Origin of the sequence: Streptomyces sp. NBC_01142 (genome assembly GCF_026341125.1) — a bacterium.
Classification (GTDB): domain Bacteria; phylum Actinomycetota; class Actinomycetes; order Streptomycetales; family Streptomycetaceae; genus Streptomyces.
The window spans coordinates 972847-1029911 of record NZ_JAPEOR010000002.1 but is presented as its reverse complement, the minus strand read 5'-3'; the positions used below and the strand labels follow the sequence as shown (position 1 = coordinate 1029911).

The 57065-nt window shown below is 70.7% G+C and carries 54 protein-coding genes and 2 riboswitches (2 of these 56 only partly in view); of the genes, 32 read left to right on the top strand and 22 right to left on the bottom strand.

Going from position 1 to position 57065, the window contains the following annotated elements; all coding sequences use genetic code 11:
- The 3 genes from OG883_RS22105 to OG883_RS22095 form a co-directional block, all read left to right on the top strand.
- Nucleotides 1-956 carry the 3' portion of a cytochrome bc complex cytochrome b subunit gene (locus OG883_RS22105; protein ID WP_266543491.1) on the top strand. Its footprint begins 673 nt before the window's first position, so only the last 956 of its 1629 coding nucleotides appear in the window; the start codon falls outside the window, past its left edge; it ends in the stop codon at nt 954-956.
- A gap of 140 nt (nt 957-1096) precedes the next feature.
- Nucleotides 1097-2161 carry an anthranilate phosphoribosyltransferase gene (gene trpD / locus OG883_RS22100; RefSeq protein ID WP_266543487.1) on the top strand — a complete coding sequence of 355 codons (1065 nt, stop codon included), beginning with the start codon at nt 1097-1099 and terminating at the stop codon, nt 2159-2161.
- Between the two features lie 107 nt (nt 2162-2268).
- A riboswitch (SAM riboswitch) is annotated at nt 2269-2386 on the top strand.
- Between the two features lie 202 nt (nt 2387-2588).
- Nucleotides 2589-3995: an aminotransferase class V-fold PLP-dependent enzyme gene (locus OG883_RS22095; protein ID WP_266543484.1), complete on the top strand. Its 1407-nt coding sequence runs from the start codon at nt 2589-2591 to the stop codon at nt 3993-3995.
- 199 nt (nt 3996-4194) lie between these two features.
- Here the strand turns inward: OG883_RS22095 and OG883_RS22090 are convergent, their stop codons facing one another.
- Nucleotides 4195-4476 carry an Lrp/AsnC family transcriptional regulator gene (locus tag OG883_RS22090; protein WP_266543481.1) on the bottom strand — a complete coding sequence of 94 codons (282 nt, stop codon included), beginning with the start codon at nt 4474-4476 and terminating at the stop codon, nt 4195-4197.
- Nucleotides 4473-5195, bottom strand: a complete 723-nt coding sequence (locus tag OG883_RS22085) for a rhomboid family intramembrane serine protease (protein ID WP_266543478.1) — start codon at nt 5193-5195, stop codon at nt 4473-4475. Before OG883_RS22085 ends, OG883_RS22090 begins: the two co-directional genes overlap by 4 nt.
- 149 nt (nt 5196-5344) lie before the next feature.
- Here OG883_RS22085 and OG883_RS22080 point away from each other — a divergent pair, with 149 nt between their 5' ends.
- The 5 genes from OG883_RS22080 to OG883_RS22060 all read left to right on the top strand — a co-directional run bounded on the left by OG883_RS22080 (nt 5345) and on the right by OG883_RS22060 (nt 10878).
- Entirely contained in the window at nt 5345-5587 is a 243-nt protein-coding gene (locus OG883_RS22080; RefSeq protein ID WP_266543475.1) for a hypothetical protein, read from the top strand.
- A gap of 35 nt (nt 5588-5622) precedes the next feature.
- Nucleotides 5623-6987 (top strand): NYN domain-containing protein, encoded by a 1365-nt coding sequence (locus OG883_RS22075; protein ID WP_266543472.1) that lies wholly within the window; start codon nt 5623-5625, stop codon nt 6985-6987.
- Between the two features lie 321 nt (nt 6988-7308).
- Entirely contained in the window at nt 7309-8334 is a 1026-nt protein-coding gene (locus tag OG883_RS22070; protein WP_266543469.1) for a C40 family peptidase, read from the top strand.
- A 235-nt stretch (nt 8335-8569) separates the two neighbouring features.
- Nucleotides 8570-9601: an NlpC/P60 family protein gene (locus tag OG883_RS22065; RefSeq protein WP_266543466.1), complete on the top strand. Its 1032-nt coding sequence runs from the start codon at nt 8570-8572 to the stop codon at nt 9599-9601.
- A 110-nt stretch (nt 9602-9711) separates the two neighbouring features.
- Nucleotides 9712-10878: a hypothetical protein gene (locus OG883_RS22060; RefSeq protein WP_266549321.1), complete on the top strand. Its 1167-nt coding sequence runs from the start codon at nt 9712-9714 to the stop codon at nt 10876-10878.
- A 199-nt stretch (nt 10879-11077) separates the two neighbouring features.
- On the opposite strand, the gene OG883_RS22055 is transcribed toward OG883_RS22060, so the two are convergent.
- Nucleotides 11078-12322 (bottom strand): glycosyltransferase 87 family protein, encoded by a 1245-nt coding sequence (locus OG883_RS22055; protein WP_266543463.1) that lies wholly within the window; start codon nt 12320-12322, stop codon nt 11078-11080.
- A 100-nt stretch (nt 12323-12422) separates the two neighbouring features.
- Here OG883_RS22055 and OG883_RS22050 point away from each other — a divergent pair, with 100 nt between their 5' ends.
- Together OG883_RS22050 and OG883_RS22045 are read left to right on the top strand one after the other, a co-directional pair.
- A complete protein-coding gene (locus tag OG883_RS22050; protein WP_266543460.1) occupies nt 12423-13565 on the top strand; it encodes a glycosyltransferase family 4 protein in 1143 nt (380 codons plus the stop codon).
- Between the two features lie 302 nt (nt 13566-13867).
- On the top strand, nt 13868-15487 hold the full coding sequence (locus tag OG883_RS22045) for a GMC oxidoreductase (RefSeq protein WP_266543457.1): 1620 nt from the start codon (nt 13868-13870) through the stop codon (nt 15485-15487).
- A gap of 33 nt (nt 15488-15520) precedes the next feature.
- Here OG883_RS22045 and OG883_RS22040 read toward each other — a convergent pair whose 3' ends face one another.
- On the bottom strand, nt 15521-17317 hold the full coding sequence (locus OG883_RS22040; protein WP_266543454.1) for a long-chain fatty acid--CoA ligase: 1797 nt from the start codon (nt 17315-17317) through the stop codon (nt 15521-15523).
- Between the two features lie 302 nt (nt 17318-17619).
- On the opposite strand from OG883_RS22040, the gene OG883_RS22035 reads away from it, so the two are divergent.
- From OG883_RS22035 to OG883_RS22010, 6 genes are all read left to right on the top strand, one after another.
- Complete coding sequence (locus OG883_RS22035) at nt 17620-18375, top strand: metallophosphoesterase (protein WP_266549318.1); 756 nt, start codon at nt 17620-17622, stop codon at nt 18373-18375.
- Between the two features lie 114 nt (nt 18376-18489).
- Nucleotides 18490-18939 (top strand): SRPBCC family protein, encoded by a 450-nt coding sequence (locus tag OG883_RS22030; protein ID WP_266543451.1) that lies wholly within the window; start codon nt 18490-18492, stop codon nt 18937-18939.
- Complete coding sequence (locus tag OG883_RS22025; RefSeq protein WP_266543448.1) at nt 18939-20273, top strand: ArsA family ATPase; 1335 nt, start codon at nt 18939-18941, stop codon at nt 20271-20273. The genes OG883_RS22030 and OG883_RS22025 overlap by 1 nt, the downstream gene beginning before the upstream one ends.
- Before the next feature lie 65 nt (nt 20274-20338).
- Nucleotides 20339-20779: a DUF5304 domain-containing protein gene (locus OG883_RS22020; protein WP_266543445.1), complete on the top strand. Its 441-nt coding sequence runs from the start codon at nt 20339-20341 to the stop codon at nt 20777-20779.
- 66 nt (nt 20780-20845) lie between these two features.
- The gene (locus OG883_RS22015; protein ID WP_266543442.1) at nt 20846-21787 is read left to right on the top strand and encodes an ROK family glucokinase; all 942 of its coding nucleotides are present in this window, start codon (nt 20846-20848) and stop codon (nt 21785-21787) included.
- 70 nt (nt 21788-21857) lie between these two features.
- Nucleotides 21858-22610 (top strand): endonuclease/exonuclease/phosphatase family protein, encoded by a 753-nt coding sequence (locus OG883_RS22010; RefSeq protein WP_266543439.1) that lies wholly within the window; start codon nt 21858-21860, stop codon nt 22608-22610.
- Nucleotides 22611-22892: 282 nt separating this feature from the next.
- On the opposite strand, the gene OG883_RS22005 is transcribed toward OG883_RS22010, so the two are convergent.
- Nucleotides 22893-23534 (bottom strand): hypothetical protein, encoded by a 642-nt coding sequence (locus tag OG883_RS22005; protein ID WP_266543436.1) that lies wholly within the window; start codon nt 23532-23534, stop codon nt 22893-22895.
- Nucleotides 23527-24306, bottom strand: a complete 780-nt coding sequence (locus OG883_RS22000; protein ID WP_266543433.1) for a carboxylesterase — start codon at nt 24304-24306, stop codon at nt 23527-23529. The genes OG883_RS22005 and OG883_RS22000 overlap by 8 nt, the downstream gene beginning before the upstream one ends.
- Nucleotides 24307-24475: 169 nt before the next feature.
- Here OG883_RS22000 and OG883_RS21995 point away from each other — a divergent pair, with 169 nt between their 5' ends.
- The 4 genes from OG883_RS21995 to OG883_RS21980 all read left to right on the top strand — a co-directional run bounded on the left by OG883_RS21995 (nt 24476) and on the right by OG883_RS21980 (nt 28458).
- A complete protein-coding gene (locus OG883_RS21995) occupies nt 24476-25243 on the top strand; it encodes a 1-acyl-sn-glycerol-3-phosphate acyltransferase (RefSeq protein ID WP_266549315.1) in 768 nt (255 codons plus the stop codon).
- An 87-nt stretch (nt 25244-25330) separates the two neighbouring features.
- A complete protein-coding gene (locus tag OG883_RS21990; RefSeq protein ID WP_266543430.1) occupies nt 25331-26542 on the top strand; it encodes a MacS family sensor histidine kinase in 1212 nt (403 codons plus the stop codon).
- 95 nt (nt 26543-26637) lie between these two features.
- Nucleotides 26638-27285: a response regulator transcription factor gene (locus OG883_RS21985; protein WP_266549312.1), complete on the top strand. Its 648-nt coding sequence runs from the start codon at nt 26638-26640 to the stop codon at nt 27283-27285.
- Nucleotides 27286-27429: 144 nt separating this feature from the next.
- The gene (locus OG883_RS21980) at nt 27430-28458 is read left to right on the top strand and encodes a 6-phosphofructokinase (RefSeq protein WP_266543427.1); all 1029 of its coding nucleotides are present in this window, start codon (nt 27430-27432) and stop codon (nt 28456-28458) included.
- A gap of 154 nt (nt 28459-28612) precedes the next feature.
- On the opposite strand, the gene OG883_RS21975 is transcribed toward OG883_RS21980, so the two are convergent.
- Nucleotides 28613-30547: an anthranilate synthase family protein gene (locus OG883_RS21975; RefSeq protein ID WP_323181024.1), complete on the bottom strand. Its 1935-nt coding sequence runs from the start codon at nt 30545-30547 to the stop codon at nt 28613-28615.
- Between the two features lie 112 nt (nt 30548-30659).
- On the bottom strand, nt 30660-30716 hold the full coding sequence (locus tag OG883_RS47035) for a trp operon leader peptide (protein ID WP_353963144.1): 57 nt from the start codon (nt 30714-30716) through the stop codon (nt 30660-30662).
- Nucleotides 30717-30815: 99 nt separating this feature from the next.
- On the opposite strand from OG883_RS47035, the gene OG883_RS21970 reads away from it, so the two are divergent.
- Nucleotides 30816-32162, top strand: a complete 1347-nt coding sequence (locus OG883_RS21970) for a class II 3-deoxy-7-phosphoheptulonate synthase (RefSeq protein ID WP_266549307.1) — start codon at nt 30816-30818, stop codon at nt 32160-32162.
- Nucleotides 32163-32321: 159 nt separating this feature from the next.
- The gene (locus OG883_RS21965; RefSeq protein WP_323180947.1) at nt 32322-32579 is read left to right on the top strand and encodes a (2Fe-2S)-binding protein; all 258 of its coding nucleotides are present in this window, start codon (nt 32322-32324) and stop codon (nt 32577-32579) included.
- 129 nt (nt 32580-32708) lie between these two features.
- On the opposite strand, the gene bfr is transcribed toward OG883_RS21965, so the two are convergent.
- The gene (bfr, locus tag OG883_RS21960) at nt 32709-33188 is read right to left on the bottom strand and encodes a bacterioferritin (protein ID WP_266543423.1); all 480 of its coding nucleotides are present in this window, start codon (nt 33186-33188) and stop codon (nt 32709-32711) included.
- A gap of 156 nt (nt 33189-33344) precedes the next feature.
- On the opposite strand from bfr, the gene OG883_RS21955 reads away from it, so the two are divergent.
- Nucleotides 33345-33977, top strand: coding sequence for a sulfite oxidase-like oxidoreductase (locus tag OG883_RS21955; RefSeq protein ID WP_266543421.1), 633 nt, complete (start codon nt 33345-33347; stop codon nt 33975-33977).
- Nucleotides 33978-33990: 13 nt separating this feature from the next.
- Here OG883_RS21955 and OG883_RS21950 read toward each other — a convergent pair whose 3' ends face one another.
- The 6 genes from OG883_RS21950 to thiO form a co-directional block, all read right to left on the bottom strand.
- Nucleotides 33991-34530, bottom strand: a complete 540-nt coding sequence (locus OG883_RS21950; protein WP_266543419.1) for a DUF4396 domain-containing protein — start codon at nt 34528-34530, stop codon at nt 33991-33993.
- Nucleotides 34531-34613: 83 nt separating this feature from the next.
- The gene (locus OG883_RS21945; protein WP_266543417.1) at nt 34614-35462 is read right to left on the bottom strand and encodes a deoxyribonuclease IV; all 849 of its coding nucleotides are present in this window, start codon (nt 35460-35462) and stop codon (nt 34614-34616) included.
- A 5-nt stretch (nt 35463-35467) separates the two neighbouring features.
- Nucleotides 35468-37438: a Stk1 family PASTA domain-containing Ser/Thr kinase gene (gene pknB, locus OG883_RS21940; RefSeq protein ID WP_266543415.1), complete on the bottom strand. Its 1971-nt coding sequence runs from the start codon at nt 37436-37438 to the stop codon at nt 35468-35470.
- 273 nt (nt 37439-37711) lie between these two features.
- The gene (locus OG883_RS21935) at nt 37712-38506 is read right to left on the bottom strand and encodes a thiazole synthase (protein WP_266543413.1); all 795 of its coding nucleotides are present in this window, start codon (nt 38504-38506) and stop codon (nt 37712-37714) included.
- Between the two features lie 6 nt (nt 38507-38512).
- Complete coding sequence (gene thiS, locus OG883_RS21930; RefSeq protein ID WP_266543411.1) at nt 38513-38722, bottom strand: sulfur carrier protein ThiS; 210 nt, start codon at nt 38720-38722, stop codon at nt 38513-38515.
- On the bottom strand, nt 38719-39906 hold the full coding sequence (gene thiO / locus OG883_RS21925) for a glycine oxidase ThiO (protein WP_266543409.1): 1188 nt from the start codon (nt 39904-39906) through the stop codon (nt 38719-38721). The genes thiS and thiO overlap by 4 nt, the downstream gene beginning before the upstream one ends.
- A riboswitch (TPP riboswitch) is annotated at nt 39904-40016 on the bottom strand. It overlaps the preceding gene by 3 nt.
- Nucleotides 40017-40067: 51 nt before the next feature.
- On the opposite strand from thiO, the gene OG883_RS21920 reads away from it, so the two are divergent.
- The 6 genes from OG883_RS21920 to OG883_RS21895 all read left to right on the top strand — a co-directional run bounded on the left by OG883_RS21920 (nt 40068) and on the right by OG883_RS21895 (nt 44773).
- Entirely contained in the window at nt 40068-40409 is a 342-nt protein-coding gene (locus tag OG883_RS21920; protein ID WP_266543407.1) for a hypothetical protein, read from the top strand.
- A gap of 97 nt (nt 40410-40506) precedes the next feature.
- Entirely contained in the window at nt 40507-41685 is a 1179-nt protein-coding gene (locus tag OG883_RS21915) for an NAD(P)/FAD-dependent oxidoreductase (protein WP_266549305.1), read from the top strand.
- A 43-nt stretch (nt 41686-41728) separates the two neighbouring features.
- Nucleotides 41729-42094, top strand: coding sequence for an Rv2175c family DNA-binding protein (locus OG883_RS21910; protein WP_266543405.1), 366 nt, complete (start codon nt 41729-41731; stop codon nt 42092-42094).
- 88 nt (nt 42095-42182) lie between these two features.
- Complete coding sequence (gene thiE / locus OG883_RS21905) at nt 42183-42833, top strand: thiamine phosphate synthase (RefSeq protein ID WP_266543403.1); 651 nt, start codon at nt 42183-42185, stop codon at nt 42831-42833.
- Nucleotides 42834-42934: 101 nt separating this feature from the next.
- On the top strand, nt 42935-43852 hold the full coding sequence (gene metF, locus OG883_RS21900) for a methylenetetrahydrofolate reductase [NAD(P)H] (protein ID WP_266543401.1): 918 nt from the start codon (nt 42935-42937) through the stop codon (nt 43850-43852).
- A gap of 51 nt (nt 43853-43903) precedes the next feature.
- On the top strand, nt 43904-44773 hold the full coding sequence (locus OG883_RS21895; protein WP_266543400.1) for a hypothetical protein: 870 nt from the start codon (nt 43904-43906) through the stop codon (nt 44771-44773).
- Between the two features lie 100 nt (nt 44774-44873).
- On the opposite strand, the gene OG883_RS21890 is transcribed toward OG883_RS21895, so the two are convergent.
- From OG883_RS21890 to OG883_RS21870, 5 genes are all read right to left on the bottom strand, one after another.
- Entirely contained in the window at nt 44874-46385 is a 1512-nt protein-coding gene (locus OG883_RS21890) for an NAD(P)/FAD-dependent oxidoreductase (protein WP_266543398.1), read from the bottom strand.
- A 96-nt stretch (nt 46386-46481) separates the two neighbouring features.
- Entirely contained in the window at nt 46482-47099 is a 618-nt protein-coding gene (locus OG883_RS21885) for a DUF4126 domain-containing protein (protein WP_266543396.1), read from the bottom strand.
- 412 nt (nt 47100-47511) lie between these two features.
- Nucleotides 47512-48120: a TetR/AcrR family transcriptional regulator gene (locus tag OG883_RS21880; RefSeq protein WP_266549302.1), complete on the bottom strand. Its 609-nt coding sequence runs from the start codon at nt 48118-48120 to the stop codon at nt 47512-47514.
- A gap of 38 nt (nt 48121-48158) precedes the next feature.
- Complete coding sequence (locus OG883_RS21875; RefSeq protein ID WP_266543394.1) at nt 48159-50246, bottom strand: YhgE/Pip domain-containing protein; 2088 nt, start codon at nt 50244-50246, stop codon at nt 48159-48161.
- Nucleotides 50218-51153 (bottom strand): ATP-binding cassette domain-containing protein, encoded by a 936-nt coding sequence (locus OG883_RS21870; RefSeq protein WP_266543392.1) that lies wholly within the window; start codon nt 51151-51153, stop codon nt 50218-50220. The genes OG883_RS21875 and OG883_RS21870 overlap by 29 nt, the downstream gene beginning before the upstream one ends.
- A gap of 155 nt (nt 51154-51308) precedes the next feature.
- Between OG883_RS21870 and OG883_RS21865 the strand changes: the two genes are divergently transcribed.
- The 3 genes from OG883_RS21865 to OG883_RS21855 all read left to right on the top strand — a co-directional run bounded on the left by OG883_RS21865 (nt 51309) and on the right by OG883_RS21855 (nt 53426).
- On the top strand, nt 51309-51857 hold the full coding sequence (locus tag OG883_RS21865) for an SAV_6107 family HEPN domain-containing protein (protein ID WP_266543390.1): 549 nt from the start codon (nt 51309-51311) through the stop codon (nt 51855-51857).
- A 162-nt stretch (nt 51858-52019) separates the two neighbouring features.
- Nucleotides 52020-52778 (top strand): methyltransferase, encoded by a 759-nt coding sequence (locus tag OG883_RS21860; RefSeq protein ID WP_266543388.1) that lies wholly within the window; start codon nt 52020-52022, stop codon nt 52776-52778.
- A 252-nt stretch (nt 52779-53030) separates the two neighbouring features.
- Nucleotides 53031-53426: a DUF3040 domain-containing protein gene (locus tag OG883_RS21855; protein WP_266543386.1), complete on the top strand. Its 396-nt coding sequence runs from the start codon at nt 53031-53033 to the stop codon at nt 53424-53426.
- Between the two features lie 362 nt (nt 53427-53788).
- On the opposite strand, the gene OG883_RS21850 is transcribed toward OG883_RS21855, so the two are convergent.
- Both OG883_RS21850 and OG883_RS21845 read right to left on the bottom strand, forming a co-directional pair.
- On the bottom strand, nt 53789-56215 hold the full coding sequence (locus OG883_RS21850; protein ID WP_266543384.1) for a DUF3488 and transglutaminase-like domain-containing protein: 2427 nt from the start codon (nt 56213-56215) through the stop codon (nt 53789-53791).
- On the bottom strand, nt 56212-57065 hold the 3' portion of the coding sequence (locus OG883_RS21845; protein ID WP_266543382.1) for a DUF58 domain-containing protein. The gene runs 511 nt beyond the window's last position; 854 of the gene's 1365 nt are visible here — the last part of the coding sequence; its start codon lies beyond the right edge, outside the window; its stop codon occupies nt 56212-56214. Before OG883_RS21845 ends, OG883_RS21850 begins: the two co-directional genes overlap by 4 nt.

Here is a 57065-nt window from a genome sequence, read left to right as displayed (position 1 = left end):
TCGGCCTCGTGGTGGCGCACCTGATCCTGGTCTTCTACCACAAGCACACGCAGTTCGCGGGCCCCGGCCGTACGAACAAGAACGTCGTCGGCATGCCGCTGCTGCCGGTCTACATGGCCAAGGCCGGAGGCTTCTTCTTCCTGGTCTTCGGTGTCATCTCGATCATCGCGGCGACGTTCACGATCAACCCGGTGTGGGCACTCGGCCCGTACCGTCCGGACCAGGTGTCCACCGGCGCCCAGCCCGACTGGTACATGGGCTTCGCCGAGGGTCTGATCCGTGTGATGCCGGGCTGGGAGATCAACTTCTGGGGCCACACCCTTGTGCTGGGTGTCTTCATCCCGCTGGTGGTCTTCGGTCTGGTGCTGGGCGCGATCGCGGTCTATCCGTTCATCGAGTCCTGGGTCACCGGCGACAAGCGGGAGCACCACATCCTGGACCGGCCGCGCAATGCGCCGACCCGGACCGCGCTGGGCGTCGCCTGGATCACGGCCTACGTGATCATGCTGCTCGGTGGTGGAAACGACATCTTCGCGACGCACTTCCATCTGTCGATCAACGCGATCACCTGGTTCGTCCGGATCACGTACTTCGTCGGACCGGTCCTCGCCTTCATCGTCACCAAGCGGATCTGTCTGGGTCTGCAGCGTCGCGACAGGGACAAGGTGCTGCACGGACGCGAGACCGGCATCATCAAGCGCCTCCCGCACGGTGAGTTCGTCGAGATCCACGAGCCGCTCAGCCAGGGCGACCTGTACAAGCTCACGGCGCACGAGCAGTACGAGCCGGCCGAGATCGGCCGGACGGTCGACGAGAACGGCGTCGAGCGCAAGGTGAAGCGTTCCGAGAAGCTGAGGGCCAAGCTGAGCAAGGGCTACTACGGCGAGGGAAGCCAGATCCCCAAGCCGTCCGCCGAGGAGTACAAGGAGATCACCAGTGGCGACGGCCACCACTGATCGCCTGAACTGATCGGTACATGTCGGTACTGATCGCCACAGCGAAGAGCCCCGTCCATTCGATGGACGGGGCTCTTCGCCGTCTGCGGGGCTGGATAGGGTGGACCCATCCCTATTCGGCTGTGGACCTGGAGTGGACCATGAACGTTGTGACCCCGGTTGGCGGCGACAGCGTGGCGGACCTCTCCTGGCCCGTCGTACTGAACGCCCTCCTGGAGAACCGCGACCAGAGCGCGGACGCCACCGCCTGGGCCATGGACCGCATCCTGAGCGGCGAGGCGACGAACGCCCAGATCGCGGGCTTCGTCGTCGCGCTGCGCGCCAAGGGCGAGACGGTCGAGGAGATCTCCGGTCTCGTACGGACCATGTACGCGCACGCCAACCTGATCGAGGTGCCCGGCCCCAGCGTCGACATCGTCGGCACCGGCGGCGACGGCGCCAAGACCGTCAACATCTCCACGATGTCCGCGATCGTCGTCGCCGGCACGGGCGCCAGGGTCGTCAAGCACGGCAACCGCGCCGCGTCCTCGGCCAGCGGCGCCTCCGACGTACTGGAGAAGCTGGGTGTCAATCTGGAGCTCACCCCGCAGCGGGTCGCCCAGGTTGCCGAGGAGGCGGGGATCACCTTCTGCTTCGCCGTGAAGTTCCACCCGGCCCTGCGGCATGTGGCGGCCGCCCGCAAGGAGCTGGGCATCCGCACCACGTTCAACTTCCTCGGCCCCCTCACCAACCCCGCGAAGGTGAAGGCACAGGCCACCGGAGTCGCGGACGCCCGGATGGCACCGATCCTGGCCGGGGTGCTGGCCGACCGCGGCTCCTCGGCGCTGGTCTTCCGCGGCGACGACGGCCTGGACGAGCTGACGACGACGGCGACGTCCCGGGTGTGGGTGGTGCGCGACGGAGCGGTGCGCGAGGAGGCCTTCGATCCGCGGGACATCGGCATCGACCTGGTGCCCGTGGAGGCCCTGCGGGGCGCGGACGCCTCGTTCAACGCCGATGTCGCCCGTCGGTTGCTGGCCGGCGAGACCGGGCCCGTACGGGACGCCGTACTGCTCAATTCCGCGGCGGCACTGGTCGCGCTGGAGCCGACGGACGGCACGCTGAACGAGCAGCTCGCGGCGGGGATCGCCCGAGCGGCCAAGTCGATCGACTCGGGCGCTGCCAGGACGGTGCTGGAGCGGTGGGTCGCCGTCAGCAACGCCTGACGGCGAAGGGACGTCGAAGCATGACGCAGGGCGCGGTTCACTCCTCCGTCTCAGGAACTGGACTGCGCTCTTGCGTGATGCGGGACGTATGGCAGGATGCTTCCCAAGGTCATGAGTGACAGCGATTTAGGCCCCGGCTCGCTGTCCGGCAACCCTCCGTCCGTGGCGGGGTGCCCCGGGTGAAGACCAGGCCGTAGGCAGCGAGGTCTACGGCAAGCGCGGACCCCTGCAAGCCCTGGGGTCCTGGTCCTCAAGGGAGCAGTCTCGTGAGCAAGCGAATGCGATAGGGCATCTCTGCCCCTTCTTCCACACCCTCCGTGCGGCGATCGCCGCGCCTGTGAGGCAATCCCCGTGCCGGGAGCGGCTGTTGTGCCGCCCGTGCGGGTTCTCGAAGCCATTCCGCCTTGTCCTGCCGGGAGATACCGCCATGTCCGCGTGCCCGAACGCTGTCGCCACCGCCACCGCCACCGCCACCACTGTCGTCTCCGCCGAGTCGGACCCCGCCTGTGCCGCGCCGCTCGAGGTACTGGGCCGGGACGTCACCGTCCCCCTGGTCACCGGAGGTGAAGTCACCTATGCGGCCCTCGACTACGCGGCGAGCGCCCCGGCCCTGCAGCGGGTCTGGGACGACGTGGCGGCGTACGCCCCGTACTACGGCAGCGTGCACCGCGGCGCCGGCTACCTCTCGCAGCTGTCCACCGACCTCTTCGAGAACAGCCGGACGACGGTCGCGGACTTCCTCGGCTGCCGCCCCGACGACCAGGTCGTCTTCACCCGCTCCACGACCGACTCGCTGAATCTGCTGGCGGCCGCGATCCCCGCCGGCTGCGAGGTGTTCGTCTTCGAGACCGAGCACCACGCCTCGCTGCTGCCGTGGCGCGATGCCCGGGTGACGTATCTGAACGCTCCCAGGACGCCGGCTCAGGCAGTGCAGACGCTGGAGCGCGCGCTCGCCGAGCGTGATCCGTACGGTCCCGCGCTGGTCTGTGTGACGGGTGCGTCGAATGTGACCGGTGAACTGTGGCCGGTGAAGGAGCTCGCGGCCGCCGCGCACGCCCACGGCGCGCGGATCGTGCTGGACGCGGCGCAGCTCGCGCCCCACCACCCGGTGGACATCGCCGAGTTGGACGTCGACTGGGTCGCCTTCTCCGGGCACAAGCTGTACGCGCCGTTCGGCTCCGGGGTGCTCGCGGGCCGCGCGGACTGGCTGCAGGACGCGGAGCCCTACCTCGCGGGCGGCGGCGCCTCGCGCAAGGTCGCGCGGCGCGCGGACGGCGGTGTGGACGTCGACTGGCACACCACGGCCGCCCGCCACGAGGCCGGTTCGCCGAACGTCATCGGCGTGTACTCCATCGCCTCCGCCTGCAAGGCGCTGACCGAGGCGGGCTTCGACTCGCTGGTCGCCCGCGAGCAGGCGCTGGTCGCCAAGGTCCGTGCCGGTCTGGCCGAGGTGGAACAGGTCAGGGTGCTCTCGCTGTTCGGTGACGAAGCACCGCGCGTGGGCGTCATCTCCTTCGTCGTCGAGGGCTGGAACAGCTCGCACTTCGCGGCGGCGCTCTCGGCGGAGTACGGCATCGGCGTACGGGACGGGCTCTTCTGCGCCCACCCGCTGGTGCGGACCCTGCTGGGCAGCGACCCGCAGGAGGTCGGCGAATGCGGTGCGCCGGAGGCCGAGCCGGGCGCTCTGTCGCTCAACGCGATCCGGGTCAGCTTCGGCGCCGGTACGCCCGACGAGCATGTGGAGCGTTTCGTACGGGCCGTGGGGGAACTGGTGCGCGAGGGTGCGAAGTGGAACTACCGCACGGAGGACGGCCGCTGCGTCCCGGCCGTGTGACGCCGGGCTCCGCCCGCGGAACGGAACAAGCCCGCGCCGGTGGCGCGGGCTTGTTGTTCCGCGGTGGGCCGGAACCCCCTCGCCGCCGACGGCGTCGCGCCGCGGTTCTGCGAGGGGTGCCGTGCCTCGCCCGGGGCCGGCGGTTTCACGCCGTACGGGCGCAGCCTCGGCGAGGGGCGGGCAGGGTCTGCCTCGTCCCCTACGCGTCGAGGCCGATCGCGAACGCCGCCTCGAGGTCGTGCTGGGAGTACGTACGGAAGGCGACATGCGTGTCGGTGCCCTCGACGCCCTGGATCTTGCTGATCCGGCCGGGGATGACATCCGCCAGGTCGTCGTGCTTGGCCACCCGGACCATGGCGATCAGGTCGTAGGTGCCGGTGACGGAGAAGACCTCGCTGACACTGTCCAGCGCGGCGATCGACTCGGCGATCTCGGGGATGCGGTCCACGCTGGTCTTGATGAGCACGATCGCGGTGATCACGGTTGGCTTTCTCCCTCGGTGGCCGCTGCTTGGGCTTTCACTCTAGCCGTACGCCGGAATCGTCCCCACGCGTAGAGAAAGCCGGTCCCGAACCCCACGAGATGGGCGAGATACGCGACGCCCGGACCGCTGCCCGCGCCCTGGGCCGCCAGCCACTGCAGAACGAACCAGAAGATCAGTACGGCCCAGGCGGGGAAGCGCAGCGGCAGGAAGAACAGGAACGGGAAGAGACTGGTGACCCGGGCCTTCGGGAAGAGATAGAGGAAGGCGCCGAGCACGCCCGAGATCGCTCCGGACGCGCCCACCAGGGTCTGCTCGGAATCGGCGTTGGCCGCCGCGTAGGCGAGCAGCGCGAGATAGCCGCAGCCCAGAGAGAAGAGGGCGAACTGCAGCTGTCCCATGCGCTCCTCGGCCATCGCCCCGAAGACGTACAGAAAGAGCATGTTGCCCAGCAGGTGCAGCCAGTTGCCGTGGACGAAGAGAGCGGTGAGGGGGGTGAGGAGTGCGCGCGGGGAGCTGTTCATCAGTTCGGCGGGGATCACGCCCCACCGCTCGAAGTACGCACTCTGCGCGGCGAGCAGTGCGTCGGTGGTCCCGTACACCGGGTTCAGGCCCGAGATCGGGCTGATGACGAACACCGCACAGCAGACGGCGATCGCGCCGTATGTCACCGCGGGCCCTGTGACCGCGCCCCGGACCGCACCCCACCACCTGATCATGGACAGAGCATGGCGTAGTGGGACTGAACGGTACAGAGCGCCTCGCCGCGCCATGCGGTACCCGCAAGGCCGTAGGGTTGCAGGCAGTACATCCGCAGTTCGACGGCGCACAGCGGTCCCCGCATGGCACGACGAAAGAGGACGGCACGATGACGACGGTTCCCTCGCCGACCGCCGAGACCCGCTGGCGCTGCACGCTGTGCGGCAACCTCACCCGCTTCGATGTCACACGCTCGTCCAAGGTCGTCGAATACGTCCATCTGGACCTGGCCGGAGAGCCCAAGGTCGAGGAGCGCGAGGTGGTCAGTGAGACCATCGAGTCGGTGCGCTGCCGTTGGTGCAATGCGGTGGACCAGATCGAGCTGGTGGACAGGCCGGGCGCCGGTTCCTGAGGGAGCGGCCCGAACGGGTAGTGGGGTGACGGATTGTGGAGCAGCCTGCAAGCGGCGCTGAGCCGGCCGGTGCGGCCGGTGACGGCGCCGCGGAGGCGCTCGACCGCCCGCTGCCGGAAGGCGTACGGCGCAGGGTCGTCGCGCTGGTCTCGGATGCCTTCGGCGGTCTGACCGTCGGCGAACTTCCGGCGCAGCTGCGTCAGTACGCCCGTTTCACCCCCACCCGGCGCGCCAAGTTCGCGGGCAACGCGATGGCGGCCGCCCTGGAGAGCGATCCCCTCTTCCGCCAGCGCATCGGCGAGCGGCTCAGCCAGGCCCAGCCCGAGCTGTCCGGAGCGCTGGAGGCCGGATCGCCGCCCGCCGCCGCGGACCCCGTCGATGTGGCCGCTGCCGCCTATGTGCTGCGACCCACCGGATGGGTGAAACTCGTCGCCGCCGCGGGTGAGGAGGCTCAGCGCGCGGACGCCGAGCGTGCCGACGAGGCGAGCCGGCGCGAGCTGGAGCAGCTGCGCGCGGAGCTGGCCGAGGCGCGCACCCAGACCCGGACCGAGACCGAGCGGTTGCGCAGCGAGCTGGAGACGGCCCGCAAGGAAGCGGAGTCGCTTCACCGGAAGCTGCGCAGCGCCGTGAGCGATGTGAAGCGCGGCGAGGCCGCCCTGCGCCGTACGCACGCCGAGATCGAGACGATCAGGTCGGAGGCCGCGGCCCAGGTGTCGGCGGCCGAGAGCGAGAGCAGGCGGCTCAAGGCGCGGCTCGGCGAGGCGGAGGCGGCCGTGGAAGCCGGCCGCCGGGCAGCCCGCGAGGGCCGCTCCGTCGAGGACATGCGGCTGCGGCTGCTGCTGGACACGGTGCTCGACGCGGCCCAGGGGCTGCGTCGCGAGCTGGCCCTGCCGCCCGCCGGTATCCATCCCGCGGACACGGTCGACGCGGTCCAGCCGGGCCGGATGTCGCCCAAGGACATCGCTGCCCGCGCGCTCTCCGAGACCGATCCGGCCCTGCTCGACCAGCTGCTCGCGCTGCCGCAGGCGCATCTGGTGGTCGACGGCTACAACGTCACCAAGACCGGCTATCCGACGATGCCGTTGGAGAAGCAGCGGCTGCGGCTGCTGGGCGGTCTCTCGATGCTGGCGGCGCAGACCGGGGCCGAGATCACCTGTGTCTTCGACGGGGCGGAACTGGCGGCGCCGGTGCTGCTGGCGCCGCCCCGCGGGGTGCGGGTGCTCTTCTCCAAGGCTGGTGTGACCGCGGACGAGCTGATCCGTCAGCTGGTGCGTGCGGAGCCGCCCGGCCGGCCCGTGGTGGTCGTCTCCACCGACCGCGAAGTCGCCGACGGAGTGGCGAAGGCCGGCGCCAGGCCGGTCGCGTCCGTCTTGTTGCTGAAGCGGCTTTCGCGCGTCTAGTAACTACAGTGCCAAATGCCCGAATTAACACTCCTCGTGACGGACATAGTGTCAAGTGGCCACTACTACGCGTGTGATGCGGGTAAAGAATGCGCTCGGTGGCCGAGATTTTTCTTGCGAGGATTTGAACTGATCACAAGAAGGTCACTAGGGTCAGGCCTCGAACCTTCGCGCGGTTGATCGCCCATCCGGGGCGACAGCGAAGGAACCGCCGAGTCCGCGCAGTTCGGCCCCATTCCCCGGGGGGCCTGAAAGCGCTGACACCGGGGATTACCCCCCCACAGCCCGGTAGGCGGCTCGAGGAAGAAGGAGCTCGCCTTCGTGGCGTCCCACCGTCGTCCCAAGCAGCCGAGCCGCACCCGCGTGACCGTGCTCACCGCGACCGCCGCTGCGGCCGTGGCCCTGACCGCTCAGACGGCCCAGGCCGACCCGAAGCCGAGCAAGAGCGACGTCAAGGCCAAGGTCGACAAGCTCTACGAAGAGGCGGAGAAGGCCACCGAGAAGTACAACGGGGCCAAGGAGCAGCAGGACAAGCTCGAGGAGCAGGTCGACGCGCTCCAGGACAAGGTCGCCCGCGGTCAGGACGAGCTCAACACCCTGCGCGACGGCATCGGTTCGGTGGCGAGCGCCCAGTACCGCTCCGGCGGCATCGACCCCGCCCTGCAGCTCTTCCTCTCGGCCGACCCGGACAGCTACCTGGACAAGGCCTCCGCGCTGGACCAGATGGGCGCCAAGCAGACCGACGCGCTCGCGGAGATCCAGGCCAAGCAGCGAACTCTCGCGCAGCAGCGCCAGGAGGCCCAGGACAAGCTCGGCGACCTGGCCGACACCCGCAAGGAGCTCGGCGAGAAGAAGAAGGAAGTCCAGGGCAAGCTCGCCGAGGCGCAGAAGCTCCTGAACACCCTCACCGCCAAGGAGCGCGCCGCGCTCTCCGCCGACGAGTCCCGTGCCAACCGCGCCAGTTCACGTGCGGACCTCGGCAACGCGGTCCCGGCCTCGCAGCGCGCCTCCGCCGCGTTCGCCGCCGCCCAGGGCAAGATCGGCTCGCCGTACGTCTACGGCGCGTCCGGCCCCAGCTCCTTCGACTGCTCCGGGCTGACCTCCTGGGCGTACGCGCAGGCCGGTGTCTCCATACCGCGCACCTCGCAGGCGCAGGCCAACGCCGGTACGCGCATCTCCTCGCAGAGTGACCTCCAGCAGGGTGACCTGGTCATCTTCTACGGCGACATGCACCACGTCGGCTTCTACGCGGGCAACGGCCAGGTGCTGCACGCCCCCAAGCCCGGGGCCAATGTCCGCTACGAGTCGATCAACAACATGCCGTACATGTTCGGCGTGCGCATCTGACGCGCCGGTCCGGCGGGCCGACCCGGCACGCCGATCCGACGCGTTGACACGCCAGTCACACCCGCCCGAACGGGCGAATTGCTTCACCTCCCGATGACGTCGTGCCCCGCCGGTGACCTGTGGTCTCCGGCGGGGCGTCACTTTGTGTGCCCGGTGCGGTCTTTGGCCGCTCCGTGTCCGCCCGGCTACTGTCTGCCGCGCAACATCCCTCGTACAGCGGAAGGGAGCGCGGCCTGTGGCGTCCCATCGCCGACCCTCACAGTCCGGCCTCACTCAGAGTGCCCGGGTCACCGTCCTGTCCGCCGCCGCGGCAACAGCCGCGGCGGCCCTCGGCGGCGCACCCGCGAGCGCCGACCCGCGGGACACCGCCGAGGCCACCCGGGCCAAGGTCGACCGGCTGTACGAGGAGGCCGAGAAGGCCACCGAGCACTTCAACAAGGCCGGCGAGCGGGTGGAGACGCTGCGCGAGCGGGTCGAGCAGGCGCAGGACAGCGTCGCCCGCGGCCAGGAGCGCATCAACCGGATGCGGGGAGCGCTCGGTTCGGTGGCGGGCGCCCAGTACCGCTCGGGCGGAATGGACCCGGCGCTGGCCCTGCTGCTCTCCGGGGACCCGGACACCTACCTCGACAGGGCCGCGACTCTGGACCGCATCACCGAGCGGCAGACGACCGCTCTGCAGGATCTCCAGCGGGCGCAGCGGGGGCTCGGCCAGCAGCGCGCGGAGGCCACCGAGGACCTTGCCGAACTGGAGCGCAGCAGGGTGGCCGTCGCCCGCCACAAGCGCACCGTCGAGGGCAAGCTCACCCAGGCGCGGCAACTGCTGAACTCCCTGCCGGCCGAGGAGCGTGACGCCTTCGACCGGGCCTCCCGCTCCGGCCGCGGCGAGACGCTGCCCGCGCTCTCCGGCCTCGCGCCCTCCTCGTCGCGGGCCGCCGCCGCGGTGATGGCGGCCCGCAGCGTCGTCGGCCGCCCCTATGTGTGGGGCGCCAACGGCCCCTCCGGCTTCGACTGTTCGGGACTCACCCAGTGGTCGTACGCCCAGGCGGGCGTCGCGCTGCCGCGCACCTCGCAGGCGCAGCGGTCCGCGGGCCGGCAGGTCTCGCTCGCGCAGGCGCAGCCCGGTGACCTGGTGACGTACGGCGACGATGCCGGCCATATCGGGATGTACATGGGCAACGGGCAGGTGGTGCACGCGCCGTACCCGGGTGCGTCGGTGCGGTACGACCCGGTGGGCATGATGCCGGTCTCGTCGGTCACCCGCGTCTGACCGCACTGTCGTCCGGCCGCACCGTCGTTACGTACGATCGGCAGGTGGCAGGTCAGGGGCCCACACGGCGTGAGGCGATACGGAGTACGGCGGGGCTGGGCCTCGCCGTCCTGCTGACGGCGTCCGGCTGTACGGCCCCCGAAACGTCCGACACCGCCGTACGCGCCATCCAGCGGCTGCTGGACGGGCGCGCGGCCGCCGTCCTCGGCCATGACCGCGGCGGCTATCTGGCCGCTCTCGCCCCCGGGGCAACGCGGCTGCGGGCGGCGCAGCTCAAGGAGTTCCAGAACCTCGCGCAGGTGCCGCTGCGCTCCTGGGAGTACCGGCTGGGGAAGGTACGGCGCCAGGGTGGGCGGGCCGTCGCCGAGGCCGAGCTGCGCTACCGGATCGACGGCTACGACACCGCCCCGGTGACCGCCCCCCGCACCCTGGAACTCGCCGAGCGCGACGGCCGCTGGTACGTGACCGCCGACCGCGCGGCCAAGGGTGGCGCCCAGCAGCTCTGGCAGCAGGGCGAGGTCACGGCCGTACGGGGCAGCCGCAGCCTGATCCTCGGGGTCGGCCAGGACGCTGAGAGGCTGCGCGCGCTCGCGGCGACCGCCGACCGCGCCGTGCCCGCCGTGTCCGACGCCTGGCCCGGCAGCTGGGCCGGGCGGGTGGTCGTCCTGGTGCCGCGGTCGCTGGAGGCCATGGGCTCCCTGCTGGGTGCGCCCGCGGCCGGATACCGGGGGATCGCGGCGGTCACCACGGGTGAGAGGGCGGCGGCCGGAACGTCGCCCGCGGACCGGGTGATCGTCAACCCGGAGGCGTACGGCGTGCTCGGCGACTTCGGCCGGAGCGTCGTGCTCACGCATGAGACCACCCATGTGGCGACCCGTGCGCACACCTCCGCTGCCACCCCCATGTGGCTCTCGGAGGGCTTCGCGGACTGGGTGGCGTACCGCGGCACGGGCCACCCCACCGGGCAGGCCGCTCCCGAACTCCAGCGCGCGATCCGGCGCGGCGAGGTACCCGCGGCGCTGCCCGACGACAGCGACTTCGCCTTCGGCGCCGGCGCCGACGCCCTGGCGCGCGCGTACGAGGGCGGCTGGCTGGCCTGCGAGCTGATCGCGGCGCGCTGGGGCGAGAAACGCCTGACGGCGTTCTACCGGGCGGTCGGCGAGGGGCAGCACCGGGCGGGGGCGGACGAGAAGGCGCTGAACGATGTGCTGGGTACGACGCCGGGGGAGTTCACCGTGCGCTGGCGGGATTATCTGCGCGAGCGGCTCGGCGGCTGATCAGCCTGCGGGCGGCTCTGTGGCCGGTCAGCCCGCGAGCGGCTCGGTGGCCGGTCAGCTCTCCAGCCGTGCGATGGCCCGGCTGAGTCACTCCTTTCCGGCCGTACCCGTCGCGCGGGCGATCCGCAGCATCCCCGGCGGAAGAGGTCACCCGCCTCCAACCCCTACTGCCTCGCCGCCGCGGCTCCCGGCCCCGGGATCAGGGAGCCAGCAGTTCCTTGCCGAGGTCGGGCCGAGCGGAAAGGCTCTGCCGACGGCCCGGCTCGGTCACCGTCTGCCGCCACAGCCGGCCGCACGCGGTCAAGGTCGCGGCGACCAGCAGTCCGTTGCGTACGGCAAGGAGCAGCAGCCCCAGCACGTCGCTCGCCACCACATGCGAGAACCAGAGCGGGAACTCGAGCAGCGTCATCCCCGTCGCCGCCAGCACCAGCCAGGCCGGCAGCGTCATCCGGCTCTCGCGGAAGGCCAGGCAGACAGCGGCCAGGCCGACCAGCCAGATCATGTACTGGGGGCTGATCACCCGGCTCGTCGTGGTGAACAGCAGGACGGCCGTCAGGGCCGCGTCGCACGGGGTGCTCGGCCCGAGCACCCGCGACCGCAGCCGCCAGGCCGCGAGCCACCCGAAGGCGAGGAGCGCGAGACCGAGGGCGAGGGTGGTGACGAGGGGGACGTAGGGGCCGAGGAACTCCACCGACCCGTAGTTGAGCGTCACCCCGCCCCGCCAGCCGAAATGCCGTGCCACATGGAAGACCAGCGCGCCCAGCGATTCGACCTCGGTCCCCCGGTCGCGCTGAAAGGTGAGGAAGGCCAGTGCCCCCGGCATCGAGGCGGACAGAAACAGCATCAGCCCGGCCGTCACGCCCGCGGCGGTGGCCCACGAGCGGCGGGTGGCCCGGCCGCGCGGGGTGCCGACGAGCAACAGCAGCGGCCACACCTTCAGCAGCGCGCCGAAGCCGGCCAGCGCGCCCAGGATCCACGGACGGCGCGCCCCGGCGAGCAGGGCGGCGACGGCGACGGCCGTCACCATCAGGTCGTAGCGGGCGTAGGCGGTCGGGCCGAGCAGCGGCACCCCCCAGGCCCACACCCACATGCCTCGCCTCGACGTGGCGGGCTGCCCGCCCGCGTACCGCAGCAGGCCGAAGACCAGCGCGTCGCAGAGGAGGGAGAGGACGAAGAAGGCGGAGGCGTAACCGAGGAAGGGCAGCACGGCGGGGGAGAGGATCGCGAGTGCGGCGGCGGGCGGGTACTGCCAGGTGGCATCGTCCAGCGGAAAGGTGCCGGTCCTCAGCACCTCGTACCAGCTCTGGTAGATCACCGAGACGTCGCCGGTGACATCGGGGCCCGGGACCGTGAGCACATGGAAGACGCAGAGCAGCAGCACGCTCCTCGTCACGATCCAGACGATGAGCGCGAGCCTGCCACCGCCCGAGCGTGCGCCCTCCATGAGCACCTCGTCCGTTTCATCCGCGAATGGGGGTGCCCATGATGCCGGGCGGGACTCTGCCCGAGCGGTGAGGCGGGGCCGTTCGGTACTGTCGGCGGCGATGCACAAGACCTTGATCGTGACCAACGACTTTCCGCCCAGGCCCGGCGGTATCCAGGCATTCCTGCACAACATGGCGCTGCGTCTGGACCCCGAGGAGCTCGTTGTCTACGCCTCCACCTGGAAGCGGAGCCGTGAGGGCATCGAGGCGACCGCCGCGTTCGACGCCGAGCAGCCGTTCACTGTCGTACGGGACCGTACGACGATGCTGCTGCCGACCCCGCGCGTCACCCGGACGGCGACCCGGCTCCTGCGTGAGCACGGCTGCGAATCCGTGTGGTTCGGCGCGGCCGCCCCGCTCGGGCTGATGGCTCCCGCCCTGCGCAAGGCGGGTGCGCGGCGGCTGGTGGCCACCACGCACGGCCATGAGGCGGGCTGGGCGCAGCTGCCCGCGTCCCGGCAGTTGCTGCGCCGGATCGGCGAAGGCACGGACACGATCACCTATCTGGGTGAGTACACGCGCTCCCGCATAGCCGCCGCGCTGACCCCCGAGGCGGCCGGCCGTATGGTCCAGCTGCCGCCCGGTGTCGACGAGAAGACCTTCCACCCCGACTCGGGCGGCGACGCGGTCCGGGAGCGGCTCGGTCTCGCCGGCCGGCCCGTGGTGGTGTGTGTGTCCCGGCTGGTGCCGCGCAAGGGTCAGGACACGCTGATCCTCGCGATGCCCGCGATCCTGGCGCAGGTGCCGGACGCGGTGCTGCTGATCGTGGGCGGCGGCCCGTACGACAAGGAGCTGCGCAAGCTCGCGCGGGAGACCGGGGTCACCGATTCCGTACACTTCACCGGCTCCGTGCCCTGGGCGGAGCTTCCCGCCCACTACGGCGCGGGTGACGTCTTCGCCATGCCCTGCCGCACCCGGAGGGGCGGTCTCGATGTCGAGGGCCTCGGAATCGTGTATCTGGAGGCATCGGCGACCGGTCTGCCGGTCGTCGCCGGCGACTCGGGCGGTGCCCCCGACGCCGTACTCGACGGAGAGACGGGATGGGTCGTCCGCGGCGGCTCCGCCGAGGAGTCGGCGGAGCGGATCGTCGCGCTGCTCCGGGACCCGGAGCTGCGGCGGCGGATGGGCGAGCGCGGCCGGGCGTGGGTGGAGGAGAAGTGGCGCTGGGACCTGCTCGCGGAGAAGCTCAGGACGCTCCTCTGACGGCGCCCGGGCGGTAGGCCGGGGGCGGCACGCGCCGGGCGATGGGTGCCCCGTGATACTCGCCGGGCCGGCGGCACCCCGGACGTGAGCGGCGCGGCGTCCGGTCCGCTGCGGCGCGGCTTCTGATCCGCACCGCGGCGACGCGGCTCCCGCACCGCACCGCGGCGCGGCTTCCCGTCCGCCGGACCGGTCGTGGCCGACGTCCTGCGGTCCCGCGGCCGAAGGCGCACTCTTGACGGTCTTTCAGATTTGGGTCCACGCGACATATAGGCGGAATCGGATATTCCGCTCATGATGCGCTCATGACACCACATCTGACGCGTCGTCAACTGCTGGGCCTTGCCGCCCTGCAGGCGGCGTCCGCGCTCGGCTTCACCCGCATCGGTCTCTCCTCGGCAGCCGCCGAGGAGCCCTCCGCCACCGACTACGCCCCCGCCGTCGTGATCGGCTCCGGCTACGGCGGCGCCGTCGCCGCCCTCCGCCTCGGTGCGGCGGGCGTCCGCACCCTCGTCCTCGAGATGGGCCGGCTCTGGGAGACCCCGGGCCCGGACGGAAAGATCTTCTGCAGCACCGGAGCGCCCGACCAGCGCTCCATGTGGTTCCGCACCCGCACCGAGGCCCCGCTGGCCACCTTCCTGTGGCTGGATGTCGTCAACAAGAACATCAGCTCCTACCCCGGCGTCCTCGACCGCGTCCGCTACGCCGACATGTCCGTCTTCGTCGGCCGGGGCGTGGGCGGCGGATCGCTGGTCAACGGCGGGATGGCGGTGACCCCGCTGCGCAGCTACTTCTCCGAGGTCCTTCCCCAGGTCGACGCCACGGAGATGTACGACACGTACTTTCCGCGGGCCCGCCAGATGCTCGGCGTCAACACCGTCGATCCGGCCTGGTTCGAGTCCACCGAGTGGTACCGCTTCTCGCGGATCTCCCGCAAACACGCCCACAACGCCGGCCTGAGGACCGTCTTCGTACCCAGCGTCTACGACTTCGGCTACATGCAGCGCGAAGCCGCGGGCCAGGCGACCAGGTCCGCGCTCGCCGGGGAGGTCATCTACGGCAACAACCACGGCAAGCGCAGCGTCGACAAGACCTATCTCGCCGCCGCGCTCGGCACCGGCAACGTCACCATCGAGACCATGCACCGGGCCAGAGGCGTCCGCAGAGAGCCCGACGGCAGCTATGTGCTGACCGTCGACCGTACGGACACCGCGGGCCGGGTCGTCGAGACGAGGGAGATCGGCTGCCGGCAGCTCTTCCTCGGCGCCGGCAGCCTCGGCACCACCGAACTCCTGCTGCGGGCCCGGGAGAAGGGCACGCTGCCCGGACTCAGCACCGAGGTCGGCAGGGGCTGGGGCCACAACGGCAATGTGATGACCGGCCGTGCCAACCACATCTGGGACACCGTGGGGGCGAACCAGGCGACCATGCCCACCATGGGCATCGACGACTGGGCCAACCCCACCCACCCGGTCTTCGCGGAGATAGCGCCGCTGCCGATGGGGTTCGAGCACTGGATCAGCCTCTATCTGGCGATCACCAAGAACCCGGAACGCGGCACGTTCTCGTACGACGCGGCGAGCGATTCCGCGAAGCTCAACTGGAGCCGGTCGCAGAACCAGCCCTCCGTCAACGCGGCCAGATCGCTCTTCGACCGCATCAACAGGGCCAACGTCACGATCTACCGCTACGACCTGTTCGGCGGCAACAAGACCATCGCCGACGACTTCACGTACCACCCGCTGGGCGGCTGCGTGCTGGGCCGGGCCACCGACAACTACGGTCGCGCCAAGGGCTGTTCGGGGCTGTACGTCATCGACGGCTCACTGGTCCCCGGCTCCATCGGGGTCAATCCGTTCGTCACGATCACAGCGCTCGCCGAACGGAACATGGCCCGGATCCTGGCCGAGGACCCCATGGGGTGATCAGGGACTGCTCAGCCCCTGATCACCCGCGTGTCAGCCTCGGTAGATCGCTTCGATCTCGTCGGCGAAGTCCTTCGCCACCACGTTGCGCTTCAGCTTCAGCGACGGGGTGATGTGCCCCGCCTCTTCAGTGAACTGGGAGCTCAGGATGCGGAACTTCCGCACCGATTCCGCCTTGGACACGGCCGCGTTGCCGTCGTCCACCGCCTGCTGGATCTCCGCATGCAGATCCGGGTCGTCGCGCAGCGCGGCCGCCGTCGATCCGGCCGGCTTGCCGTGTTCCGAGGCCCAACGCCCCAGGAACTCCTCATCGATGGTGACCAGCGCGCCCACGAACGGCCGCCCGTCGCCCACCACCATGCACTCCGCGATCAGCGCATGCGCGCGGATGCGGTCCTCGATCACCGCGGGAGCGACGTTCTTGCCGCCCGCGGTGACCAGGATCTCCTTCTTGCGGCCCGTGATCGCGAGGTAGCCGTCCTCGTCCAGGGTGCCGATGTCGCCCGTGTGGAACCAGGCGTCGGTCAGCGCCTCCGCGGTTGCCGCCTCGTTGTTCCAGTAGCCCTGGAAGAGATGCTCGCCGTGCAGCAGCACCTCGCCGTCGTCCGCGATCCGCACCACGGAACCCGGCAGCGGCTGACCGACCGTGCCGATCTTCTGCCGGTTCCACGGGTTGAAGGCGGTCGCCGCGCACGACTCGGTGAGGCCGTAGCCCTCCAGCACCGTGAAGCCGATGCCGCGGAAGAAGTGCCCGAGCCGCTCGCCCAGCGGCGCACCGCCGGAGATCGCGTACTCGCCGCGTCCGCCCAGCACCGCCCGCAGCTTGCTGTAGACGAGCCTGTCGAACACCTTGTGCTTGATCGTGAGGCCGAGCGGCGCACCCTGCGCGGTGCTGGTGGCCCGGCTGTAGGCGATCGCCGTGTCGGCGGCCTTGTCGAAGATCTTGCCCTTGCCGTCCGCCTGGGCCTTCGCCCGCGCCGAGTTGTAGACCTTCTCGAAGACGCGCGGCACACCGAGGATCAACGTCGGCCGGAAGGAGGCCAGCTCATCGGTGAGGTTCTTGATGTCCGGTACGCAGCCGAGTTTGATCGGCGCCATCACGGCCGCGAGCTCGACCATGCGGCCGAAGACATGCGCGGCCGGGAGGAAGAGAAGCACGGAGCTCTCGCCCGTACGGAACAGGGGTTTGAGGCGCTCGACCAGATTGCCGATCTCCGCGAAGAAGCTGCGGTGGGTGAGCACGCAGCCCTTGGGGCGGCCGGTGGTGCCCGAGGTGTAGACGATCGTCGCCGGGTCGTCCGCCTTGACGCTCGCGCTGCGCTCGTCGACCGTCTCCTCGCTGACGTCGGCACCGGCCGCTGTCAGCTCCTCGACCGCGCCCTTCTCGATCTGCCAGACATGGCGCAGATCGGTCAGCCGGTCACGTACCGACTCCACGGCGGCGGCATGCGCGTCGCCCTCCACGATCACGGCGACCGCGCCCGAGTCTCCCAGGATCCACTGGACCTGTTCGGCCGAGCTGGTCTCGTACACCGGGACGGTGACCGCGCCGGCGCTCCAGATCGCGAAGTCGAGCTGTACCCATTCGTACCGGGTGCGGGACATCAGTCCGACCCGGTCGCCGGGCTGGATACCCGCGGCGATCAGGCCCTTGGCAGCGGCCCGCACCTCCGCGAGGAACTGGGTGGCGGTGACGTCCGTCCAGACGCCTGCCACTTTGCGGCTCATGACCGCGACATCGGGATGCTGCGCGGCATTGCGGCGGATGAGATCCGTCAGGTTGCCGTCCGAAGGGACCTCGTACAGGGCCGGAAGGCTGAACTCGCGCAAGACTGCTGCTCCTCATCGGGCGCCGGCGCCACGGCTCTGTGTGATGCACCGGCTGCGGTCCAAGATCGGGCAGGTGCTCAGTGGGGTGAGCACGACTGGACTGCCCGGACGTTACCCACCAGTACTCGGTTCCGGATAGGGGGTTCCGGCCAGATGTTCGCTGCGTCACACGCTTATGGCTGTACTTTGCGCAGAGTAGTCCACGCGCGTGACGACTCGGTAGATCGGCTGGTTCGGCCCCCTACTACCCAGTCGGAACAGGGCGTTCTAGGGTGATCGCCATGCGAGGCATGCGAGTCAATGTGGTCAGTGACGTGCACGGGAATGCCAAAGATCTCGCCATGGCGGGCGACGGCGCCGATGCGCTCATCTGCCTCGGTGACCTTGTGCTCTTCCTCGACTACGCCGACCACTCGCGCGGCATCTTCCCCGATCTCTTCGGTGTCGAGAACGCCCATCTGATCGTGGAGTTGCGCACCGCCCGCCGCTTCGACGAGGCCCGTGAACTGGGGCGCCGACTCTGGGCCGGCCTCGGGGCGGACCGGGAGAGCGTCATCGAGTCCGCCGTGCGACGCCAGTACGCCGAGATGTTCGCGGCCTTCCCCACCCCGACGTACGCCACCTACGGCAATGTCGACATACCGGCACTGTGGCCGGAGTACGCGCGTCCGGGAACCACCGTCCTCGACGGCGAGCGCGTCGAGATCGGCGGCCTCGTCTTCGGCTTCGTCGGCGGCGGGCTGCGTACCCCGATGCGTACGCCGTACGAGATCTCCGACGAGGATTTCGCCGCCAAGATCGAAGCCCTCGGTGAGGTCGATGTGCTCTGCTCGCACATTCCGCCGGAGGTTCCCGAACTGACGTACGACACCGTCGCGCGCCGCTTCGAGCGCGGCAGTCACGCCCTGCTGGATGCCATCCGCCGCACCCGGCCCCGGTATGCCCTGTTCGGCCATGTCCACCAGCCGTTCGCCCCCCGGATGCGCGTCGGGGCGACGGAATGCGTGAACGTCGGGCATTTCGCCTCGACCGGGCGGCCGTGGTCCCTTCAGTGGTGACAGCGGGCCCCGGTCAGTGGTGACAGCGGGCCCCGGAGTGACGGGCGGTCGGGTCGCGATAGCCTTCACACCACAACACCCCCGGTCCGTACCGCACTGTGAGGAGCCGCAGCGATGGCGGAACACACCAGCTCGAGCATCACGATCGAGGCGGCGCCGGCCGATGTCATGGGCGTGATCTCCGACTTCACCCGCTACCCGGAGTGGACCGGCGAGGTGAAGGAGGCCGAGGTGCTCGCCACCGACGCCCAGGGCCGTGCCGAGCAGGTCCGGCTGGTGCTGGACGCCGGCGCGATCAAGGACGACCACACCCTGGCGTACACCTGGAACGGCGACAACGAGGTCAGCTGGACGCTCGTGAAGTCCCAGATGCTGCGCGCCATCGACGGCTCGTACACCCTTGCCGCGGTCGGCGCGGGTGACCGCACCGAGGTCACCTACCAGCTCACCGTCGACGTCAAGATCCCCATGCTCGGAATGATCAAGCGCAAGGCCGAGAAGGTCATCATCGACCGCGCCCTGGCCGGTCTGAAGAAGCGCGTCGAGAGTGGGCCTGCCGTCTGATGCGCAAGGTCCTCGTCACCGGCCTCGGCGGCGCGGGCCGTACGACGACCGCCGCCGCGACCGCGCTCGCCGCGGCCCTGCACGGCAGGCGCACCCTCTTCCTGTCCGCCGACCCCGGCGACGTCCTCGGCACGCCTGTCACCGCGCACCTCGGTGAACCGGCCGAGGTCACCGACGGGCTGTGGGCTGCCCGCATCGAGCCGGGCGCCGACTTCCGCGCCGAGTTCCTGAACCTCCAGGAGCGCAGCTCGGCCGCGTTCGACCTGCTCGGCGCGAGGCCGTTGGAGGACGAGGAGCTGACCGAGCTCCCCGGCAGCGAGCAGTTCGCGCTGCTGCGCGCGCTGACGGTCGCGGCGCGCGGCGACTGGGACGTACTCGTCGTCGACATGCCGACGCTGTACGAGACCATCGCCCTGCTCGCCCTGCCCGAGCAGCTGCGCCGCTATCTGCGCCGCCTGCTGCCGCCCGAACGGCAGGCCGCCCGCGCGCTGCGTCCGATGCTCGCCCAGCTCGCCGGCGTACCGATGCCCGCGCAGTGGCTGTACGAGACCGCCGAACGCTGGGACACCGAACTGGCCGGAGTCCAGTCGGTGATCGAATCCCGCAACACGAACCTGACCGTGGTCGCCGAACCCGGACCGGCGGCCGCCGACGCCGTACGCACCGCCCGCGCCGGGATGGCGCTGCACGGGCTGGGCGGCAGCGGGCGCGGACCGGGCGGAAACGGGCGCGGACTGGGCGGCAGCATGCGCGGGCTCGGCGTCGACATGATCGTGGCGAACCGGATCGTGCCGCGCGACTCCGCGGACACCTGGCTCGCGGGACTCGCGGCCCAGCAGCAGAAGTGCCTGGACGAGTGGCACCACGCCTGGGCCGTCGTGGGCCCGGCCCCGGTCTGCGAGGTACGCCACCTGGGCAGGGACCCGCGCGGCCTGGACGACCTCACCCTCCTGCAGGCCGGGTCGTCCTGTGCCCCGGTCGAGAACCGCTTCGACGACGACGCCTCTGAGCTCGTCGGGCTCCACGAGCTCCACGGGCTGACCGTCGCGCTCCACTGGGACCGCGAGGAGCGGCGCGAGGACCCCTGGCGGGTCGAGGAGCCCGCCGACGACTCCACGTTCAGCTGGCACCTCGACCTGCCCGGTGCCGTCAAGGAAGAGCTCTCCCTGGTGCGCCGCGGGGATGAACTGCTGATCACGGTCGGCCTGTTCCGCAGGATCGTTCCCCTGCCCTCCGCGCTGCGCCGCTGCACCGTCGCGGGCGCCGGCCTCACCGACGATGTGCTGAGCGTCCGTTTCACTCCGGATCCCGGCCTGTGGCCGCGCGCACGCTGAACGCTCAGTCCCCGTTCGGGTAACGTCGAGGGTACAAACCCTCAGTCCTGCCGCAGGAGTACGCCATGAGCGATGCCACCGAGCGTCCCACCGTCGATTCCGACGCCTGGGCCAAGGCATGCGCCGAGGACCTGGACGCGGAGAAGGCCCGCCGCCGCGCCCAGTACGCCGCGGAGCCCGGCTCCGCCGCCGAGGAGTTGCGCCGGCTCTTCGACGTGGTCGCCGAGAAGGTCACCGCGTTCCAGTCGTCGATGCCGGGCATGGCCGCGCAGAACGCCGTACAGCACCTGGTGTACCAGGCGAAGTCCGCCGTCGAGCCGGTCATCGAACGCAACCCCGAGATCTTCGACCATCTCGCGGCCGCGGGCGGCGAACTGCTGGCCGCCTATCGATCCGCAGTCGAGGGCCATGAGCGACGCTGGACCCAGGGGCCGGCCGACTCCAAGGACGCCACGGACCCGCGTGACGAGGGTCCCGGGGCGAGCGAGCACATCGACCTGGACTGACCAGGCCCGTGCCCGCCCTCGGGTACGGTTGGCCGTAGCGGGGCTCGACCGAAAACTGAGGGACACATGGGACTCACCATCGGCGTCGATATCGGCGGCACGAAGATCGCGGCGGGCGTGGTCGACGAAGAGGGCACCATTCTCGAGACGCACAAGGTGCCGACCCCGTCGACCCCCGAAGGCATCGTCGACGCGATCTGCGCGGCCGTCGCCGGAGCCGGCACGGGACACGACATCGAGGCCGTCGGCATCGGTGCCGCCGGATACGTCGACGACAAGCGCGCCACTGTCCTGTTCGCGCCGAACATCGACTGGCGCCACGAGCCGCTGAAGGACAAGGTCGAGCAGCGCATCGGTCTTCCGGTCGTCGTCGAGAACGACGCCAACGCGGCAGCCTGGGGCGAGTACCGCTTCGGTGCGGGCCAGGGTCACGAAGACGTCATCTGCATCACCCTCGGCACCGGGCTCGGTGGCGGCATCATCATCGGCAACAAGCTGCGCCGCGGACGCTTCGGCGTGGCGGCGGAGTTCGGCCACATCCGTGTGGTCCCGGACGGTCTGCAGTGCGGCTGCGGCAGCCAGGGCTGCTGGGAGCAGTACGCCTCCGGGCGCGCCCTCGTCCGTTACGCGAAGCAGCGCGCCAACGCCACCCCGGAGAACGCCGCGGTTCTGCTGGGCCTGGGCGACGGCACGGTCAGCGGCATCGAGGGCAAGCACATCAGCGCGGCCGCCCGGCAGGGCGACCCGGTCGCGGTCGACTCCTTCCGCGAGCTGGCCCGCTGGGCGGGCGCTGGCCTGGCCGATCTGGCCTCGCTCTTCGACCCGTCGGCGTTCATCGTCGGCGGCGGGGTCTCGGACGAGGGCGAGCTGGTCCTCGACCCGATCCGCAAGTCCTTCCGCCGCTGGCTGATCGGCGGCCAGTGGCGCCCGCACGCCCAGGTGCTGGCGGCCCAACTGGGCGGCAAGGCCGGTCTGGTGGGCGCGGCGGACCTGGCGCGCCAGGGCTGACACCCGTACGTACGACAGGGCCCGCCGCGTCCGCCGAGGATGTGGCGGGCCCTGTCGTATGTTGATGCGCATGTCGATCACCGAGCTTCCCAACTCCCGTACCGAGCCGGACGGTTCGGCCGTGATCCGGGTGCTGAGCTACAACATCCGCTCGATGCGCGACGACGAGGACGCGCTGGCCCGGGTGATCCGCGCCTGCGCGCCCGATCTGGTGTTCATCCAGGAGGCGCCGCGCTTCTTCCGCTGGCGCAAACACGCGGCCCGGCTCGCTGCCAAGAGCGATCTTGTGATGCTGACCGGGGGCGCCACCGCGACGGGGCCGCTGCTGCTCTGCTCGCTCCGCGCCACCGTGGAACGCACGGAGGACGTGCTGCTGCCGCTCACTCCCGGCCTGCACCGGCGTGGCTTCGCCACGGCGGTCGTACGCATCGGGGGCGCCCGGATCGGGCTGCTCAGCTGCCATCTGAGCCTGCAGACCGACGAGCGTTACGCGCAGGCCGGGATGCTGCTGGAGAGGCTGGACGCGATGGACGTGCCGCACGCGATCGCGGCCGGCGACCTCAACGACCGGCCCAGCGGGCGGACCTTCCGCAGACTGGCGGGGGCGCTCCAGGACGGGTGGGCGGTCGCGCCGTGGGGCGGTGAACACACCTCGACCCCCGACGACCCGCACCAGCGGATCGACGCGATCTTCGCGACGGCAGGCGTCGAAGTGCTGGGCTGCGGCGTGCCGTTGGACCTCCCGGGCATCACCCGGGCGGACCTGCGCGCGGCCACGGACCACCTTCCGGTCCTGGCGGCGCTGCGGGTCCCGGCGGGCTGAACCAGAGCCGGCGGACGGCGTCCGGTGCAGCCGGCCGAAGCCCGTGCGGCGCCCGGCACCGGGCGGTGCGAGGGCGTCATCAGCCGGAACCCTCCTGCGCGCGGCCGCGGACCACCTTCCGGTACCGACGGCACCGGTGACCCGGCGGGCTGAGCAGGGCCGGCGGGCTGAGCAGGGTCGGCGGCGCCGGGACTCCCGGCGGGGCCCGGCGTGCCTGGACGACCGTGCCCGTGGTCCGGCGTGCCTGGACGACCGTGCCCGTGGTCCGGCGGTCCGGCGTGTCTAGACGACCGCGCCGCGGCCCGGGTCGTCGTCCTCGTCGTCGTCGCCGTGCGACATCCTGGCCACCAGGGTGACAAAGCCGCCCAGGAAGCCGCCCACGCACAGCGTGGTCAGCCACCACGTCATGTCCCACTGCAGCAGCACCGCGATCAGCATCAGAACCGGGCCGCCGATGACCCCCAGCCAGGCGAACTTGGCGGTGACGTCGGCCTCGGGCAGCGGCGGCGGCTCGGGCGGTACGAAGTGGCCCTCGTCGCTCTCGTCGAGGTCCTCGTCCTTGGGCTCTGCCACCTGGTAGTCCCGCGGGCCGCCGACCCCGGGCGCGAAGGTGATGGAGCTGCCCAGCGCGGGCTTGCTCGCATCCGTATCCGCATCCGTATCCGCATCCGTATCCGCATCCGTATCCGCCGCGGAATCCGGTTCGGGCTCGGGCTCCGCCTCGGGGGTCTTGTCCCTCCGGGCCCTGCCCTTCGGGGTCTCGTTCAGATCGCCCTCGAGCAGGGCGAGATCCTCCACCGACTTGAACGGCTTCGCCCCCGGCGGGTCCGCCGGCTCGTCGCCGTACCCCGCGACGATGGCCGCCCAGGCGGCCTCCTCGTCGATCGGCTGCGGCTCGCGGTCCGCATCATGCTGCTCAGCCACCGGTCGTGCTCCCCTTCTTCCCGATACTCGGAGCGAGCCGGCCGATGAACGCGTAACTCTCCTCGAAAATCCGCTCCGCATCGAGGTCCAACGTCGCCACGTGGTAGCTCTGTTCCAGCAGGAGCTCGGAAACATCCGTCGAGGAGACCCGGCTGAGGATCCGGGCCGAGTCGGCGGGCGGCACCACATGGTCCTGCGGGCTGTGCAGCAGCACCATCGGCTGCGTGACCTGCGGCAGGGCGCCGTCCACGAGCCGGAGGAACTGCCGCAGGGAGTGCGCGGCGTGCAGTGGCACCCGCTCGTACCCGACCTCCTCGGAGCCCTCCTTGGCGATGTCGCTCACCAGCCCCTTGGACGTCGGGACGAAGTGGCGGACGACCGGCAGGGCGTGCGCCGCCAGGCCGTGCACCTTGTTCGCCGGGTTCACCAGGACGATTCCGCTGATCGAATCCCCGTGCTTGGCGGCAAGCCGCAGCGTGAGCGCCCCGCCCATCGAGAGCCCGAAGACGAAGACCTGGCTGCAGCGGTCGAGCAGGGCGCGCAGCTCGCGGTCCACCTCGGCGTACCAGTCCTGCCAGCCGGTGACCTGCATGTCCTGCCAGCGCGTGCCGTGTCCGGGAAGCAGGGGCAGAGACACCGTCAGCCCGCGCTCCGCCAGATACTCGGCCCAGGGGCGCAGCGACTGAGGGGAGCCGGTGAATCCGTGACAAAGAAGGACGCCGACCTCTCCGCCTTCATGGCGGTACGGCTCGGCTCCAGGAAGGACCGGCACCAGGGGTCTCCTGTTCTTTTCATGACGCTCGAAGGGTGTACTTCACCGTACGCGACCGGACTGACACCGACCAGGTCCGTAGGGCCCCCAGCGCGGGGAGTGCGGGCCCCCCACGGGTTAAGGTCTGTTCGACAGCACACAGGAGGCATTCGAGTTGATCTACGGCGCAATGAAGTTCTCCATCGGAGGTTCGCTGAAGCTTGCCTTCAGGCCCTGGGTGGAGGGCCTCGAGAACATTCCCGCCGAGGGGCCGGCGATCCTCGCGAGCAACCACCTGTCCTTCTCGGACTCGTTCTTCCTCCCCGCGGTCCTCGACCGCAAGGTCACCTTCATCGCCAAGGCGGAGTACTTCACCTCGCCCGGGGTGAAGGGCAAACTCACCGCGGCCTTCTTCAAGGGTGTCGGACAGCTCCCCGTGGACCGCTCGGGCGCCCGCGGCGCGGGTGAGGCGGCGATCAAGGCCGGCATAGAGGTCATCGAGGGCGGAGGTCTCTTCGGTATCTACCCGGAGGGCACCCGCTCCCCGGACGGCCGTCTCTACCGGGGCAAGCCGGGCGGCCTCGCGCGCGTGGCGCTCGCCACCGGCGCTCCCGTCATCCCGGTCGCGATGATCGACACCGAGAAGATCCAGCCGCCCGGCAAGGTCGTCCCCAAGCTGATGCGCCCGGGGATCAGGATCGGCAAGCCGCTCGACTTCAGCCGCTACCACGGCATGGAGGGCGACCGCTTCATCCTGCGCTCGGTGACCGACGAGGTCATGTACGAAATCATGAAGCTGTCCGGCCAGGAGTACGTCGACATCTACGCGGCCGCGGCCAAGCGCCAGATCGCGGACGCGGAGAAGGCCGAGAAGGCAGCCGCGAAGGCGGAGGCCGACAAGGCGAGCAAGGCCGACAAGGCGAGCAAGGCAGACAAGACGCAGCGACCGGCCGCCTAGCGGGTGTCTCTCGGATCAGGCCGGATCGAGCCCGGCAAGATCCGAAAGACGCCCCCTGGCGGCGTCGTCCGTCCCGGGGTGGGGGAAATGGCCAAGCGCGAGCGTGTCGTGCGGATGTCGGTCGAGCAGCCGCTGTGGCGCGCGCTGACCGCCTACCGCGTACTGACCATGGTCTACGCAGTGCTTCTCTTCGTCTTCACCCGCGGTCAGTTCGAGCGCCCCTGGGTGGCGGTCGGCTTCCTCGCGGTGATGACGGTCTGGACGCTGGTCACGCTCCCCAGGGTGACCGGCGCCGCCCGCTGCACCAAAGGCTTCCTGGTCGCCGATCTCACCATCGCCCTCACCGGCATTCTGCTCACCCCGCTCGCCGACGCCCAGGCACAGACGCAGGACGGCCCCACCCTGCCGACGATCTGGACCGCGGGATCCGTCCTCGCGTACGCCATCAAGGGCGGCTGGCGCTGGGCGGGTTTCGCGTCCTCCTTCGTCGCCGTCGCCAATATCGTCGAGCGCGGCGAACCCAGCCGGGACACCTTCCACAACGTCCTGCTGGTCTGGGTCGCCTCCATTGCCATCGGCTATGTCGTCGAGGTCGCCCGCGCCTCCGAGCGCACCCTCGCCCGCGCCCTGGAGATCGAGGCGGCGACCCGGGAACGGGAGCGGCTGGCCCGCGACATCCACGACAGCGTGCTTCAGGTGCTGGCGATGGTGCAGCGGCGCGGTACGGCACTGGGCGGTGAGGCCGCCGAACTCGGCCGGATGGCGGGGGAGCAGGAGGTCGCGCTGCGCACCCTGGTCTCCAGCGGCCTGGTGCCCGCCACCCGCGCCTCGGAGGACGCCTCCCTGGGCGCCGTGGTCCGTACCGTCGATGTCGACGACGAACCGTCCCACGAGCCCGGGCTGTACGATCTGCGGTCGCTGCTCGCCCCGCACGCCGGGGCGAGGGTGACGCTCTCCGAGCCGGGCGCTCCGGTGCTGCTGGAGCCGCCCGCGGCGACCGAGCTGGCAGCCGCTGTCAGTGCCGCCCTGGACAACGTCCGCAGACATGCGGGGGAGGATGCCCAGGCCTGGATCCTGGTCGAGGACTGGCCGGACGAGGTGATCGTGACGGTACGGGACGACGGCCCCGGTATCCCGGAGGGCAGGCTCGTTCAGGCCGAGGGCGAGGGGCGGCTGGGTGTCGCCCTCTCGATCCGCGGGCGGCTGCGGGAACTGGGCGGCACGGCCGAGTTGATCTCGGTGCCGGGCCAGGGCACAGAAGTCGAATTGCAAGTTCCACGGGGGAAGACAGAGAAATGACGGACCAGCAGATGGACTCCAAGACCGTCCCGAACACGGACGCGAACACGGCCCCGAAGACGGATCAGCAGGCGGAGCGACAGGCGATCAAGGTGATGGTCGTCGACGACCATCCGATGTGGCGGGACGCGGTCGCCCGCGATCTGGCCGCGGCCGGCTTCGACGTGGTGGCGACGGCGGGCGACGGACCGCAGGCCGTGCGGCGCGCCACGGCCGTCGCACCCCATGTGCTCGTCCTCGATCTCAATCTCCCCGGGATACCGGGCGTCCAGGTGTGCAAGGAACTCGTCGGTTCCGACCCCGCGCTGCGGGTCCTGGTCCTGTCCGCCAGCGGCGAGCACGCGGATGTCCTGGAGGCGGTGAAGTCCGGTGCGACCGGCTATCTGCTCAAGTCGGCAAGCACGGAGGAGCTGACCGACGCCGTGCGGCGCACCGCCGTCGGCGACCCGGTCTTCACCCCGGGCCTCGCCGGCCTGGTCCTCGGTGAGTACCGCAGGCTCGCCTCCGAGCCCGCCCCCTCGCCCGGCGGCGACGGGCCGAAAGCCCCTCAGCTGACCGACCGGGAGACCGAGGTGCTGCGGCTGGTCGCCAAGGGGCTCTCGTACAAGCAGATCGCCGAGCGTCTGGTCATCTCTCACCGCACCGTCCAGAACCACGTCCAGAACACCCTCGGAAAGCTCCAACTGCACAACCGCGTGGAGCTCGTGCGGTACGCCATCGAGCGCGGCCTCGACGATGCGTAAGCCCCACCCCCCTACTCGTACGGGTGAATGGCGAGGGTCAACCTCCGTATGACACGTAGAAATTGACCATTCGTCCCATCCCTGAGTGACCTGGATCACCATTAGCGTGGCGGTCATAGGGCCCACCAGGCGAAGGGAATTTCCATGCGCGTAGGAGTACTGACCGGGGGCGGCGACTGCCCCGGCCTCAATGCGGTCATCCGCGGCGTCGTCCGCAAGGGCGTGCAGGAGTACGCGTACGACTTCGTCGGCTACCGCGACGGCTGGCGCGGACCTCTCGAAGGCGACACGGTTCCACTCGACATCTCGGCCGTCCGCGGCATCCTGCCCCGCGGCGGCACCATCCTCGGCTCTTCGCGCACCAACCCCTTCAAAGAAGAGAACGGCATCCACCGGATCAAGGAGAACCTCGCCAAGCACGAGGTGGACGCGCTGATCACGATCGGCGGCGAGGACACCCTCGGCGTCGCCGCGCGGATGCACGACGAGTACGGCGTCAACTGCGTCGGCGTGCCCAAGACCATCGACAACGACCTGTCCGCCACCGACTACACCTTCGGCTTCGACACGGCGGTGGGCATCGCGACCGAGGCGATCGACCGGCTGCACACCACCGCCGAATCGCATATGCGTGTTCTGGTCGTGGAGGTGATGGGGCGTCATGCGGGCTGGATCGCTCTCCACTCGGGGCTGGCCGGCGGTGCCAATGTCATCCTCATTCCCGAGCAGCGCTTCGACGTCGACCAGGTCTGCGCCTGGGTGACCTCGCGCTTCAGGGCGAGCTACGCACCGATCGTCGTGGTCGCAGAGGGGGCCATGCCCAAGGACGGCGAGGCGGTCCTCAAGGACGGCACGCTCGACTCCTTCGGTCATGTCCGGCTCTCCGGCGTCGGCGAGTGGCTGGCCAAGGAGATCGAGAGGCGTACGGGCAAGGAGGCCCGCACCACTGTGCTCGGCCATGTCCAGCGCGGCGGCACTCCGAGTGCCTTCGACCGCTGGCTGGCCACCCGCTTCGGGCTGCATGCGATCGACGCGGTGCGGGACGGGGACTTCGGCAAGATGGTCGCGCTGCAGGGCACCGACATCGTGCGTGTACCGATCGCCGAGGCGACGGCCAGGCTGAAGACGGTCGACCCCAAGCTGTACGAGGAGGTCGGCGTCTTCTTCGGCTGACGGGCTGACGGGCTGTCCGGCTGCCCCCTGACCGCTGCCCCATGGGCCGGCGTATTCGGTATGCGCGATATCCGGCCCATGGCTCACCTTGCGCCCCTGCTCCGGGAGGCGAGACGGAAACGCCCCGGTTCCCGCCGCGCCTCAACAGCTCCGTTCAGCCGACGAGGACCCCCGCGAGCAGCGTCGCGGTGAGCGCCGCCCCGTCCATCGTGAGCACCGACTCCGGGTGGAACTGCAGGCCCGCGAAGCCCGGGCCCCGCAGCGCGTGCACATCACCGCTGACCTCGTCGCGGCTCAGTTCGATGCGGTGCATGGCCAGCTCGGCGGCCGCCTTCTCGTCACAGCGCGCCGTGAAGCTGTTGTAGAAGCCCACCGTCTCGCTGCGCCCGAAGAAGTCGATCCGCTCCTGCGCCCCCTGGTGGGGCGCGTCCTTCCGGACGATCTCCAGGCCCAGCTCGGCCGCCATCAGCTCATGGCCGAGACAGACGCCCAGCAGCCCGTGACGGTGCTCCCGGAGCAGATCGGCGGTGAGCGCGCGCAGGAAGCACATCTTCGGATCGTCGGCGTCGGCCGGATCACCGGGCCCCGGCCCCAGCACCACCGGTCCCTCGTGGGCCAGCGCTCTCTCCCGCAGGCCCGGCTCGTCGTACCGCCGTACCGTCACCTCCAAGCCCGAGGAGCGCAGCAGATGAGCGAGCATCGCGGTGAACGTGTCCTCGCCGTCGACCACCAGGGCGTGGCCGGTCAGCTGTGCGCTGCGCGCCTGCATCCGCAGCCAGAAGGGTGCGAGATCGGCGCGACGGGCGTCGAGGGCGGCCTGCACCCGCGGGTCGTCGGCGAGCTTCGGGCGCTTGTCGTGCTCCGGCGGCCGCCCGGGGCGCACCCCCAGCGCGGCCAGTACGCCGGCCGCCTTGGCGTGTGTCTCGGCGACCTCGCCCGCCGGGTCGGAGTGCCGCACCAGGGTCGCCCCGACCGGTACGCGTAGCGCGCCCCCGGCGTCGATGTCGGCCGTACGGATCAGGATGGGGGAGTCGAGGGTCTGCGCCCCGCCCGCGTCCTTGCCGATCAGCGCCAGCGCGCCCGCGTAGTAGCCGCGCCCGACCCCGTCCCGCCCGAGGGGCTCGTGGCGTTCGATGACCCGGCAGGCGTTCTGTACGGGTGAGCCGGTGACCGTCGCCGCGAACATGGTCTCCTTCAGCACCTCCCGTACATCGAGGGACGAGCGGCCCCGCAGCTCGTACTCGGTGTGCGCGAGATGGGCCATCTCCTTGAGCCGGGGCCCGATGACGACACCGCCCATGTCGCCGACGGTGCACATCATCTTCAGTTCCTCGTCGACGACCATGGAGAGCTCCTCGCGCTCCTTGCGGTCGTCGAGAAAGGCGAGCAGCGCCTCGGGGGCCGGTCCCTCGGGCGGATAGCGATAGGTCCCGCTGATCGGGTTCATCACGACCGTGCCGCCGCTCATCCGCACATGGACCTCGGGGCTGGCGCCCACCAGCGTGCGCTCCCCGGTGTGCACGACGAAGGTCCAGTACGCGCCCCGCTCGCCGGACAGCAGCCGCCGGAACAGGGCGAGGGCGTCGGCCCGGCCGAAGCCCGGGATGTGACCGGTATAGGTGCGGCGGATGACGAAGTTCGCGCCCTCGCCCCGGCCGATCTCGTCGTCGATGACGCGCCGGACGATGCCCGCGTACTCGTCGTCGTCGACGTCGAAGGCCCCGCCCTCGACCCGTACGGCGTGCGCGGGCAGGCTCTCCAGGACATCGGCGAGCGGGATTTCGTACGACTCGTCGGCGACGAGCACGGACAGCGGCGTCCCGTCGTCGCGCACGTCGAAGCCGCGCTCCCTGATCTGGCAGAACGGGACCAGGGCGAGCGAGACGCGGTCGCCGTCCGGGATGTCGGCGAGCCGCTCGAGCTCGTGCACGGCGCCGATCAGGACCTCGACGGTGTCGTGGTCGTGGCCTGGGGTGCGCCGGCGGAGCAGGGCGAAGGGCGGGCAGTCGTCGTCGAGCAGTCGGCCGATGAGCGTCCGGGGGTGCAGCGGCAGCCGCGGCGGCTGGGGCGTCCGCGGCGTCGGTGGCATCGGTGGCATCCGGGGTGTTCCTTCCGAGTGGGAGGAACGGCCGTTTCCGCTGGGAAAACACTGAAGGCCGCCCCTCGGGCGGCCTTCGCGATCTCGTGTTGCGCGCGATCAGTCAGTGGGCCGCCGGATGTGCGGTCCACCACCAGTTCTGGGACGTCTGCGCGAACATGCGGCGAACCCTACCTCACGCAACGGCGGACTTCGCGTCTCATTTACTGGGCGGGCGAAGGGGTGGCCGCAGCGACCCCGTAGTGTTGTCAAGGTGACCGTGAACGCTAAGACCACCATTGCCGGTGGCAACACCTGGCGAGACCTGCCCGCGGCGCAGCAGCCCGAGTACCCCGATGCCGAGGCTCTGCGCGATGTGATCGCGGACCTCGAGTCGTATCCGCCGCTCGTCTTTGCGGGCGAGTGCGACCAGCTGCGCGCCCGACTGGGAGCCGTCGCCAAGGGCGAGGCGTTCCTGCTCCAGGGCGGCGACTGTGCCGAGGCATTCGACGCGGTCTCCGCCGACCACATCCGCAACAAGCTCAAGACCCTCCTCCAGATGGGCGCGGTGCTCACCTACGCCGCGTCCGTGCCCGTGGTGAAGGTCGGCCGTATCGCCGGCCAGTACTCCAAGCCGCGCTCCAAGCCGACCGAGACCCGCGACGGCGTCACGCTCCCCACCTACCGGGGCGACTCCGTCAACGGCTTCGACTTCACCGAAAAGGCCCGCATCCCGGACCCCGAGCGCCTCAAGCGGATGTACAACGCCTCCGCCGCGACGCTCAACCTGGTGCGCGCCTTCACCACCGGCGGCTACGCCGACCTGCGCCAGGTGCACGCCTGGAACCAGGACTTCGTGAAGTCGTCCCCCTCCGGCCAGCGCTACGAGCAGCTCGCCCGCGAGATCGACAACGCGCTGAACTTCATGAAGGCCGCGGGCACCGACCCGGCTGAGTTCCGCACCGTCGAGTTCTACTCCTCCCACGAGGCCCTGCTGCTCGACTACGAGGGCGCGCTGACCCGCACGGACTCCCGTACGGGCGATCTGTACAACACCTCCGGCCACATGGTCTGGATCGGCGAGCGCACCCGCCAGCTGGACGGCGCGCACATCGAATTCGCGTCGAAGATCCGCAACCCGATCGGTGTGAAGCTCGGCCCGACGACCACGGTCGACGAGGCGCTGCAGTACATCGACAAGCTCGACCCGGAGCGTGAGCCGGGCCGGCTGACCTTCGTCGTCCGTATGGGCGCCGACAAGGTCCGGGACAAGCTCCCCGAGCTGGTGGAGAAGGTCACCGCCTCCGGAGCGACCGTTGCGTGGGTGACCGACCCGATGCACGGCAACACCTTCGAGGCGGCCTCCGGCCACAAGACCCGCCGCTTCGACGACGTGCTCGACGAGGTCAAGGGCTTCTTCGAGGTCCACAAGGGCCTCGGCACGCACCCGGGCGGTATCCACGTCGAGCTCACCGGTGACGATGTCACCGAGTGCGTGGGTGGCGGCGACGAGATCTTCGTCGACGATCTGCACCAGCGCTACGAGACGGCCTGCGACCCGCGCCTGAACCGCAGCCAGTCCTTGGACCTCGCCTTCCTGGTCGCGGAGATGTACCGCGACCAGTAGTGACGGATCAACAACGGTGGGGCGCGGATCGATGTGATCCGCGCCCCACCGTCGTTTCCGGGGCTTTTACGTGCCCGGCCCTGCGGGTAAGGTTAGGTTAGCCTCACCGATCATCGGGAAAGGCGTTGGCCCAACAATCCCGCCCGGGAGGTGAACCGCGTGTATGTCTGCTCATGCTTCGGCATCACGGAAAAGCAGGTAAAGGAACACGCGGACGCCGGTGCCTGTACTCCCCGCCAGATAGCGTCGGTGTCCAAGGCCGGCACCGACTGCGGTTCATGCGTACGCCGTATCCAGGGGATTCTCGGCCGCGGCAGCTGCCCGCGGCGCGACCTGCTCGAGCAGGGCAAGCCTGCACTGGCGGGTGAGCGCGGGCATGAGCTCGATGCGGTCGAGGTTCTGGACGAGGCTGCCTGACCCGACGAGGGCTGCGTGGCTGGGCAGTCCGTCCGCCCGGCTCCGGTCCCTGCCTGGTAGCCCTGCCCCGGCCGTGACCGCCCCGGCCGTGACCGCCCCGGCTGTGATTGAGTGCCCCGGCCGTGACCGTCAGCTGTCCGGCTGCTCGATCAGCTGGGCGATGTAGAGCGCCTCGCCGAGCTTCTCGACCAGCTCCAGCTGGGTGTCGAGATAGTCGATGTGGTGCTCCTCGTCCGCGAGGATGCTCTCGAAGATGTTCGCCGAGGTGATGTCGCCCTTGGTGCGCATGACCTCGATGCCGCGCCTGAGGCGGTCGATCGCCTCCACCTCGACCTGCCGGTCGGCCTGGAACATCTCGGTGACCGTCTGGCCGATGCGCACATGGAAGAGGCGCTGGTAGTTGGGCAGACCGTCCAGGAACAGGATCCGGTCGGTCAGCACCTCCGCATGCTTCATCTCGTCGAACGACTCGGCACGGGTGTACTTGGCCAGCTTCGTCCAGCCGAAGTTCTCCTGCATCTTCGCGTGCAGGAAGTACTGGTTGATCGCGGTCAATTCGGCAGTCAGCTGCTCATTGAGGAACTCGATGACCTCGGGGTCGCCCTGCATCGCAGAGGCTCCTTCCGCGCGTGTGACTGGGGCAGGTAGCGCGCATCCTCGCATCGCGACCGGGGGGCGTCCAGTAAGTGCATGCTTAGTAGGAGTTGCCCGAATCGGCCCAGACCTGGTCATGACCACCCCTCGCGGTCTGTCACCATTGAGGGCATGGGGCAGCCGGAGAGCCGGGAACACCGCGCAGCAGAGCAGTCCGAGCTTCCGCCGGGGCAACGACTGCAGCGTGGGTGGCCGGTCACTCACTATGGGCCCGTACCCAAATTCAAGCCGGACCGCTGGGAGTTCAGGGTCTTCGGTGCCACGGCGGACGGCGACAAACGCTGCTGGAACCACGAGGAGTTCTCGGCACTGCCCTTCTCGACGGTCGTCGCCGATCTGCACTGCGTGACAAAGTTCAGCATGCTGGGGGCCGAATGGGGCGGTGTGCCCGCCCGTACGATCGTGGATCTCCAGCCGCCGGCGGCGAACGTCACCCATGTCATGGTCTGGGCCGAGTACGGATTCAGTGCCAATCTGCGGCTCGCCGACTTCGTTTCGGAGCGCACGATCTTCGCGACCCACAAGGACGGTGAGCTGCTCACCGCCGAGCACGGCTTCCCGCTGCGGCTGGTCGTACCGCATCTGTACGCCTGGAAGGGGCCCAAATGGGTCCGGGGCGTGGAGTACATGACCGCCGATCGCCGCGGCTTCTGGGAGGAGCGCGGCTATCACAACCTCGGCGACCCGTGGCGGGAGCAGCGCTACTCCTATCAGGAGGAGCCGGGGGACGGCCCGGAGTTCTGACTCCTGAGGTTCCTCAGTGGTGGTACTGGTGGACCACCGCGTGGCCCTTGCCGCGGCCGATCATCCACTTGTTCACGGGTGTGGTGATCAGGAAGGCGGCCAAGAGGGCGAAGGCGAGGACGCCCCAGAACATCGGGTCGCTCAGATGGGCGTCCATGGCGCCGGGCCAGAACGCGATCACGCCGTTGTCGATCAGTTCCATCACGGCGATGGAGAGGGTGTCGGCGGCGAGCGCGACCCGGAAGGCGGTCCTGAAGTCCACGCCGGCCTTGAGGACGCCGCGCAGGGTGAGCGCGTAGCCGAAGAAGAAGGCCAGGGCGATCGCAAGGATCATCGTCGGCAGATTGGCCCAGCCGAGTGCGGTGCCGATCACCATGCCGAGTACCTCGCCGATGGCGCAGCCGGTGAGGCAGTGGAGGGTGGCCCTGGCGGCCATGGCCCAGCTGACCGTGCCGCCGTGCCCCTGATGCCCTGCGTGTCCGGCCTTCCCCTGGTGGGAGTCGTGCCCGTGCTGCTCGTGGTGTGTGTGCTGGAAGGGAGAGTCGTGCCGCATGAGAGAGCCCCCAAACCCGGGTAGCGGTTCCTGCCGACAGTAAGAACCGTATACCCCCTTGGGGTATTCCCGACGGAGGTCTCTCAGCGCAGTTTCTTCAGCCGCGCCACGTCCGCGGCGTGCCCCTCCTTGCCGCCGGGCGTCTCGATGATCAGTGGCACGCCCTCGGTCGCCGGGTGACGCATCAGCTCCCGGAACGGCTCCTCGCCGATATGGCCCGCGCCAATGTTCTCGTGACGGTCCTTGTGGGCCCCGGACACATCTTTGGAGTCATTGGCGTGGATCAGCTTCAGCCGCCCCTCCCCGACCGTGTCCACCAGCAGATCCAGGGTCTGCGCCATCCCGTCCGGGCCCGCGAGATCGTGACCCGCCGCGAAGACGTGGCAGGTGTCCAGGCAGACGCCCAGCTTGGGGTGCGCGTCCAGCGCCTCGAAGTACGGGCCGAAGTCCCAGGTCCTCGAACAGAGCGAGAAGCCCTGACCGGCCGTCGACTCCAGCAGCAGGAACGGGTCGTCGTCGTGCGTCAGCTCGTCGAGCAGGGGCAGCATCCGCTCCCGTACCTGCGCCAGCGCCACCTCCCGGGTGCGGCCGCCGGTCGCCGAGCCGGTGTGCACCACCACGCCGAGCGCCCCGATCTCCCGGGCCCGGCGCAGTGAGTGGCGCATCGACTCCACGGACTTTTCGGCGGTCGCCTCGGTGTGCGAGCCGAAGTTGATCAGATACGGGGCATGGACGTACGCCGATATCCCGTCGGCGGCGCACTCGGCACGGAACCGCTCGTCCTGCGCCGGGTTTCCGATGGGTGTGGCCCAGCCGCGCGGGTTGGCGACGAAGACCTGTACGGTCTCCGCCTCCAGCTCCCGGGCGTAGCCCAGCCCTATGGTGGCGAGGCCGCCGGCCACGGGGACATGGCCGCCGACGGGGTTGCGCATCAGAACTACAGTCCCTTGGTCTTGATCTTGATCGTGCTGCCCTCGGGAGCCTGGTCGCCGCCCGCGACGGACTGGCTCTCCACGGTGTCGCCGAGGAACGGGAAGCTCTTCTCGACCTCGACCGCGAAGCCCGCGGACTCCAGTTCGCTGGTGGCGTCGTCGACGTTGTCACCGACGACATCGGGGACGTCGATCATGCGCGGGCCCTTGGACACCGTCAGCGTGACGGTGTCGCCGCGGGCCAGCTGGGCACCCTCGGCCGCGGACTGCTTGGCGACGGAGCCCGCCTCCTCGGCGGAGTTGATCCGTCCGGCGGCGACCTTGACCTTGAACCCGGCCTCTTCGAGCTCGCTGGTGGCGTCCTCCAGCGCGTCGCCGGTCACATCCGGAACGTCGATCGGGGCGCCCTTGCTGACCACGAGGGCGACCGCGGTGTCGGGGCTGCGCTTGGTGCCGGCGTCCGGGTCCGTACTGATCACCGAGCCCTGCGCGATGTCCTCGCTGAACTCCTTGGTGACCACTCCCGGCGCGAGACCGGTTCTCTTGAGCTCGCGCTCGGCCTGGGCCAGCGGCTTGCCCTCGAGGACGGGGACCTCGACGATCTTCGGACCGCGCGAGATGATGATCGTCACCGAGTCGTTGCCGCGGATGCGCGCGTTGGTCGTCGGGTCGCTGTTGATGACCGTGCCCCGCTCGGCCGTCTCGCTGAACGCGCGGCGGACGTTGTTCACGTCCAGCCCGGCGCTCCTGAGCTCCTGCCTGGCTTCCTGCTCGGTCTTGCCGATCAGGGCGGGGACGCGGGTGAACTGCCCGGAGTTGATGTACCAGACGCCCACGCCCACGCCGAGGACCAGGAACAGCGAGACCAGCAGGGCGAGGACGCCACGCTTGGGGACGGGGACCGTACGGCGCCGGGACGCCCGGTGCTGCTGCGGCGGCTCCGCAGGGGGCATCGCCAGCCGGGCGGTGTGGTGAACCTCGGGCTCCTCGACGGGACGCACACGCGGAATCACGCTCGTACGGTCCTCGGAGGCGGGGACCGTGTCGCCCTCGGCCTGACCCCCGGTCCCGTCCGTGGCCCCGTTTTCCGTGTCCGTGTGAGCCTGCGGCGGCACCGCGTCCAGCTGCTCGTCGCCGAGCGACTCCCGCGCCTCGCGTGCCTGAGCCAGCAGCGCCACCGCGTCGTGCGGACGGACCTCGGGATTGCGTGCGGTCGCGCTCGCGACCAGCTCGTCGAGTTCCACGGCGAGCCCGGGGACCAGGGCAGAGGGCGCCGGAACGTCCTCGTTGAGATGCTGGAACAGCACCGCGGCGGGGGTGTCGCCGTGGTGCGGCTTGGAGCCGGTCAGCATCTCGTAGAGGACGACGCCGCAGGCGTACACATCGGCACGCGTGTCGGCCGTGCCGTACTCGATCTGCTCCGGCGCGAGATAGGAGACCGTGCCCAGGACGGTACCGGTGGTGTTGGTGACGGAGCCGACGGCCCGTACGAGACCGAAGTCGGCGACCTTGACCCGGCCGTCGTCCCCTATCAGCACGTTCTCCGGCTTCATGTCCCGGTGGACGAACCCGGCCCGGTGCGCCGCGCCGAGCGCAGCCAGCATGGGCTCCAGGATGTCGAGCGCGGCGCGCGGCTGGAGCGCCCCGCGCTCGCGCAGGACGTCGCGCAGCGTGCAGCCCGCGACGTACTCCATCGCCAGATAGACGTACGCACCCTCGGCGCCCTGGTCGAAGACCCCCACCACATTGGGGTGGGCGAGCCGCGCCACCGATTTGGCCTCGCGGATGAAGCGCTCCACAAAGGAGGCGTCGGTGGCGAGGGCGGGGTGCATCACCTTGAGGGCGAGCACCCGGTCGAGGCGGGTGTCGACGGCCCGGTAGACCGTGGCCATCCCGCCGACGGCGATGCGCGCCTCGACGCGGTAGCGGCCGTCGAGCACCTGCCCGACGAGAGGGTCCTGGAGGGTCGTATCCACATGGTCGATTCTACGAGTCACCCACGGCACCCCTGACGCCCCGGGGCGGGTCCGGGGCAGGACTGAAGCCGAGCTGTGACAGCGGGGGAGGTTTTCCCCCACCTCGACCCCACTCTGCCCCTGGCCTGCCCGTCCCTTCCCGTGACCGGGTTCCGCCCCGGACCCCGCGACCCAGACCCCCGTGGGGCTGCATGGCGGCCCGTCCGGCGATCGAGGCGCGGCCGAAGGCCGTACGGGGCGGAGCCCCTGTTGCAGGGAGGCTCCCCGCAGTGGTCAGAACGCCGGGCGCTCGGGGTCCAGGACCGCACGGCCCTCCGTCGGCGACGACGCCTCGGCGAAGTGGCGACGCGGAATGCGGCCCGCCCGCCGCGCCAGCCGTCCCGCCTCCACCGCGTGCCGCATCGCCTCCGCCATCAGCACCGGCTCCTGGGCGCGGGTGACCGCCGAGGCCAGCATCACCGCCGCGCAGCCGAGCTCCATCGCGAGCGCCGCGTCCGAGGCCGTGCCCGCGCCCGCGTCCAGAATGACCGGCACGCGCGCGTGCTCGACGATCAGCTGGAAGTTGTGCGGGTTGCGGATGCCCAGGCCGGACCCGATGGGCGAGCCCAGCGGCATGATCGCCGCGCAGCCCGCATCCTCGAGCTTGCGGGCGAGCACCGGGTCGTCGTTGGTGTACGGCAGGACCGTGAAGCCGTCGTCGACCAGGATCTCGGCCGCGTCCAGCAGCTCGACCGGATCGGGCAGCAGCGTGCGCTCGTCCGCGACGACCTCGAGCTTGATCCACTCGGTGCCGAGTGCCTCGCGGGCGAGCCGGGCGGTCAGCACGGCCTCTCCCGCGGTGAAACAGCCCGCCGTGTTGGGCAGGACACGGATGCCCAGCTTCTGCAGGACGGACAGGACGGAGCCCTGCACGGTCGGGTCGAGGCGGCGCATCGCGACGGTGGTGAGCTCGGTGCCGCTCGCGACGAGGGAGCGTTCGAGTACGTCGAGGCTGGGCGCCCCTCCCGTACCCATGATCAGCCGGGAGTTGAAGGCGGTGTCGCCGATGGTGAGACGGTCGTCGGCCACGGCTGATCAGCCTCCCTGCACTGCGGTGAGGACTTCGACGCGGTCGCCGTCGCCCAGATGTGTGCCGGCCCACTGGCTGCGCGGGACGACCGTCTCGTTGAGCGCGGCGGCGACTCCGGACGGGGCGGCGCTGAGACCGGCGACCAGGGCGTCCAGGGTGGTTCCGACGGCAAGCTCGCGCGCCTCGCCGTTGACGGAGACGTTCAGGACGTTCATGCGGGCTGCTCCTGAGGTACGGGGGAGAAGCGGCGAGGGGTGAACGCGCGGGCCTCGTCGGGCAGTTCGCCGGTGACCAGCACCTCGGACATCACATCGCCGGTGACGGGAGTCAGAAGCACCCCGTTGCGGTGGTGCCCGGTGGCCAGATGCAGGCCGGGCAGGGCGGTCGGGCCCAGCAGCGGGGCATTGTCGGGGGAGGCGGGGCGCAGTCCGGCGCGGGTCTCGGTGAGCGGCAGCTCGGTGAGGCCCGGCACCAGCTCGTGCGCGTCGCGCAGCAGCTCGTACACCCCGCCCGCGGTGACCGTGGTGTCCCAGCCGAGCTCCTCGCTGGTCGCGCCCACGACCAGCTCGCCGTTCTCGCGCGGCACCAGATAGACATGGCTGCCGCGCACCACGGCCCGGACGGTGCGCGAGAGGAAGGGCGCGTACGGACGCGGCACCGTGAGGCGCAGTACCTGGCCCTTCACCGGCCGCACCGGTGGCAGGACGTCCTTCGGTACGCCACCGAGCCTGCCGCTCAGCGAACCGGCCGCCAGTACCACCTGGTCCGCGGCGAGTTCCGTTCCTCCCCCGGAGCCGCCGGCCCGGGAGGGTCCCCCCGCCAGTACGGCCCCGGCTGCCCGGTCCCGTACCACCGAGAGCCGCTCCGCCCAGCCGCGGTGGAAGATCACCCCCGCCCGCTCGCAGGCCGTCAGCAGGGCCGCGGCCAGCCGCCGTGGATCGACCTGGTGGTCGCCGTCCACCCGCAGGCCACCGCGTACACCGGGGGCGAGCATCGGCTCCAGGCGGCGGCATTCGCGCCCGGACAGCCACTCCGACTGCAGTCCGGACCGGCGCTGCAGGGCGTGCAGTTCCCGAAGGTGCGCGCGGTCGTCGGCGTCGAGCGCGACGGCGAGCGTTCCGCAGGCGCGGTGGCCGACGGACTGCCCGCTCGCCTCCTCCAGCTCCGCGACGAAGGCGGGATAGCGCCGTGCGGATTCCAGATTGAGAGCGAGCAGCGTCTGCTCGCCGTAGTGGAGTTCGGTGACGGCGGCGAGCATGCCGGCCGCGACCTGTGCGGCCCCGCCGCCCGGCTCCGGATCGACGACGGCGACGCGCAGTCCACGCTGCGCCGCCCGCCAGGCCGTGACCAGGCCGATGATTCCGCCCCCGACAACGAGGACATCCGATGTACGCGACATGGGCGTCCAGCCCCTCCCTTCGCCGGCATGACCCGGATCAGGTTCGTACGGTCGGAGGCCGTCCAGCCTCCCTCTCAGCCCGGTGCGTCCGGGCTCCCGCGAGTGTCTTACGGTGGCCACCCTAACCCCAGGCCCCAACGCGCAGTAAGGGAGCAGCCCCAGTGGTGACGTCGCTCGACGGACTCGTACTCTCGCCGGTCGCCGACCAGGCTCCGGGCCAGGTGGGAACCCGGACCCGGTTCACGTACCACGAGCGGGAAGGCCGGATCTGGGCCGAGTACGAGGGGGGTGATGTGATCCGCGGCCATCTTGTCGGGACCCGGGAAGGCGACCGGCTGGACTTCCGTTATGTGCAGTTGAAGACGGACGGCGGGACGTCCTGCGGGCACTGCGTCTCCATCGTGGTCGAGCTCGAGGACGGGCGAGTGCGCCTCGAGGAGACCTGGGAATGGGAGTCCCAGGAGGGCAGCGGGACGAGCGTCGTCGAGCAACTCCCTTCCTGACGATTCGTCAGCTGCTTAAGATGATCAGGTGAACGAGCGGCAGCAGCAGACAGAGCAGCACCGGCGGCACCGGCGGGTCGTCGTGGCCGGCGCGGGAATGGCCGGTGTGCAGACCGCGGTGGCCCTGCGCGAGCAGGGCTTCACCGGCCCGGTCACCCTGATCGGCGCGGAGCCCCACCAGCCCTACGACAGGCCCCCACTCTCCAAGGCCATCCTGCTGGGGGAGGCGGAGGGTTCGGCCTTCGACGTCGACTTCGAGGCGATCGAGGTCGACCTGCGGCTGGGCTGCGAGGTGACCGGCGTACGCTCCGACGCGCACGAACTGGACACCGGCGCCGGGCCGGTTCCCTACGACGTCCTGGTCATCGCCACCGGCGCCGAGCCGATCACCCTGCCGGGTACCGAGGGCGTCCCCGGCGTCCATCTGCTGCGTACCCTCGACGACGCGGCACGGCTGCGCCCCGTCCTCGCCGAACAGCACGACATCGTGGTCGTCGGCGCGGGCTGGATCGGCGCGGAGTTCGCGACCGCCGCCCGCGCCGCGGGCTGCACGGTCACCGTCGTCGAGGCCGCGGAGCGCCCGCTGGCGGCGGCCCTGCCCGCCGAGGTCGCCGCCCCGATGACCGACTGGTACGCGGAGTACGGCACCGAGCTGCTCACCCACGCGCGCGTGGCCGACGTCGAGCCGGGCGAGGTGATCCTGGCGGACGGACGGCACCTCCCGGCCGGCGCAGTGGTCGTCGGCATCGGCGCGCGGCCCGCCACCGCCTGGCTCGCCGGATCCGGCATCGCACTCGGTCCGGAGGGCGCCATCACCGCGGACGAGTATCTGCGCACCTCGCTGCCCGATGTGTACGCCGTCGGGGACTGCGCCTCCTTCCCGTCCGGCCGCTACGGCGAGCGGCTGCTCGTGCACCACTGGGACAACGCTCTCCAGGGGCCGCGCACGGTCGCCGCCAACATCATCGGAAGGGGTGCCGGCGGTGAGCCGGCGCAGATCTACGACCCGGTGCCGTACTTCTGGTCCGAGCAGTTCGGCCGTTTCGTGCAGTACGCGGGGCATCACGCGGCCGCCGACACGACGGTGTGGCGGGGCGATCCGGCGAGCGCCGCCTGGACGGTGCTCTGGCTGCGGGAGGGCGTGCTGGTGGCGCTCCTCGCCGTCGGCAGGGCCCGCGATCTGGCGCAAGGGCGCAAACTCATCCTGGCCGGCGCGCGGCTGGATCCGGAGCGCTCGGCCGATCCTTCCGTCCCTCTGAAGGCGGCAGCTCTCTAGGGTCTGGCTACCCACTGTCAGTCCGGGATGGCAGGCTTGTCCTGTGACCGAGATTGACGCAAAGATCGATGCTCTCGTCCCCGCCTGGCTCCACCTTCCCGACATCGCGGAAATGCTCGATGTCGAGGTGACACGCGTACGGCAGCTGGTCAAGGAAGGCCAGCTGATCGCCGTACGCCGTGGTGAGAACCGGGCGCTTCAGGTGCCTGCCGCCTTCATCGACGGCGACAAGGTGGTCAAGGGTCTCGCCGGGACCCTGACACTCCTGAAGGACGACGGCTTCTCCGACGAAGAGATGCTCGAGTGGCTCTTCACTCCCGACCCCACCCTGCCGGGCACGCCCGCGCAGGCGCTCAGCGAGAATCGCGGCACGGAGGTGAAGCGCCGGGCCCAGGCGCTCGCCGTCTGACGTCCTGAAGACACCACCACACGCGCTGTACGGGCAGGGGCCGGTTGCTCCTGCCCGTACACCGCCGATCCCACGGGGGGAATCACCCATGTCCACGGCTCGTGCGCTGCTGTCCGACGCCCGGCTCTATCTGTGCACGGATGCCCGCAGGCGACAGGGAGATCTCCCCGGGTTCCTCGACGCCGTGCTCGCCTCCGGGGTCGACATCGTGCAGCTGCGCGACAAGGGCATGGAGGCGGGCGAGGAGCTGGAGCATCTCCAGGTCTTCGCCGACGCCTGCCGCCGCCACGGCAAGCTGCTCGCGGTGAACGACCGCGCCGACGTGGCGCACGCCATCGGCTCCGGGGTGCTCCATCTGGGGCAGGGCGATCTGCCCGTCCGGGCCGCCCGCGCGATCCTCGGCGACGACGTGGTGATCGGCCGCTCCACGCACGGCGAGTCCGAGGTGGACGCGGCCGTCGCAGAGCCGGGCGTGGACTACTTCTGCACCGGACCCTGCTGGCCCACCCCGACCAAGCCCGGGCGGTACGCCCCGGGACTCGGCCTTGTGCGGTACGCCGCGTCGCTGGCGACCGAGCGGCCGTGGTTCGCCATCGGCGGGATCGACGAGCGCAACCTTGACGAGGTGCTGGACGCGGGCGCGCGCAGGATCGTCGTCGTACGGGCGATCACCGAGGCCGCCGATCCGGCCGCGGCGACGGCGGATCTGGCGAAGCGCGTCAGGGAGCGCATCGCATAACTGTCCGATAACTGTCCGAGGGGTGGACAGTAACCCGGCAAATCTGGCATATTTCCGCGGTCTGGTTGGGCGACCGGTCGAGGCGTGGATAACCTGCCGTTATGGCCCTCGGTACAGCTTCGACCAGGACGGATCGCGCACGGACCGTGCGTGACCTGCTCGCGACCGGAAAAACTTCGTACTCCTTCGAGTTCTGGGCACCCAAGACCGAAAAGGGTGAGCGGAACCTCTGGAACGCGCTGCGCAGAGTCGAGGCGGTGGCCCCCAACTTCGTCTCCGTGACCTACGGCGCCGGCGGTTCGACGCGCGCCGGCACCGTCAAGGCAACCCAGCAGATCGCCGCCGACACCACGCTCACCCCCGTCGCACACCTCACCGCGGTCAACCACTCCGTCGCCGAACTGCGCAACATGGTCGGGCAGTACGCCGACGCCGGGATCCGCAACATCCTCGCCGTCCGTGGCGACCCGCCCGGCGACCCGATGGGCGAGTGGGTCAAACACCCCGAGGGCGTGCGGTACGCCGCGGAGCTGGTCCAGCTGATCAAGGAGTCCGGGGACTTCTGCGTCGGCGTCGCGGCCTTCCCCGAGATGCACCCGCGCTCGGACGACTGGGACACCGACATCCAGCACTTCGTGGACAAGTGCAAGGCCGGCGCCGACTACGCGATCACACAGATGTTCTTCCAGTCCGAGGACTATCTGCGACTGCGCGACCGGGTCAAGGCCGCGGGCTGCGAGACCCCGATCATTCCCGAGATCATGCCGGTCACCAGCGTCAAGCAACTCGAACGGTTCGCGCAGCTCAGCAACGCCGCCTTCCCGCCCGCGCTGAAAGAACGGATCCTCTCCGTCAAGGACGATCCGGCCGCTGTACGCTCCATTGGCATCGAGTTCGCGACGGAGTTCTGCGCCGGGCTGCTCTCCGAGGGTGTCCCCGGACTGCACTTCATTACGCTCAACAACTCCACGGCAACGCTCGAAATCTACGAGAATCTCGGACTGCACGAGCAGTCGTGACCGGTCGTATCCGCCCCGCCCCGGGGCGGCGGCCGCAGGAGAGGGGCGGGCATGGGCTGGACGGTCCTCTACATCGCGTTCGGCGTCGTCGCGCTGTGGCTGCTCGGTGAGGTGCTGCTGCAGTACAAGGCGCGGCTGCGCTACCGGCTGCTCGCCTTCGGCGGCTTCCTCGGCGTGGTCCTCGGCGTACTGCTGCCCTCCGTCCTGGTGATCGCGCTCGGCGCCATCGCCTTCGCGGTCGGCCAGACCTACGTCACGCTCTCCTTCCGGCGCGGCTTCTCCACCGGCTGGGCACTCGGCGGCAGCCCCGGGGCGAGCCGCCGACGCAGGTCCGGATCCCCCCAGGGCGCGGGCGCGACGCGCGAGCCCACGCTGGAGGTGTCCGACCTCGCCTACGAGCCGGGCACCGCGCAGTCCCCGGAGCCCCGGGAGTCCCGGGAGTCCCCGGAGAACGATGACGTCTACGAGCCGCAGCCGCTGCCCGAGGAGACCGGGCAGTACGGCATATACAACGACACGGCATACGCCGCCGCCACCGAGCAGGACCAGAGCCAGAACTACGCCGCGTACGACACCGGTTACGACACCTACTCCGGCTACGGCCAGCAGCCGGCCGGTCAGGACAGCTACGCCGGGCAGTACGACTACGGGACCGGGCAGCAGCAGTACGCCGCCTACTCCGACCCCTATGTGGGCGGCCAGCAGCACAGCGCGTACTCCTACGATGCCTACGACAGCTACGGCGGCCAGCAGCAGTACGCCGACCCCTACGCACAGCAGCAGTACAGCGAGACGCCGCCGGGCGGGGTGTGGGTGCCGCAGCAGCGCGACGGGGAGCAGCAGGTCCCGCCGGCGCCGCAGGAGGAGCCCTCGCCGTACGGCTACGACTCCGGGTACAACGAGCAGCAGTACCGCTACTGACCCGGGCCCCTGGGGACCTGGGGCCGGAACTCCGGCGCCCGGAGCCACCTGCCCGGAAGCACCTGTCCGGGGTCACTCGCTCAGGGTCACTCGCCCGGGGTCACTGAGAGCCGCGGAAGTCCGCGCCCTCCACGATCAGCCCGGAGACCAGGGCACCCGACATCCCGGCGTGCGCGAGCCCGCCACCGGGGTGAGCGAAGCCACCGGCGAAGAGCAGCCCCGGCAGCGGCGACCGGTTGTCCGCCGACAGGTAGTCACCCCCGGCGCCCGCCAGCGCGGGTGCGGGCACCTGGCGCAGGCCCGTCTCCCGCAGGGTGTCGTCCGGGGTGCGCGCCTCGCGCCACAGCAACCGCTCGCCCAAGCCGGGTACGGCGGCGGCAGCCGCCTCCAGGACCCGGTCCGCGAAGCGCTCGGTGACGCCCGGCTCACTCCACAGACTGTCCGCCGACCACAGGTCCCCGGCCGGGACGACGGCGGTCACGGTGACCGACTCGTGCCCTTCGGGATGGAGGGTGGGATCGTCCGGGCGCAGGACCGTCACGGTCGGCCGGTCGCACAGCCGGCCGTCGAGGACCGCCTCGAGTTCTGCGGACCGGTCGGCCGCGTGAACCACGGTGCGGTGCACCGCGTCGCCGGGCCGGGCGCCGCGCAGCGCCAGGCACAGCACGAACCGCCCGGTCGCGGGGCCCTTCTGCCAGTGAGGCCGGTCGTCGGAGTGCTGCCGGTCCAGTACGTGATCCTTGTAGAGGGCCGGGACAGGGGCACCCGAGACGACGAAGTCCGCTTCCGCGCCCGTGTCGTCGTCCGCCAGTACCACCCCCGCCGCGCGCCCGTCCTTCTCCTGTACGCCCGTCACCTCGGCGCCGAAGACGAACTCGACCTTGCGGGCCAGGCAGCGTTCGTACACCGCCTGCGCGAGCGCCCGCATCCCGCCGCGTACGTACCAGCTGCCGAAGGTCTGCTCCATGTACGGCAGTACGGCCGCCGCGGCGGGCGCGCTGCGGGGATCGAGCCCGTACGCCAGCGCACTGCTCTCCAGCAGGGCCACCAGCCGCGGATCGCCCAACTCGCGGTGCGCGACCTCGGCCAGGGTGGGCGGCCGGCGCCGCAGCAGCCCGCTCTTGCGCACCGCCGGATACGGATCGCGCCCCAGAGCCTGCCGGTCCGCCCGCAGCGGCTCCTCGAGGAGCGGTCTGCGCGTCGCGTCCCAGGCGGTCCGCGCGCGGTTGAGATAGGCGCTCCACAGCTCACCGGCACCGGCACCCAGCGCCTCGTCCAGCGCGGAAGCCACGCCTCCGCGCGAGGCGTTGGGCAGCGCGACCTCGGTGCCGTCGGCGAAGACATGCCGGACGGCCGGGTCGACCTGGGCCAGCTCGACGCACTGCTCCAGCGGCTCCTTGCCCGTCTTGACGAACAAGTCGCGGTAGACGGCGGGCAGATGCAGCAGCCCCGGCCCGGTGTCGAAGGCGAAGCCCTCGCGCTCGAACCGGCCCACCGCGCCGCCGTACGTCGCCGAGCGCTCGTACACCGTCACCCGGTGGCCTGCCACGGCCAGCCGGGCGGCAGCCGCCATGGCGCCCATCCCGGCGCCGATCACCGCAATCCGTGCCATGTCAGGGACTTTATCCGCCCCCACCACGGTGCTTTCCCGGGGGACGCCCCCGGCACCCCCGGCCCCCGGCACCCCCGGCCCTCGGCACCCCCGGGCTCAGTCGGGTGGCCTGCGAACCCCCGAGGCCACCAGCCGCTTCTCCTCACGGCGCTGCGCCCTGCGCCGCAGAAAGCGCCGGATCCTCGAGGCGAGGAAGGTCACCGTCACGATGCCCAGTACGAGCAGGACCCCGGCGATGATCGCGGCCGCGACCGGATGGAAGATCGCGAAAGTGATGATCCCGGCGACGCCCAGGTCCTCCGCGGTGCTCATGGCGATATTGCTGAACGGTTCGGGGGAGGTGTTGATCGCCATCCGCGTACCGGCCTTGACGAGATGGCTCAGCAGCGCGGTCGAACCGCCGACGGCGCCGGCCGCGAGCTCCGGCAGCGAGCCGCTCTCCCCCGCCAGGAGCGCGCCCACGACCGCACCCGCCACCGGCCGGATCACGGTGTGCACGGAATCCCATATCGAGTCGACGTACGGGATCTTGTCCGCGACCGCCTCGCAGAGGAACAGCACACCGGCGGCGATCAGTACATCGGTGCGCTGCAGTGATGCGGGCACCTCGTCGGTGAGCCCGGTCGCGCCGAAGACGCCGAGCAGCAGGACCACCGCGTAGGCGTTGATCCCGCTGGCCCAGCCGCTGGTGAAGACGAGGGGGAGTACGGACACGGACGCGATCGTAACCAGACGGCATCCCGTGCGGATGGGCATGAGCACGGACAGCTGAGTATCCGTACCTAGTGGGTGAGATGAGTACGCGCGCGGATGGGGTCTCACCTGTGCAGAAGGAAGAGTGGGGACCACGGAAGGGGCGCGGCGCCGGCACCGACGACACGGGGCGGCGGAACGGCGCGGCACCCCCGACGCAACGGGGAGCACAACGGAGAACCCACTGACCGCCGGGGGAACAACGGGGATCGGGTTCTCCGGCACCACGGGGGAACAACGGGGGACGCGGGGGGAACGGGGACACGGGGAACGGGGGAAACGCGCCGGTTCGGCGGGGCTCGGGGGGATCGAGCCTCGAAGGGCCGGCGCGTTTCTGTGTGCGCGTCTCTGTTCTCGTACGCCCCGGCGACTCCTAGCGGCCGCTCACCCGGCCGTGCAGCAGTCGCGACAGCGCCGCGTGCACATCGTCGAGCGACCGCTCCCGCTGGAACGCCTGCCAGTCCAGCGCCGCGACCAGCACCATTCCGACCAGCGCGGCAGCCGTCAGCCCGACGTCGATCTCCTCACTCAGCTCGCCGTTCTCGACTGCCTCGCGCAGCACCGTCTCGACCACGGCCACCGCCTGCTGCCGGACGACGAGGAGAGTCGACTGCCAGGCCCGGTTGGTTCGCCACAGCTCGGCGACGTACAGCTGGGTGAAGGCCGGATAGCGTTCGATGAAGACCAGACCGGCCCTGATCATCGCGTCCAGTGCCTCGACCTTGGTGCCGCCGCGGTCGGCTGTCTCGTCGGCGGCGTTCTGCAGCGAGAGGGTGAGCAGCCCGACGCCGTACCGCAGCAGCTCCTCGAAGAGTTCGGTCTTGCTCTTGAAGTTGTAGTAGACCGTGCCCTTGGCGACCCCTGCCCGCTCGGCGATCTCGTCCACCGTGGTGGCGGAGAAGCCCTGCTCGGCTATGAGCGTCACGGCTGCCTCGTAGAGCTTGGCCCGGGTCGCCCGGCGTCTGGTGCTGGTGCTGTCCATGGCGTCCATGGCGTCGATTCTCACAGGTCCGTCCGTTCTCACAGAGTCAGCTCGGGGTGGAGCCGGTCGAGCGTCCACACCTGCTTGTGCCGCGCGGTGAGGGCGGTGAGCGCGAGCGCGCCCGCGGTGAAGGCGGCCAGCACCGCGCATGCCTGCCACACCGGGCCGAGTCCGCCGCCCGTGATCAGCGTGCGCAGTGCATCGACGACGTACGTCATCGGGAGGAAGGGGTGGATCGCGTTGAAGAACGCGGGGCTGGTCTGTACGGGGTAGGTGCCGCCGGCCGAGGTCAGCTGGAGCATCAGCACCGCCAGTACGAGGATCCGGCCCGCGGCTCCGAAGCGGGCGTTCAGCCACTGGATGATCGCGGAGAAGCAGCAGGTCACCAGCGCCAGGAAGGCGACCGTCCCGGCCGCGTACGCCATCTGCAGACCGAGGCCCCAGTGCAGTACCGACATCAGGGCGGCGACCTGCAGCAGCCCGATCGCGGCGACCGGAAGCCAGCCGGCCGACGCGATGCGCCAGGCGGAGGCGCCGACGGCGAGCGCACGCCGGTTGAGTGGCTGGATGATCATGTACGCCACCATGGAGCCCACCCAGAGGGAGAGCGGGATGAAATACGGGGCGAAGCCGGTGCCGTAGTTGGGTGCCTTGTGCAGGGACTGGTTGGCCAGCTGCACGGGGTCGGCCATCACCTCGGTGCGGCGGTCGCGGTCCTTCTTGTCGTAGTCGGGGATCTTCTCCACGCCGTTGTTCAGCCCGCCGGCCAGCTCGGTCGATCCGTCGGCCAGTTTGAAGAGGCCGCCGTCCAGGCTCTTGGCGCCCTTCTTGAGCTTGCCGACGCCGCTGTCGAGGTCGACGGAGCCGGTCTTGGCGCTGGTCAGCCCGGTGTGCAGCTGGTCGGCGCCGGTGGCGACCTTCTTGGCGCCGGCGTTGAGCCTGTTGATGTCGCGTACGGACGACTCCAGGTCCTCGCTCAGGCGCGGTGACCGCTTGGCGAGGTCGTCCGCCTGCTTCTGCAGCTTCTCGAGATGTCCGTCCAGCTTCTTCAGAACGCCGTTGTTGTCCTGCACCAGGGCATTGACGTCGTCGGCGGCCTTGGCGACATCGGCCGACGTGACCTTGGCGCGCTCCAGGGCCGAGCAGACGGCGGGGTCGGGCAGAACGGCGTCCTCGCAGCGCGTCTTGTGCAGGTCGTTCAGCTCGTCGGCGGACTTGTGGGCCCGTGTCGCCGCGCCGGGGGCCCTCTCCACCAGGGAGGCGAGGGTGTGGCGGGCGGCGGCGGAGGAGTCGGCGACCAGGCGGGCCGTGCGACCGATCGTCTTGCCGTCGTCCTTGAGGTACGGACGGACGTTGGCGGCGATCCCGTTGACCTTGTCGGCAAGGACCTGGGTGCCGTTGGCGACCTTGCGGGAGCCGGTCTCGAGTTCGCCCGCGCCCTTGTTGAGCTCGGTGAGCCCGCCGGCCAGCTTGCCGCTGCCGTCCTTGGCGTCCTTCAGCCCGTCCGAGAGGCTCTTGGAGCCCTTCTTCGCCTTACCGACTCCGTCCTTGAGGTCGTCGGCGCCCTTCGCGGCCTTCTCCGTCGCGTCATGGATGTCGGAGAAGGATATGAAGATCTTGTCGAGGAAGGAGCGGGAGGCATCGGTCGAGGCGGCGGTGCGCACTTCGGAGAAGACGGACCGTGAGATCTGCCCGACGATGTAGTTGTTGGCGTCGTTCGTACGGACCTGAAGAGCGCCGGTCGCGGGGGAGTCTCCGGAACTGGACGCGATGCGCTCGCTGAAGTCCTTCGGCATGGTCAGCGAGAGGTAGTACGCGCCGTCCTCCACGCCCTTGCGGGCTTCGGCAGCACTGACCTCGTGCCAGTCGAAGACCTTGCTGTCGAGCAGGCCCTCGGTGATCTCGTCGCCGGCCGTGATCTTCTTGCCCTCGGCGGTGGCTCCCTTGTCGCTGTTGACGAGCGCGACGGGTATCCGGTCGAGCTGGCCGTACGGATCCCAGAACGAGCACAGGTACAGCGCGCCGTACAGCAGCGGCAGCAGCAGAATCGCGACGAGCGCGGCGGACGGCAGTTTCCCCCTGCCGAACCGCTTCAGCTCAAGCGCGGCCAGTATCGGCGAGCGCATCGGCCGTCCCCTCCTCGTTCGTGTCCTTGTTCGTGTCGTCGGCGTCGGCGTCGGCGCCTGTGTCTGTGTCTCTGTCTGTGTCCCCGAGCGCCGCTGCCTCCACTTTTGCTTCCGCTTCCGCTTCCGCCTCTGCATCCGCGTCAGTGCCCGTGTCCGCGACCGCTTCTGTATCCGCGTCAGCGGCTGCGGCCGTGGCCGCGTCGACCGTGCTGCGACCGGTGGTGCGGATGACGGTCGTCCCTTCGGGGGCCTGGCTGCACACGGCGAACACGGTCGTGCCGCTCTCGGCGAGGGAGCCCAGCAGCTTCCAGACCTCGGCCCGCTCGGTGTCGGAGAGCTTGAGGTCGATGTCGTCGACCGCGAGCAGGCGTGGGCGGCCGATCAGAGCGAGGGCGATGGACAGCCGCAGCTCCTCCAGCCGCTCCAGGTCGCGCACCGCGGTGCGCTCCTCCTTGGGCAGCGTGGCCAGGTCGAGCCCGGCCGCCTCCAGCGCCTCGTCGATACGTCCGCGTGCCGCGGCGGCGTGCTCGGCCCGCGGGCGCAGCAGAGTGCGCAGCGAGCTGTCGAAGCGGCGCTGCAGCAGGGCGCGTTCGCGCAGATGCTCGGCGACGGTCAGGGCCGGGTCGAGATCGCTGATGCCCGGCACCGGGCCGAGCGCGCTGATCCGGCGTACGGCGGCCATCTTGCGCGGCAGTTGGAGACCGCCGATCTCGGCACGGCCTTCGGTGGGACGCATACGGCCGGTGAGAGCGAGCAGCAGACAGGTACGGCCCGAACCCGACGGGCCCTCGACGGCGATGAGTGAGCCGGGCCGGGCGTCGATGTCCACTCCCCGGAAGGCCCAGCCGCGCGGACCCTTGAGTCCGAAGTCCTCGGTGATGACGGGAGCCCCGTGCGGGCTGTCCACGTATCCTCCCCCATTTGCACTGACTAGTCAGTGCAAAAACTACCCCCGAACCCGTGATCGAAGCAAAAGTGCAGGTCGGAGCCGATTGTCAGTGGTGCCCCTCACGATGGACACATACGGCCACAGAGCCGTCACACGACGACAGGAGGTTCGTCATGGCCAGCTCCTCCGCGGCAGCCGCACAGCGGCGCCGCGCCACCGGCCCTGCACCCTCACTGACCGGACCGGCGAACGACGTCCACCCCGTCCTGCGGCGGGCCTCGGCACCGCCCGCCGCCCTCGACCTCCTCGCCCAGGCCCGTACGGGCCTCGACGAGGCCGCCACCCTCGACATGCCCAACGAGCGGTATGCCACGGCCCATCTGGCCGCACTGCGCACCGCGGCAGCCGTCCTGGCCGCCCGTGGCCGCCCGGAGACCAGCGAGCGCCGGCGTCAGCGCATACGCAGCGCCTGGGAAGTCCTGCCCGAGATCGCGCCCGAGCTGTCCGAGTGGAGCGTCCTGTTCGCCTCGGGTGCCCGGCGCAGGGCGCGCGCCGAGGCGGGCATCCAGGGCGCGGCGAGCAGCCGCGACGCCGACGACCTGTTGCGCGACGCGGCCATGTTCCTGCGCCTGGTCGAGCGGATGCTGGTCCTCCAGCCCGTGCTGCCCCAGCCGAGGACGAAGCAACCGGAGACGCCGGAAACGGGGGGCGCCGCGGGATGAGACGGGGGGCGGGGACGCCCGGCGGAGGCAATAGGGTGGGCTGAGTCTGCACTGAGTTCGGCCGTATTCGGCATTCGGCAGTCAAACGAATGTGCCGTCTCCACCGTCTTCACCGTTCACGCCCCGCGAGCCGGGGCGGCACCGCCCGAGGAGTCAACTGCCGTGTCGGACCCGACGCGCCCCCGCGCCTCTCTCCGTACCGCCGTGGTCTGGGAGGTCCTCAAGGACGCCCTCGACCGCCGGGTCAAGGCGTCCGGGACGGACACCCTGGACGTCCTCGACACCGGTGGCGGCACCGGCAACTTCGCGGTGCCCGTGGCCCGGCTCGGCCACCGGGTCACCGTGGTCGACCCGAGTCCCAACGCCCTCTTCGCGCTGGAGCGCCGGGCGGCCGAGGCCGGCGTGGCCGACCGGGTCCGCGGTGTCCAGGGCGACATCCACGGCCTGTTCGACGTCGTCGAGCGCGGTGGCTACGACGCCGTGCTGTGCCACGGAGTCCTGGAGTACGTGGACGACCCCGCCGAGGGCGTACGCAACGCCGTGGACGCCCTCCGTCCCTCCGGCGCGCTCAGCCTGCTCGCCGCCGGCCTCGGCGGGGCCGTCCTCGCCAGGGCGCTGGCCGGGCACTTCAACGAGGCCCGCCATGCGCTCACCGATCCCGCGGGCCGCTGGGGCGAGGGCGACCCGGTGCCCCGGCGCTTCACCGCCGAGCAGCTCACTGAGCTTGTCGCCGCGGCCGGTGTCGAGGTCGGCGCCGTGCACGGCGTACGGGTCTTCACCGACCTGGTTCCGGGCGTCCTGGTGGACACCGAGCCCGGTGCCGTGGACGCCCTGCTCGAGCTGGAGGCGGCGGCCGCCGAACTTCCCGCGTTCCACTCCGTCGCGACCCAGCTTCATGTACTGGGCGAGAAGCAGGGCTGATCAGGGGCGCAGCAGCACATGGAGTACGCCACAGACCCCCCGATAGTGGCCGTGGCCCCGTATGATCGGGGGACACCATCCGGCATGACGGATCGGAGGTTGGGGAATCTACGCCTCAGCACCCCGAGCCGGCATGGCGGCCCGGACTGGCGAAGTTGGCGTAGAGGGCGGGTTTCACGGGGGCGATTCCCTGCCTATCCTGAAAGGGCCGCATACCGGTCGCCCCCCGCGACCGACGACTAGGAGGACTCCGTGCCGCTCTCGGAGCACGAGCAGCGAATGCTCGAGCAAATGGAGCGAGCGCTGTACGCCGAAGATCCCAAGTTCGCTACAGCGCTTGAGGGAAGCGGGCTGCGTACGTACACCCGGCGACGGGTCTACCAGGCAGTCGCAGGCTTCCTGGTGGGTATCGCGCTCCTCATGGCCGGAATGGTCGCCCAGCAGATCTGGATCAGCGTGGTGGGGTTCCTCGTCATGCTCGGCTGTGCGGTGCTCGCGGTCACCGGATGGCGCAAGGCGCCCAAACCGGGTGAGCAACAGACCGTTGGGGACACTCCGGCCGCCGGCCGGCACCCCCGTCGGCGCAGATCGATGATGGACCGGATCGAGCAGCGGTGGCAGCGCCGCCGCGACGAACAGGGCCACTGAACAGGCTGCGGACCGCTCGGCACCGCGGCTTCTCTCAGTTGCCGCCTTGGCCGCCGCCTTCACGAGCTTGCTGCACGGGTGAGGGGCGACGCTTTCGAGCGTCGCCCCTCACCCGTGCGTTCGCATGTACGCGCGTCCCGCCTCGTGTGCGTCTCGCAGCCGCCTCGGACCGGCGCCTCGGACGGGCCTCGGACCGACCTCCGCCGAACCCCGGACGGCCCGGGCCGGATCTTGGGCAGATCTCGGCCGGCCCCGGGTGGACCTCTCGGCGGATCGCGAGCGGACCGAGGGCGGACCTTCGGGCCGGGATCGCGCCCGGCCCGAACGGTCCGCCCTCGGATCAGCCTCGGATCATCCCCGGGTCAGCCTCGCTGGCGGGACGGGCGGCGCAGGATTCCTGCCCACCGGTCCAGGCGCCACCGGCGCACGCCCCAGCGGTCCGTGAACGACGCCCAACGGGCCGAGAGGGCCCACACCACCCTGACGGACGAGCGAGGCGCGAGCAGAGCCCTCAGCCGCGTCCTACGGCCCACCGCATCCCGCAGCCCGGCCCCGATCTGCTGGGCGTCGTCCGCGAGACCCGTACCCGGCCGGGGCTCCGGCGCATAGAGCACCTGCTCCACCGCACCGGCCACCCGGTGCACCGCGTCCGCGGGCTCCCCTTCCAGCTTGCCCAGCCGGACGATGCGGGCGGCGGCCTTGCGCGGCGTCTGCGAGTCGTCGGGCGGGATGCCGTGGTCCCACGCCGTGTCGCGGATCTCCTCCCAGGCCGCCAGCGTCCGGGCCGCGGCGTCCGCGGGCGTGCGCCCACGGGAGCCCAGCCGACGCCCACGCATACTGATCCGCCACAGCAGCGGCAGCAGCGGTACAAGCACCACCGCCGCCACGCCCAGCACCACCAGCAGCACGGTCCCCAGCGGGAACCCCGGGTCCTTGGGCGGCTGGACGGCCGCCGGCGCGACCGCGCCGCATTCGCCGAGCCGCCGCGCCTGCGCCGGGCAGCTGTCCGAGACGGACGGCGCGGCGGACGGCGCCGTCGAGTCGTCGACCTCAGGCTTCGTCGGGCTGCTGGGACCGCCTGAAGGCGTCTGCGCCCGGGTGTAGTCGGGAGTGGAGCCCCGGGTAGGGGTCGGCTCGAACCGTGTCCACCCCACGCCTTCGAAGTACAGCTCCGGCCATGCGTGCGCATCGCGCAGACCGACCGACATGGTGCCGTCCGACTGCGGGGACCCGGGGGTGAAGCCCACCGCGACCCGAGCCGGAATGTCCAGCGTCCTGGCCATCGCTGCCATCGAGAAGGAGAAGTGGACGCAGAAGCCCTCCTTCTGCCGCAGGAAGCGGGTGATCGCGGTGACGCCCGTTCCCGACTGCACCTGGGTGTCGTAGGTGAAGCCGCCCTCCACGGAGAACCAGTCCTGCAGTTTCACGCCCCGCTCGTAGTCGTTCCTGGCGCCCTTGGTGATCTTCCTCGCGGTGTCCCCGACCTCGTCCGGCAGTACTTCGGGCACCCGGGTGTACTCGCGCCGCAGCGCGGTGGGCGCCGGGGACGCCGCGGCCAGCTGTTGCGGAGTCGGCTGCACGAGCAGGCTGCTGACGGAGTACTGCGCACCGCGGGTGTTCTGACCGCGGTCGCCGACCAGGGTCCGTCCGGCGGGCTCGAAGCGCCAACGCCCGCCGATGTCCACCTTCGTCGCCGGATAGGGCATCGGCAGCCAGCTCTGCTTGTAGGAGCGGGCGGCCGAGAGGTTCGTCTTGATCTCGGTGACGCCGACGGCGTTGCTCAGGCCGTCCGGCTGGGGAAGCCGGTCCGGCACGTCCTTGACCTTGCGCTCCGAGGACTTCCACGCCGTGCCGTCGAACTGGTCCAGCGCGACGATCCGCAGATACATGTCCTGGGTGCTCGTCGTGTTGGTGCGGTATCGGATCACCTCGCGGTCGTCCGGCTGGTTCAGGCTGTCCTGCAGCGAGACCAGCGGGTTCACCGCGGAGATGGTGCCCCCGCCGGACCCCGGGCCGTCCCCGCTGCCCGCGTCACCCAGCAGCCCGCCGTCCAGCGCGGGCAGCGCCGCCGGGACGGCGAGCGCGACGCCCAGCGCAAGCGCGCCGATCCGCCGCCCCGTACGCACCGGGGCCAGCGCACTGCCACCGGGCGGTTCGAACCCGCCCCCGGTCCGCCCCTGCGCGGATGCGGCACCACCGAAGACCCGCCCCCACTGGGAGAGCCGGTCCCGGCCCTCGGCCAGCAGAAGCACCAGATAGCCGGTGGCCGCCAGCAGGAACCACAGCCAGCTCGCGCCGCCGCCGCCGGAGAGTCCGGCGGCCACCGAGTAGAGCGCCAGCAGCGGCAGACCGGCCGGGGCCGCACTGCGGTACGTCACCGCGAGCGCGTCCACCGCGAGGCCGATCACCAGCACGCCGCCGATCACCATCAGCTCGATGCCGTCGGTCGCCGGCGCCGGGATCGCGTACCGCCCGACGTCCTCGCCGCCCGCGTTCAGCAACCGGCCGAACTGCTGGAACGCCTCGGGCCCCGGCAGTACTCCGAGGATCGCCCGGCCCCGCGCGAAAACCACGGTGAGCATCAGCAGTGCGACGAGCGCCTGCACCGCCACCGTCAGCGGCCGGGCCAGCGGCACCCGCCGCGCGAGCGCGCCCACCCCGCTCTGAACGGCCAGCAGGAACGCCGCCTGCAGAATCCAGGTGGCCGGATCGACCAGCGGCAGCATTGCGCCCGCCGCCATCAGCGTGGCGGCGAAGGCGCACAGTGCCAGCCTTCCACGACCGCTCATGACCAACCCCCAGAGAAACCGTTCGCAGTGCTGCCCGAGGACCCGGACGACTCCATGCGCTGCCGGCCCGCCTGCTGCCACAGATCGGCGAGCGGCGCCCCGGGCGGCACGGCCAATGCGGTCCAGCCCGCCTCGCGCAGCTGTCTCAGCCGGTCGTCGACCGTCCCGGCCGCACCGCCGCTGTTCCCCCAGGTCCCGCTGTCCAGGACGAAGGCGACGGCCGAGCCGCTGCGTTGCCGCATCCTGGCCGCCAGGGCCGTCTGCTCCTCGTCGAGATCGCCGAAGAAGGCGATCAGCAGTCCTTCGTTCCCGCCGCGCAGCACGTCGTACGAACGGGAGAACCCGTCCTCGTCGGAATGGTCGACGACCGCGAGCGTGTCCATCATCAGACCCGCGGAGCCCGCGGACTCCTGGGTCGCCCCGGCGAAGCCGTCGGCGCCCTCTCCGGGCACCGAGCTTCCCGTGTCCGTCAACAGCCGGACCGCGAAGCCCCGTTCCAGCATGTGCATCAGCGCCGAGGCCGCGCCCGAGACCGCCCACTCGAAGGCGGAGTCGGGGCCCGCCCCCCGATAGGCGGTGCTCCGGGTGTCCAGGAGCACCGTGCATCTGGCCCGCTGAGGCTGCTCCTCGCGGCGCACCATCAGCTCGCCGTACCGCGCGGTGGAACGCCAGTGCACCCGGCGCAGATCGTCGCCGTAGCGGTAGGTGCGCGGGATGATGTCGTCGTCGCCGGCCAGGGCCAGCGAGCGCTGCCGCCCGTCGCCGTACCCCGATGCCTCGCCCGCGAGCCGCACCGGCGGCAGCGTCTCGGTCCGGGGAATGACGGTGAGGGTGTCGTACGCGCTGAAGG

Bases quoted from the DNA above. Each gene is read 5' to 3' on its own strand.
- trpD (WP_266543487.1), top strand. From the start codon at position 1,097: ATGAACGTTGTGACCCCGGTTGGCGGCGACAGCGTGGCGGACCTCTCC.
- OG883_RS22095 (WP_266543484.1), top strand. From the start codon at position 2,589: ATGTCCGCGTGCCCGAACGCTGTCGCCACCGCCACCGCCACCGCCACC.
- OG883_RS22085 (WP_266543478.1), bottom strand. From the start codon at position 5,195: ATGATCAGGTGGTGGGGTGCGGTCCGGGGCGCGGTCACAGGGCCCGCG.
- OG883_RS22080 (WP_266543475.1), top strand. From the start codon at position 5,345: ATGACGACGGTTCCCTCGCCGACCGCCGAGACCCGCTGGCGCTGCACG.
- OG883_RS22055 (WP_266543463.1), bottom strand. From the start codon at position 12,322: ATGGAGGGCGCACGCTCGGGCGGTGGCAGGCTCGCGCTCATCGTCTGG.
- OG883_RS22050 (WP_266543460.1), top strand. From the start codon at position 12,423: ATGCACAAGACCTTGATCGTGACCAACGACTTTCCGCCCAGGCCCGGC.
- OG883_RS22045 (WP_266543457.1), top strand. From the start codon at position 13,868: ATGACACCACATCTGACGCGTCGTCAACTGCTGGGCCTTGCCGCCCTG.
- OG883_RS22030 (WP_266543451.1), top strand. From the start codon at position 18,490: ATGGCGGAACACACCAGCTCGAGCATCACGATCGAGGCGGCGCCGGCC.
- OG883_RS22025 (WP_266543448.1), top strand. From the start codon at position 18,939: ATGCGCAAGGTCCTCGTCACCGGCCTCGGCGGCGCGGGCCGTACGACG.
- OG883_RS22020 (WP_266543445.1), top strand. From the start codon at position 20,339: ATGAGCGATGCCACCGAGCGTCCCACCGTCGATTCCGACGCCTGGGCC.
- OG883_RS22015 (WP_266543442.1), top strand. From the start codon at position 20,846: ATGGGACTCACCATCGGCGTCGATATCGGCGGCACGAAGATCGCGGCG.
- OG883_RS22010 (WP_266543439.1), top strand. From the start codon at position 21,858: ATGTCGATCACCGAGCTTCCCAACTCCCGTACCGAGCCGGACGGTTCG.
- OG883_RS21995 (WP_266549315.1), top strand. From the start codon at position 24,476: ATGAAGTTCTCCATCGGAGGTTCGCTGAAGCTTGCCTTCAGGCCCTGG.
- OG883_RS21990 (WP_266543430.1), top strand. From the start codon at position 25,331: ATGGCCAAGCGCGAGCGTGTCGTGCGGATGTCGGTCGAGCAGCCGCTG.
- OG883_RS21985 (WP_266549312.1), top strand. From the start codon at position 26,638: ATGGTCGTCGACGACCATCCGATGTGGCGGGACGCGGTCGCCCGCGAT.
- OG883_RS21980 (WP_266543427.1), top strand. From the start codon at position 27,430: ATGCGCGTAGGAGTACTGACCGGGGGCGGCGACTGCCCCGGCCTCAAT.
- OG883_RS21975 (WP_323181024.1), bottom strand. From the start codon at position 30,547: ATGCCACCGACGCCGCGGACGCCCCAGCCGCCGCGGCTGCCGCTGCAC.
- bfr (WP_266543423.1), bottom strand. From the start codon at position 33,188: ATGCAGGGCGACCCCGAGGTCATCGAGTTCCTCAATGAGCAGCTGACT.
- OG883_RS21955 (WP_266543421.1), top strand. From the start codon at position 33,345: ATGGGGCAGCCGGAGAGCCGGGAACACCGCGCAGCAGAGCAGTCCGAG.
- OG883_RS21950 (WP_266543419.1), bottom strand. From the start codon at position 34,530: ATGCGGCACGACTCTCCCTTCCAGCACACACACCACGAGCAGCACGGG.
- OG883_RS21945 (WP_266543417.1), bottom strand. From the start codon at position 35,462: ATGCGCAACCCCGTCGGCGGCCATGTCCCCGTGGCCGGCGGCCTCGCC.
- thiS (WP_266543411.1), bottom strand. From the start codon at position 38,722: ATGAACGTCCTGAACGTCTCCGTCAACGGCGAGGCGCGCGAGCTTGCC.
- thiO (WP_266543409.1), bottom strand. From the start codon at position 39,906: ATGTCGCGTACATCGGATGTCCTCGTTGTCGGGGGCGGAATCATCGGC.
- OG883_RS21915 (WP_266549305.1), top strand. From the start codon at position 40,507: ATGGCCGGTGTGCAGACCGCGGTGGCCCTGCGCGAGCAGGGCTTCACC.
- thiE (WP_266543403.1), top strand. From the start codon at position 42,183: ATGTCCACGGCTCGTGCGCTGCTGTCCGACGCCCGGCTCTATCTGTGC.
- metF (WP_266543401.1), top strand. From the start codon at position 42,935: ATGGCCCTCGGTACAGCTTCGACCAGGACGGATCGCGCACGGACCGTG.
- OG883_RS21895 (WP_266543400.1), top strand. From the start codon at position 43,904: ATGGGCTGGACGGTCCTCTACATCGCGTTCGGCGTCGTCGCGCTGTGG.
- OG883_RS21890 (WP_266543398.1), bottom strand. From the start codon at position 46,385: ATGGCACGGATTGCGGTGATCGGCGCCGGGATGGGCGCCATGGCGGCT.
- OG883_RS21880 (WP_266549302.1), bottom strand. From the start codon at position 48,120: ATGGACAGCACCAGCACCAGACGCCGGGCGACCCGGGCCAAGCTCTAC.
- OG883_RS21875 (WP_266543394.1), bottom strand. From the start codon at position 50,246: ATGCGCTCGCCGATACTGGCCGCGCTTGAGCTGAAGCGGTTCGGCAGG.
- OG883_RS21865 (WP_266543390.1), top strand. From the start codon at position 51,309: ATGGCCAGCTCCTCCGCGGCAGCCGCACAGCGGCGCCGCGCCACCGGC.
- OG883_RS21850 (WP_266543384.1), bottom strand. From the start codon at position 56,215: ATGAGCGGTCGTGGAAGGCTGGCACTGTGCGCCTTCGCCGCCACGCTG.